General features: G+C 67.5%; 52 protein-coding genes and 1 pseudogene (1 of these 53 running past the window's edge). 22 read left to right on the forward strand and 31 right to left on the reverse strand.

Going from position 1 to position 57671, the window contains the following annotated elements; all coding sequences use genetic code 11:
• The 6 genes and pseudogenes from NI2_RS24665 to NI2_RS24690 all read right to left on the reverse strand — a co-directional run.
• A pseudogene (locus NI2_RS24665) lies at positions 1 to 204 on the reverse strand (mammalian cell entry protein); the annotation flags it as partial.
• Positions 201 to 1196, reverse strand: a complete 996-nt coding sequence (locus NI2_RS24670; RefSeq protein ID WP_067495405.1) for an MCE family protein — start codon at positions 1194 to 1196, stop codon at positions 201 to 203. The gene NI2_RS24670 and the pseudogene NI2_RS24665, both read right to left, overlap by 4 nt.
• Entirely contained in the window at positions 1193 to 2218 is a 1026-nt protein-coding gene (locus NI2_RS24675) for an MCE family protein (protein ID WP_067494995.1), read from the reverse strand. The genes NI2_RS24670 and NI2_RS24675 overlap by 4 nt, the downstream gene beginning before the upstream one ends.
• Positions 2215 to 3708, reverse strand: coding sequence for an MlaD family protein (locus NI2_RS24680; RefSeq protein ID WP_067494998.1), 1494 nt, complete (start codon positions 3706 to 3708; stop codon positions 2215 to 2217). The genes NI2_RS24675 and NI2_RS24680 overlap by 4 nt, the downstream gene beginning before the upstream one ends.
• Positions 3709 to 3714: 6 nt before the next feature.
• Positions 3715 to 4578, reverse strand: a complete 864-nt coding sequence (locus NI2_RS24685; protein WP_067495001.1) for an MlaE family ABC transporter permease — start codon at positions 4576 to 4578, stop codon at positions 3715 to 3717.
• Between the two features lie 2 nt (positions 4579 to 4580).
• Positions 4581 to 5435: an MlaE family ABC transporter permease gene (locus NI2_RS24690; RefSeq protein ID WP_067495005.1), complete on the reverse strand. Its 855-nt coding sequence runs from the start codon at positions 5433 to 5435 to the stop codon at positions 4581 to 4583.
• Positions 5436 to 5925: 490 nt separating this feature from the next.
• Here NI2_RS24690 and NI2_RS24695 point away from each other — a divergent pair, with 490 nt between their 5' ends.
• Positions 5926 to 6600, forward strand: coding sequence for a S1 family peptidase (locus tag NI2_RS24695; protein WP_067495008.1), 675 nt, complete (start codon positions 5926 to 5928; stop codon positions 6598 to 6600).
• 63 nt (positions 6601 to 6663) lie between these two features.
• On the opposite strand, the gene lppU is transcribed toward NI2_RS24695, so the two are convergent.
• Positions 6664 to 7290: an LppU family putative lipoprotein gene (gene lppU, locus NI2_RS24700; protein ID WP_067495011.1), complete on the reverse strand. Its 627-nt coding sequence runs from the start codon at positions 7288 to 7290 to the stop codon at positions 6664 to 6666.
• 83 nt (positions 7291 to 7373) lie between these two features.
• Between lppU and NI2_RS24705 the strand changes: the two genes are divergently transcribed.
• The 7 genes from NI2_RS24705 (at position 7374) to NI2_RS24735 (ending at position 15602) form a co-directional block, all read left to right on the forward strand.
• The gene (locus tag NI2_RS24705; protein WP_067495014.1) at positions 7374 to 8636 is read left to right on the forward strand and encodes a serine hydrolase domain-containing protein; all 1263 of its coding nucleotides are present in this window, start codon (positions 7374 to 7376) and stop codon (positions 8634 to 8636) included.
• A 36-nt stretch (positions 8637 to 8672) separates the two neighbouring features.
• Positions 8673 to 9998: a cytochrome P450 gene (locus NI2_RS24710; protein ID WP_067495016.1), complete on the forward strand. Its 1326-nt coding sequence runs from the start codon at positions 8673 to 8675 to the stop codon at positions 9996 to 9998.
• Between the two features lie 286 nt (positions 9999 to 10284).
• On the forward strand, positions 10285 to 11154 hold the full coding sequence (locus tag NI2_RS24715) for a L,D-transpeptidase (protein WP_067495019.1): 870 nt from the start codon (positions 10285 to 10287) through the stop codon (positions 11152 to 11154).
• A 149-nt stretch (positions 11155 to 11303) separates the two neighbouring features.
• Positions 11304 to 12254, forward strand: coding sequence for a carbohydrate ABC transporter permease (locus NI2_RS24720; RefSeq protein ID WP_067495023.1), 951 nt, complete (start codon positions 11304 to 11306; stop codon positions 12252 to 12254).
• Positions 12251 to 13117: a carbohydrate ABC transporter permease gene (locus NI2_RS24725; protein ID WP_067495026.1), complete on the forward strand. Its 867-nt coding sequence runs from the start codon at positions 12251 to 12253 to the stop codon at positions 13115 to 13117. The genes NI2_RS24720 and NI2_RS24725 overlap by 4 nt, the downstream gene beginning before the upstream one ends.
• A gap of 20 nt (positions 13118 to 13137) precedes the next feature.
• Complete coding sequence (locus NI2_RS24730) at positions 13138 to 14466, forward strand: ABC transporter substrate-binding protein (protein WP_084476755.1); 1329 nt, start codon at positions 13138 to 13140, stop codon at positions 14464 to 14466.
• Positions 14467 to 14525: 59 nt separating this feature from the next.
• Positions 14526 to 15602 (forward strand): ABC transporter ATP-binding protein, encoded by a 1077-nt coding sequence (locus tag NI2_RS24735; RefSeq protein WP_067495029.1) that lies wholly within the window; start codon positions 14526 to 14528, stop codon positions 15600 to 15602.
• A 1-nt stretch (position 15603) separates the two neighbouring features.
• Here NI2_RS24735 and NI2_RS24740 read toward each other — a convergent pair whose 3' ends face one another.
• The 3 genes from NI2_RS24740 to NI2_RS24750 form a co-directional block, all read right to left on the reverse strand.
• Positions 15604 to 16797 (reverse strand): Fic family protein, encoded by a 1194-nt coding sequence (locus tag NI2_RS24740; RefSeq protein WP_067495032.1) that lies wholly within the window; start codon positions 16795 to 16797, stop codon positions 15604 to 15606.
• 120 nt (positions 16798 to 16917) lie between these two features.
• Entirely contained in the window at positions 16918 to 17670 is a 753-nt protein-coding gene (locus NI2_RS24745) for an MBL fold metallo-hydrolase (RefSeq protein ID WP_067495035.1), read from the reverse strand.
• A gap of 61 nt (positions 17671 to 17731) precedes the next feature.
• Entirely contained in the window at positions 17732 to 19747 is a 2016-nt protein-coding gene (locus NI2_RS24750) for a M13 family metallopeptidase (RefSeq protein ID WP_067495038.1), read from the reverse strand.
• 151 nt (positions 19748 to 19898) lie between these two features.
• On the opposite strand from NI2_RS24750, the gene NI2_RS24755 reads away from it, so the two are divergent.
• Positions 19899 to 20483, forward strand: a complete 585-nt coding sequence (locus NI2_RS24755; protein WP_067495410.1) for a dihydrofolate reductase family protein — start codon at positions 19899 to 19901, stop codon at positions 20481 to 20483.
• A gap of 12 nt (positions 20484 to 20495) precedes the next feature.
• Here the strand turns inward: NI2_RS24755 and NI2_RS24760 are convergent, their stop codons facing one another.
• The 3 genes from NI2_RS24760 to NI2_RS24770 form a co-directional block, all read right to left on the reverse strand.
• Positions 20496 to 21530: an RNA polymerase subunit sigma-70 gene (locus tag NI2_RS24760; RefSeq protein ID WP_067495040.1), complete on the reverse strand. Its 1035-nt coding sequence runs from the start codon at positions 21528 to 21530 to the stop codon at positions 20496 to 20498.
• Positions 21531 to 21614: 84 nt separating this feature from the next.
• Positions 21615 to 21980, reverse strand: a complete 366-nt coding sequence (locus NI2_RS24765; RefSeq protein ID WP_067495043.1) for a DUF397 domain-containing protein — start codon at positions 21978 to 21980, stop codon at positions 21615 to 21617.
• 10 nt (positions 21981 to 21990) lie between these two features.
• Positions 21991 to 22842, reverse strand: a complete 852-nt coding sequence (locus NI2_RS24770; RefSeq protein ID WP_067495048.1) for a helix-turn-helix domain-containing protein — start codon at positions 22840 to 22842, stop codon at positions 21991 to 21993.
• Positions 22843 to 22976: 134 nt separating this feature from the next.
• On the opposite strand from NI2_RS24770, the gene NI2_RS24775 reads away from it, so the two are divergent.
• Positions 22977 to 23501, forward strand: coding sequence for a hypothetical protein (locus NI2_RS24775; RefSeq protein ID WP_220139377.1), 525 nt, complete (start codon positions 22977 to 22979; stop codon positions 23499 to 23501).
• Here the strand turns inward: NI2_RS24775 and NI2_RS24780 are convergent.
• Positions 23498 to 24271 (reverse strand): pirin family protein, encoded by a 774-nt coding sequence (locus NI2_RS24780; protein ID WP_067495055.1) that lies wholly within the window; start codon positions 24269 to 24271, stop codon positions 23498 to 23500. The two genes, NI2_RS24775 and NI2_RS24780, sit on opposite strands and share 4 nt — an antisense overlap.
• Positions 24272 to 24439: 168 nt before the next feature.
• On the opposite strand from NI2_RS24780, the gene NI2_RS24785 reads away from it, so the two are divergent.
• Entirely contained in the window at positions 24440 to 25696 is a 1257-nt protein-coding gene (locus NI2_RS24785) for an MFS transporter (protein ID WP_084476757.1), read from the forward strand.
• A gap of 25 nt (positions 25697 to 25721) precedes the next feature.
• On the opposite strand, the gene NI2_RS24790 is transcribed toward NI2_RS24785, so the two are convergent.
• The 7 genes from NI2_RS24790 to NI2_RS24820 form a co-directional block, all read right to left on the reverse strand.
• Positions 25722 to 26579 (reverse strand): 5-oxoprolinase subunit C family protein, encoded by an 858-nt coding sequence (locus tag NI2_RS24790; protein WP_067495058.1) that lies wholly within the window; start codon positions 26577 to 26579, stop codon positions 25722 to 25724.
• A 53-nt stretch (positions 26580 to 26632) separates the two neighbouring features.
• Complete coding sequence (locus NI2_RS24795; protein ID WP_067495418.1) at positions 26633 to 27316, reverse strand: 5-oxoprolinase subunit B family protein; 684 nt, start codon at positions 27314 to 27316, stop codon at positions 26633 to 26635.
• Between the two features lie 14 nt (positions 27317 to 27330).
• On the reverse strand, positions 27331 to 28086 hold the full coding sequence (locus tag NI2_RS24800) for a LamB/YcsF family protein (RefSeq protein WP_067495421.1): 756 nt from the start codon (positions 28084 to 28086) through the stop codon (positions 27331 to 27333).
• 65 nt (positions 28087 to 28151) lie between these two features.
• Complete coding sequence (locus NI2_RS24805) at positions 28152 to 29438, reverse strand: sulfate/molybdate ABC transporter ATP-binding protein (protein WP_084476735.1); 1287 nt, start codon at positions 29436 to 29438, stop codon at positions 28152 to 28154.
• Positions 29435 to 30265 carry an ABC transporter permease gene (locus NI2_RS24810; protein WP_067495067.1) on the reverse strand — a complete coding sequence of 277 codons (831 nt, stop codon included), beginning with the start codon at positions 30263 to 30265 and terminating at the stop codon, positions 29435 to 29437. The genes NI2_RS24805 and NI2_RS24810 overlap by 4 nt, the downstream gene beginning before the upstream one ends.
• Positions 30262 to 31002, reverse strand: coding sequence for a molybdate ABC transporter substrate-binding protein (modA, locus tag NI2_RS24815; protein ID WP_067495070.1), 741 nt, complete (start codon positions 31000 to 31002; stop codon positions 30262 to 30264). The genes NI2_RS24810 and modA overlap by 4 nt, the downstream gene beginning before the upstream one ends.
• Positions 30999 to 31397, reverse strand: coding sequence for a TOBE domain-containing protein (locus NI2_RS24820; RefSeq protein WP_067495073.1), 399 nt, complete (start codon positions 31395 to 31397; stop codon positions 30999 to 31001). Before NI2_RS24820 ends, modA begins: the two co-directional genes overlap by 4 nt.
• Before the next feature lie 98 nt (positions 31398 to 31495).
• On the opposite strand from NI2_RS24820, the gene NI2_RS24825 reads away from it, so the two are divergent.
• Positions 31496 to 32350 (forward strand): hypothetical protein, encoded by an 855-nt coding sequence (locus NI2_RS24825; RefSeq protein WP_225281638.1) that lies wholly within the window; start codon positions 31496 to 31498, stop codon positions 32348 to 32350.
• Here NI2_RS24825 and NI2_RS24830 read toward each other — a convergent pair.
• Entirely contained in the window at positions 32347 to 33801 is a 1455-nt protein-coding gene (locus NI2_RS24830) for a CCA tRNA nucleotidyltransferase (RefSeq protein ID WP_067495075.1), read from the reverse strand. The two genes, NI2_RS24825 and NI2_RS24830, sit on opposite strands and share 4 nt — an antisense overlap.
• 270 nt (positions 33802 to 34071) lie before the next feature.
• On the opposite strand from NI2_RS24830, the gene NI2_RS24835 reads away from it, so the two are divergent.
• The 8 genes from NI2_RS24835 (at position 34072) to NI2_RS24875 (ending at position 47036) form a co-directional block, all read left to right on the forward strand.
• On the forward strand, positions 34072 to 34527 hold the full coding sequence (locus NI2_RS24835; RefSeq protein WP_067495077.1) for an NUDIX hydrolase: 456 nt from the start codon (positions 34072 to 34074) through the stop codon (positions 34525 to 34527).
• Positions 34524 to 36971 carry a DUF6049 family protein gene (locus tag NI2_RS24840; protein ID WP_067495079.1) on the forward strand — a complete coding sequence of 816 codons (2448 nt, stop codon included), beginning with the start codon at positions 34524 to 34526 and terminating at the stop codon, positions 36969 to 36971. The genes NI2_RS24835 and NI2_RS24840 overlap by 4 nt, the downstream gene beginning before the upstream one ends.
• 1685 nt (positions 36972 to 38656) lie before the next feature.
• A complete protein-coding gene (locus NI2_RS24850; protein ID WP_084476739.1) occupies positions 38657 to 42385 on the forward strand; it encodes a murein biosynthesis integral membrane protein MurJ in 3729 nt (1242 codons plus the stop codon).
• A 329-nt stretch (positions 42386 to 42714) separates the two neighbouring features.
• Positions 42715 to 43272 (forward strand): RNA polymerase sigma factor SigM, encoded by a 558-nt coding sequence (gene sigM, locus NI2_RS24855; protein ID WP_067495428.1) that lies wholly within the window; start codon positions 42715 to 42717, stop codon positions 43270 to 43272.
• 96 nt (positions 43273 to 43368) lie between these two features.
• Entirely contained in the window at positions 43369 to 44115 is a 747-nt protein-coding gene (locus NI2_RS24860) for an RsmA family anti-sigma factor (RefSeq protein WP_067495085.1), read from the forward strand.
• A 212-nt stretch (positions 44116 to 44327) separates the two neighbouring features.
• Positions 44328 to 45314, forward strand: a complete 987-nt coding sequence (gene trxB / locus NI2_RS24865) for a thioredoxin-disulfide reductase (RefSeq protein ID WP_067495088.1) — start codon at positions 44328 to 44330, stop codon at positions 45312 to 45314.
• A 31-nt stretch (positions 45315 to 45345) separates the two neighbouring features.
• The gene (gene trxA / locus NI2_RS24870) at positions 45346 to 45678 is read left to right on the forward strand and encodes a thioredoxin (protein WP_067495091.1); all 333 of its coding nucleotides are present in this window, start codon (positions 45346 to 45348) and stop codon (positions 45676 to 45678) included.
• Positions 45679 to 45812: 134 nt separating this feature from the next.
• On the forward strand, positions 45813 to 47036 hold the full coding sequence (locus tag NI2_RS24875; protein ID WP_067495094.1) for an N-acetylmuramoyl-L-alanine amidase: 1224 nt from the start codon (positions 45813 to 45815) through the stop codon (positions 47034 to 47036).
• Positions 47037 to 47157: 121 nt separating this feature from the next.
• Here the strand turns inward: NI2_RS24875 and NI2_RS24880 are convergent, their stop codons facing one another.
• From NI2_RS24880 to rpmH, 9 genes are all read right to left on the reverse strand, one after another.
• Positions 47158 to 47883 carry a hypothetical protein gene (locus tag NI2_RS24880; RefSeq protein ID WP_067495097.1) on the reverse strand — a complete coding sequence of 242 codons (726 nt, stop codon included), beginning with the start codon at positions 47881 to 47883 and terminating at the stop codon, positions 47158 to 47160.
• Between the two features lie 106 nt (positions 47884 to 47989).
• On the reverse strand, positions 47990 to 49018 hold the full coding sequence (locus NI2_RS24885; protein ID WP_067495101.1) for a ParB/RepB/Spo0J family partition protein: 1029 nt from the start codon (positions 49016 to 49018) through the stop codon (positions 47990 to 47992).
• 37 nt (positions 49019 to 49055) lie between these two features.
• Positions 49056 to 50051 carry a ParA family protein gene (locus NI2_RS24890; protein WP_067495104.1) on the reverse strand — a complete coding sequence of 332 codons (996 nt, stop codon included), beginning with the start codon at positions 50049 to 50051 and terminating at the stop codon, positions 49056 to 49058.
• 531 nt (positions 50052 to 50582) lie between these two features.
• Positions 50583 to 51329 carry a 16S rRNA (guanine(527)-N(7))-methyltransferase RsmG gene (gene rsmG, locus NI2_RS24895; RefSeq protein ID WP_067495107.1) on the reverse strand — a complete coding sequence of 249 codons (747 nt, stop codon included), beginning with the start codon at positions 51327 to 51329 and terminating at the stop codon, positions 50583 to 50585.
• A 94-nt stretch (positions 51330 to 51423) separates the two neighbouring features.
• Positions 51424 to 51957 carry a Jag family protein gene (locus tag NI2_RS24900; RefSeq protein WP_067495109.1) on the reverse strand — a complete coding sequence of 178 codons (534 nt, stop codon included), beginning with the start codon at positions 51955 to 51957 and terminating at the stop codon, positions 51424 to 51426.
• Positions 51958 to 51983: 26 nt separating this feature from the next.
• Positions 51984 to 53060, reverse strand: coding sequence for a membrane protein insertase YidC (gene yidC / locus NI2_RS24905; protein ID WP_067495115.1), 1077 nt, complete (start codon positions 53058 to 53060; stop codon positions 51984 to 51986).
• 4 nt (positions 53061 to 53064) lie between these two features.
• Positions 53065 to 53364, reverse strand: coding sequence for a membrane protein insertion efficiency factor YidD (yidD, locus tag NI2_RS24910; RefSeq protein WP_067495118.1), 300 nt, complete (start codon positions 53362 to 53364; stop codon positions 53065 to 53067).
• Complete coding sequence (gene rnpA / locus NI2_RS24915; RefSeq protein ID WP_067495121.1) at positions 53364 to 53780, reverse strand: ribonuclease P protein component; 417 nt, start codon at positions 53778 to 53780, stop codon at positions 53364 to 53366. Before rnpA ends, yidD begins: the two co-directional genes overlap by 1 nt.
• 22 nt (positions 53781 to 53802) lie before the next feature.
• The gene (gene rpmH, locus NI2_RS33240) at positions 53803 to 53946 is read right to left on the reverse strand and encodes a 50S ribosomal protein L34 (RefSeq protein ID WP_071932098.1); all 144 of its coding nucleotides are present in this window, start codon (positions 53944 to 53946) and stop codon (positions 53803 to 53805) included.
• Between the two features lie 686 nt (positions 53947 to 54632).
• Between rpmH and dnaA the strand changes: the two genes are divergently transcribed.
• Together dnaA and dnaN are read left to right on the forward strand one after the other, a co-directional pair.
• On the forward strand, positions 54633 to 56795 hold the full coding sequence (dnaA, locus tag NI2_RS24920; RefSeq protein WP_067495124.1) for a chromosomal replication initiator protein DnaA: 2163 nt from the start codon (positions 54633 to 54635) through the stop codon (positions 56793 to 56795).
• A 773-nt stretch (positions 56796 to 57568) separates the two neighbouring features.
• A protein-coding gene (gene dnaN / locus NI2_RS24925; protein WP_067495127.1) for a DNA polymerase III subunit beta crosses the window boundary here: on the forward strand, positions 57569 to 57671 show its 5' portion. Its footprint extends 1073 nt past the window's final position; only the first 103 of its 1176 coding nucleotides appear in the window; the start codon lies at positions 57569 to 57571; the stop codon falls past the right edge of the window.

The raw sequence follows: 57671 nt of genomic DNA on the forward strand, positions 1-57671 counted from the left end.
GCCCACCGGCAGACCGAGGACCATGATGTCGTTGCCCTCGTACATACCCGCGATGTTCTCGAAATCCGCGGTGATCTTGGTCGAGCGGCCGAGGGCGTCGTCCACCTGGCTCGGCAGGAGCGAGCAGCTGCCGATGGTGAGTGCGGTCGCGCCGATCAGTGCGGCGCGAACCAGCGCCTTACCGCGTCCGAAATTCAGTTTCATCCTGCGCACCCTTGGATCACCTGTGCGAAGCACAGCCAGTTGTCGGGGAGCAACCACGGCAGCGCGACCGAGCCGTAGTTACCGTTGCCGAGCGCGTTGTTGAAGTAGCGCGCGGTCGGCGCACCGATCTGCAACAGCTTGTCGAGGTTGTCCTTGTTCTTTTGCAGACCCTGGGCCATGGTGTTGAGCTGGCCGATGGTGCCCGCGAACTGGTTGCCGTTCTCCCCGCCGATCTGTTCGAGCTGACGGGTGAGGGTGGCGATGTTGTCGAGCAGCTGACGCAGCAGGTTCTGCCGTTCCATCACCCGGCTGGCGATGGCCTCACCCTGGGTGATGACGAGCAGCACGCTGTTGCGGTTGTCGGCGAGCAGCTGGGTGACGCGGTCCAGATCCTTGAGCAGGCTGTCGACCTCGCCCTTGCGCTTGTCGACGACCTTGGCCAGTGCGCCGACGCTGTCGAGCGCCTGCGCGACCAGCGCGGGCGAATCGCCGAGCTCGCCGCTGATGGTGTTGAGCGAGGCGGCCAGCTTCTTGGTGTCCAGGGCCTCGAACTTCGGCGTACCGACCTGCACCACATCGGCGATGTCGTAGGGGACATCGGTGTTGGAGCGCGGGATGGTGTCGTCCTTCAGGCCCGATCCGTCGCCCGGCTTCAGGTCGACGTAGCGGGCACCGAGCAGGGTCGCCATCTTGATCGAGGCGTGCGCGTCGGGTCCGAACTTGATGCTCGAATCCACGTCGAGGGTGATGACCACGTGGTCGCCCTCGATCTTGGCGCCCGACACCGTGCCGACCTGAACACCGGACACGGCGACCTTGTCGCCGGTACTGATGCCCGCGGCCTGCACGAACTCGGCCTCGATGCTCTGCTTACCGATCCCGATGAACTGCAGGATGCTCGAGCCGACCAGCAACAGCACGACCACCAGCGAACCGATGACGCCGAGCCAGAAGTTGCGGTTGCCGAGGAATGTTTTCTTGAGCTTGCTCATCGGCACACCTCCGAGTGCGACGTGCCACCGATCTGGCTGAACAGGCCGCGCGGGAAGAGCACCCCGTACAGCGAGATATCGAGACCACACAGGTAGGCGTTGGCGTGCGTGCCTTCGGAGGTCATGCGGCCCAGGTCGGCAAGCATCGACGGCATGTCGATGGCCACCTGGTCGAGCTTGGCGCCGTTGGCGAGCAACAGGTTCAGCGCCGCGGTGGTGGAGTTCTGCGTAGCGGCCAGCTGCGGCTGGATCTTGCTCATCATCGCCACCAGCGAGGTAGTGGCGTCGGCCAGCGTCGCCGTCGAGTTCTGCAGCGACTGGCCCTGGTCGTAGAGCCCGCCGATCAGCGCGCGGGTCTGAGTCACCAGGGTCTCCAGTTCGTCACCGCGCTTGGCCAGACCGGCCATCACCGCCGACAGGTTGGTGATGACATCGCTCAGGATGGCGTCGCGACGCTGGAAGTCGGTGGCCATCTGCGCCGCCTGGATGATGAAGGAGGACAACGAGACTCCGTCACCCTGCAACGCCTGGATCAGCGTTTCCGACATCGCGTTCACCTGGGCCGGCTCCAGCGCCTGGAACAGCGGCTGGAAACCGTTGAGCAGCGCGGAGATATCGAACGAGGGCTCGGTGCGCTCGAGCGGGATCACCGAACCGCTGGCCAGCACCTGCGGGCTCGGCGACTTGCCCGGGGTGAGCGCCACATAGCGCTGGCCGATCAGGTTCTGGTAGCGGACAAGGGCTTTGGTGTCGTCGAAGACGTCCTGGTCGCTCTGCACGATGAACGACACCTTGGCGTCGTTCTTGCCGTCGAGCTCGATCTTCTCGACCTTGCCCACACGCACACCGGCCATCCGGACGTCGTCGCCGGGACGCAGCCCGAGGACGTCGGTGAAGATGGCGGTGTACTTGCGGGTGTCACCGTCTACCGAACGGGCGAGCGTATTCCACACGACCACGATGACGAGCATCGAGACGATCGCGAAGATGCCGAATCCGATCAGTGGCTTGCGGATACTCATGCGCCACCCTCGTTGTCGTACACGGTCAGAGTTCCGCCCTTCATGATCGGACCGAGCAGCAGCAGCTCGGAGACCGTCGGTTTGCGGCCGAGGAGTTCGACGATGGCGTCGTTGCCCTGGTAGGAGATGGGCGTACCCGACGGCACCACGGGTGCCTGCTCGGGCGCGGGCGCAGGCGCGGGTGCGGCGGCGGGCGCCGCACCGGGCAGGCCCGGGATCTGGAACGACGGGACGAGCCCCTCGAGCGGAGTACCGGCGAACGGCGTGATCTCGGTTCCGGCCGCCGCCTGCAGCGGTGCGGCCGGGATGGTGAGGCCCGGAATCTGCGGCAGCCCGGGGATGTTCACCAGCGGCGGCAGACCCGCGGCGGAGTCGAGCGCCCGGGGACGCAGCTTCTCCGGCAGCGGCGGCAGGCTCACCTCGGCGGGCGCGGTGAAGCAGCTCGGACCGAGCAGATCGCCGTAGCGCGGGCAGTCCGCGACGGTGTTGGGCTGGTACGGGGTGAACGTGAGACCCGCGTTCCAGACCATCTGCTTACCGCTGGGGCCACCGTGGAAGGTGGTGTTCAGCGCGGCGAGTCCGGGTCCGAACACCTGGAAGGTCTTGGTGATCGAGCTCGGTTCGTGGGCGACGGCACCGAGGGTGGCGTTCAGGCCGACGGTGACTTCCTTACCCACGTCGGGGTTGCTCGCGAACAGGTCGTTGACCCGGTCGGTGGTCGCGCTCGACCCCATCAGCAGGGCGACGAGCTGGTCGCGCTTGCTCGCGATGGTGTTGGCGGTCTGCACCGAGCTGCCGAGCACGTCGAGCAGTTCCGGCGCCGACTGGTTCAGCGCGTTGGCCGAGGCGGAGAAGTCGTCGAGCATGCCTGCCAGGTTCGGGCCCGCGTCGGAGACGGTGGTGATCCACTCGTCCAGGCGCTGGATGGTCGAACCTGGCACGCGGCCGCTGCCGTCGAGGGCCTGGGTGAGGGTGCCGAGCACGCGGCCCAGCTGCACCGGGTCGACCTCGTTGAGGATGTCGCGCACCGTGGTGAGCGTGTCCTGCAGGGCGATGGTGCCCTCGCTGCGGTCCTCCTGGATGACCGAACCCTCTTCGAGGTAGTCGTTGGAGGCACCGTTGAAGACCAGTTCCACCGAGGTGACCGCGAACAGGTTGCTCGGCACGATGCGGGCGGTGACATTGCTCGGGACGCCCTTGGCGAACTCGGGCTTGAGCTCGATGTTCACCTTCTGCACGGCGCCCTGGTCGACGATGTCGACGTCCTTCACGGTGCCGACGAGCACACCGCGGAACTTCACGTCGGCGTTGGACGGTAGCCCGTCACCGGTGGTCGAGAGGTTCGCGGCCACGTTCACCTTGGGTACGAAGTAGCCCTGGTACCTGGCCATGAGGAAAGCGAGAATCACAGCGAAGACGACCAGGCCGCACAGGCCCGCGACGTACAGCTGTTTCATGGTGGGACCGCGCCCACTGGGATCGATGATCATCTGGCCCTACCCCGAGATCCTGATGCCGGGGTCGACGCCCCAGATCGCCAATGTCATGAACAGGTCGGCGAACACGACCAGGATGATGCACATCTTGATCGCCCGGCCCGCGGCCACGCCGACGCCCTCGGGACCACCCGAGGCGAAGAAGCCGTAGTAGCACTGGATGAACGTGGTGATCATGACGAAGATGACCGCCTTGAGCAGCGAGTACAGCACGTCCGTCGGTACCAGGAATTGGTAGAAGTAGTGCGAGTACGTACCCGCCGCGGTGCCACCGATGAGCTGCACGGTGACCGAGCAGGACAGATAGGCCATCACCAGGCCGATGCAGTACAGCGGAACGATCGCGATGACCGCGGCCATCATCCGGGTGCTGACCAGGTAGGGCAGCGGGCGGATGGCGATGGAGTCGAGCGCGTCGATCTCCTCGGAGATGCGCATGGCGCCCAATTGCGCGGTGAACCGACAACCCGCCTGGGCCGCGAACGCCAGCGCCGCGAGCAGCGGGCCGAGTTCACGGGTGGTGGCGAAGGCCGAGATGGCACCGGTGATCGGGCTCAGGCCGAGCAGGTCGAGCGAGGTGTGGCCCTGGATGGCGACGGTCATGCCGCCGAAGGCGCTGATGATGAGGATGACGCCGATGGTTCCACCACCGACGACGATGTTGCCGTTTCCCCACGTGACGTCGGAGAGCAGGCGCCAGATCTCCTTCGGATACTGCTTGAACGCCAGCGGAATGGAGCCGACGGACCGCAGGAAGAAGAAGACCTGGTGGCCGAGGCGGGCGAGCGCGTCGACGGGCGCTTTGCCCGCCGCCTTGAGCTGGCGTATCGGCCGCAGCAGCGGAGGTACATAAGTCGATGACATGGTCAGACCACCTGTGGGGGGAAGACAGCGGCGTAGATCTGCGTGATCGCGACGTTGACGCCGAGCAGCATGACCATGGAACTCACGACCGCCGAGTTCACCGCGTTGGCGACACCACCGGGGCCGCCACGGGCGTTGAGGCCCGAGTCGCAGGCGATGATCGCGGCGATGATGCCGAAGATGACCGACTTGAGCAGCGCCACCGCGAGGTCACGGGTGACCGCGAACGAGGCGAAGGTGCTCATGTAGGAACCGGGCGTGCCCGCCTGGGCGAAGATGTTGAACATGTAGCCGGTGATGAAGCCGACGAACACGACGAAACCACAGAGCAGGAAGCTCACCAGCATGGCGGCGCCGAGCCGGGGAGCGACGAGCCTGCGCAGCGGGTCGACGCCCATCACCTTCATGGCGTCGATCTCTTCGCGGATGGTTCGTGAGCCGAGGTCGGCGCACACCGCGGAGCCGACGGCGCCGGCGATCATGATCGAGGTGACCAGTGGCGCGCCCTGCTGGATGATGCCGAGGCCGTTGGCGGCGCCGATGAACGAGGTCGCGCCGACCTGACCGGCGACCGCGCCGACCTGGATGGACACGATGACCGCGATCGGGATGGCGACCAGCAGCGTCGGAGCGGCGGCGACGCTTGCCATGAACGCGCACTGACGCACGAATTCGTCGAAGGGGAAGCGTTTACGGAAGATCGCGACGACCAGCTCCGTGATGGCTTCGATACCCATCGTGATCTGTCGACCGAAGGTTTCGAGGGACTTCTTCGGATGGTCTTCCCAAAGGCCCTTGGTCCAGTCCACAGCTTCACTGACCCGTGAACGTTCGGGCGGACTCTTGGTCGACTGCACTGCTATTACCCCTCTCGACGCCAGGCCATCAACACCCCGACGACTTGTTTGCTTGACGCACCTTACTACGGAGTAGTGCAGAACACACCACCGACATGTGAGCGCTGTCATAGATGGATATCACTCTCGGAGGCCCTTATGACCACTGCCATGACGGACCATACAGCCCTGAATTGTCCCGTTTCGGAGTTTGCGCCGGACGTCGTTTCCCGGCGCGGACTCCCAGCGTCTGCGGCTGCCGGAGAGAATATTGCGGAAAACTGTCATACATAACGAATGACACGTCCGATTTCCCGCACAGATCACGGGTATAACTCGCCAGGCCCGGCTTCATCACGATTTCGATAGAGAATCGCTATCACCGCGCGAGGTGTCGCGGCGCCTGGTAAGCAGCAATCCGAGGGCTTCGCTCTGGCGCGCCCGGGATCGAATACCGCGGCTATAGACAGACCGTATTGATATCGTGCGAACTTCCGACATCTGGAGGGACATGTTCAGCAAACTCGCGCGTGTGGCCACGGCCGCCTTCGCGCTCACCCTCGGTGCGGCTCTACTCGGCACCGGCGCGGGCACCTCGCAGGCACAACCCGGTCTACCGGTGATCGGCGGCGGATCCGGGATCGTCATCGACAACACCTTCGAATGCACCCTCACCACGGTCGGCCACGACGGCGCGGGCAGGCTCGTCGGCCTCACCGCCGGGCACTGCGGTGACGCGGGCGCACCGGTGGCCGCCGAGGTCGATCGCGGATACGGCGAGATCGGCAGGTTCGTCTACAGCAATACCGAACTCGACTACGCCGTCATCGAATTCACCCCCGGCCGGATCACCCCGGTGAACCGGATCGGCAATGTCACCATCACCGGTGTCGGCGGGCCCGCCCAGTTCCCGACCATCGTGTGCAAGGAGGGCCGGACCACCGGCAACACCTGCGGCATCACCTGGGGCGACGTGTTCGCGACCAATGTGGAGACGTGGTCGCAGATGTGCGTCGTGGAAGGCGATTCCGGTGCGCCGGTGGTGGTCGGGTCGACGCTGGTCGGGATGGTGAACGCCTATCTCGCGGTGGCCTGCTTCGGCCCCGAGGTCGGCACGAACATGTCCGCGATCATGAACGACATGAACGCGCGCGGCGGTCACGGATCCGGGTTCCACCCGATCTGATCGGCCGGTGAACAGACAACGGGCCGCGCGGTCACACCGTGCGGCCCGTCTCGTCGTCGGTGGTTACAGCGTCTGCGCGCAGACGACGAAGCGGCGGGTGTCGTAGACATAGCCCACGTCGGCGTCGTCGGGGCAGTCGTTGGCACTGGTCGCGTCGCTCTTGATGGTGACGACCCGGACCGGCTCGTTGCCCGAGGCGTTGCAGTCGATCCGGCGCGCGACGAGTTGTTCGGCGGCCACATCCATGCAGCCACCGACCACCCAGTCGATGTCGAGGCACAGGGCGCCGGTCTCGACGCCGTCGAGGGTTTCGAAGTAGTTCTGGTCGCTGTCGGCGATGCAACCGTCGCGGTTGGGCGCCTTGCCGATCACCTTGTAGTTGGCCGAGCGGCTGCCGCACGAGGCCTTCTCGATGGTGGCGTCCTCGGCGGTGCCGCCGAGATTCACACAGTCACCGACACTGGCCTGGAAGTCGGTGGTTCCACCCTTCTTGGTGGTGGGTGCCGGTTTGCTCGTCGTCGACTTGCCCGGTTTCTTGGTGGTCGGTGCGGCGCTACTGGTGGCGGGGACCACGTCGATCGCCGGCTGCGCGTAGCCGTCGATGGTGCCGCCGCACGCGCTCGAACCGAACGCGACCGCCGTGATGGCGAGCGCGCCGGCCAACCGGCGGATGGACAGATCTGCAAACACCTACTGTGAATACACCACCGAAGCCACCGGCGTCGACCCGATCCGGTCGGCGGATCGCTACGCAGCATCAGGAGGTTGGGCCGATGGTGTCAGCAACGGCGGGCGAGCCGGGCGCGGGTACGCCGACCGCGCCACGGCAGATGCGCATCGATCCGAGGTTCATCCGGCTGGCCGACCACTTCTTCGGGCTGTTCCAGCAACCGAGCCGCGGGGGCGGTGCGCTGGCGGTCTACCTCGACGGGCGTCCCGTCGTCGATGTCTGGGCGGGGTGGGCGGCCAAGGATCAGCGGTGGAACGGCGGGCATGTGGCGCTCACCTTCTCCACCGGCAAGGGTGTGGCCGCCACCGTGCTGCACCGGGTCGCGGAGCGGGGACTGATCGACTACGAGGCGCCGGTCGCCGAGTACTGGCCCGAGTTCGCCGCGCACGGCAAGCACGACATCACCGTGCGCGATGTGCTGTCGCACCGGGCCGGGTTGCACCGGGTGCGCGGGCTGGTTCCGGGCCGCGAGGGGATTCTCGACTACGGCGCGGTGGTGACCGCCCTGGCCGACAGCCCGGCCGACCCGCGCCGCATCCGCACCTCCGGGTACCACGCCATCACCTTCGGCTGGCTCGTCTCGGAGATCCTGCAGCGTGCGACCGGCGAATCCTTCACCGAGCTGTTGCGCCGGGAAGTGGCCCAGCCCTTGGGAACCGACGAGTTCTGGTTCCAGGTGCCCGTCGCGCAGCGTCGCCGGATCGCGAAGATCTTCCCGCATCTGGCGCCGCCGGGTATTCGCTGGAACACCGCGTCGTCGGTGTTGTCCTGGGTGCGGCCCGTGCGCGGGCTCGCGGAGGCGGGGATGCCGGAGAGTTTCGACGAACTGGTCCGCGATCCGCGCGTGCACGACGCGGTGATGCCCGGCTGGAACGGGGTGTTCTCGGCGCGGGCGCTGGCACGGATGTACGGCGCGTTGGCCAACGGGGGCGTCGTCTATGCGGGTGACGCGGAAAATGCTGCAGCCGAGGGCGATTCACCAGTGCAGTTCCTGCGGCCGAAGACGATCGAGCAGATCAACCGCACGCAGCAGACCGAGAGCCGTGACTATGTACTCGGATTGCCGTTGCGGTTCACCCTCGGCTACCACCGGCCCGTGCTGATGACCAAGCAGCAACCGCGACATGCCTTCGGCCACTACGGAGTCGGCGGCTCCGGCGCCTACGCCGATCCCGATCTGGGAATGTCGATCGCGTTCGTCACCAACCGGCTCGGCAATGCGGTGACCGCGCTCGGGGACGCGCGGCTGGCCAAGCTCGCGGCCATCGCCCAGGGCACCGTGCGGCGCACCCGCGCCGAGCGGTAGTCGAACCGGGCGCGGGCGCACGCCGTAGTACCTGACATGAAGTGTCAGCGCTCACCACGCCCCGCCCTGCTGCACGGCCTGGCCGCGGGCCTCGATTTCGAGGGCTACCTGCGTCGACGTGCCGCGAGCGGTGACCCGTTCGCGGTCGGGTTTCCGGGGTTTCCGCCGGTGTTGTTCACCGGGACCGCCGAGGGTGCGCGTGAACTGTTCCGGGCGCCGGTCGAGCTCGTCGACCCGCCGCGGCCGAATCCGATCGAGCCGATGGTCGGCACGGCGTCGCTGATCCTCAGTTCGGGGCCGCGTCATCGCACGGATCGGGCCGTGCTCGCGCCCGCATTCCACCGCGCGAGGGTGCGGACGCTGGGCGAGGTGATCCGGGAATCGACGCTGCGTGAACTCGAATCCGACAGCGGTGCAGGCGTTTCCTGGCCGGTCGGCAGCCGGGTCGACGTGCTGACGAAGGCCCGATCCATCACCCTGCGCACCATCCTCGCGGCGGTGTTCGGCGCGGGTGCCGACAGTGAATACGGCGACGCGGTCGACGATTTCCTCTCGACGTTCACCACGCCCCTGCTCGTAGCGCCCACTTTGCGCCGTGCCACCGGCGGTTTCGGGCCGTGGGACCGCTTCGTCGCGGCCAGGGGCCGGCTCGATCGGCGGCTGCTCGCGGGCATCGCGCGCCGTCGCGCCGAGGGACCGGCCGCGGGCGATCTGCTCGATCTGCTGCTCGCCACCCGTTACGAGGACGGCTCCGCGCTGACCGATGCCGAACTGTGCGAACAGTTGCGCACCCTGCTCGTCGCCGGGCACGAGACCACCGCGACCTCACTCACCTGGGCGTTGTATCACCTGCACCGTGAACCCGGCCTGCTCGCCAGGCTCACCGACGAGCTGGCCCAGACGGGGGACGACCCGGCCGAACAGGCCACCGCGCCGCTGCTCGACGCCGTCTGCCAGGAGACGCTTCGCCTGCACCCGGCCGTGCCCATCGTGCTGCGGCAGCTTCGCGAACCGTGGCGCTGGCGTGGGGTGGACGTGGCCGCCGGACAGACGATCGGGTTGGCGGTCGGTGTACTGCACAGCCAGGCGTCGATCTGGCCCGCACCCCGGCTCTTCCACCCGGACCGGTTCCTCGGCCGCAAATACACACCGTTCCAGTACGCGCCCTTCGGCGGCGGTCATCGCCGGTGTATCGGCGCCACGCTGGCCGAATACGAGTTGCGCGTCGTGCTCGCCACCCTGCTCACGAGCGCCCGGCTGCGCCTGGACCCCGCGCTGGCCCTCGGCCGTCGGCCGCGCACGGTGCCGCACAATCTCGCGACCGCGCCGAACCGGGCGATCCACTTCACACGCACGGCGTGATCTCCCTCACTCCAGGTTTGAGACTCACATGCGTGTGCTTCCGGACCGTGGTGCCGACGCCTTTCCGACTCGCCGCCCTGAGCGTGGCGTTTGACGAAAGCCACTGAGTCACAGGTTGTTATGTGACACAGCGCACACCGTTGCCGTTCCGTGATCGCGATGCAACGGAGCTGGCACGTTGTCACCTCGGACGGGTAGGAATGAGCGGTCAGGGTCGGGGCGTCGTTACCCCGTGGAGACCCCATGCGGACTCCGCGTCATTCGAAGATATAGACGAGGAAACCTAATGCACTACGAGGCAAACCGGCAGCAATCACATCGGCTTCGCCGTGGTCTGCTGCTGACGGCGGCGATCGCCGCCACCGGCGCGCTCATCGCTGTCCCCGCGCAGGCTCAGCCCGCGCTTCCCGGCGCGGGTTCCAGCAACCCCGTGGTCGAGCAGCCCGCGCCGCAGGCGACGTTCGCGCCGCCGAACATCAACATCGCCGACGGCGAGACGGTCGGCGTCGCACAGCCGATCATCATCACCTTCAAGGAGCCGATCGAGGATCGTGCGGCCGCCGAGCGGGCCATCAAGGTCACCTCGAGCGCCAACGTGCCCGGCAACTTCTACTGGACCGGCGACAAGCAGGTGCGCTGGAAGCCCACCGAGTTCTGGCCCGCCAACACCGACGTGACCGTTGTCGCCGGCGGCACCACCAGCTCGTTCCACATCGGTGACGCCTTCGTCGCCACCGTGGACGACGCCACCAAGGTCATCACCGTCACCCGCAACGGTGAAGTGGTGCGCGAGATGCCGACCTCGCTCGGCAAGCCCGGCTACGAGACCCCCAACGGCACCTACATCGTCGGCGAGCGGCTCGAGAAGATGACGATGGACTCGTCCACCTACGGTGTGCCGGTCACCGACCCCGAGGGCTACAAGCTCGAGGTCGAGTACGCCACCCGCCTGTCCAACAGCGGCATCTTCATCCACGCCGCGCCGTGGTCGGTGGGTCAGCAGGGCTACTCCAACGCCAGCCACGGCTGCCTGAACGTGAGCACCGAGGATGCCAAGTGGTTCCTGGAGAACTCGCGTCGCGGTGATGCCGTGATCGTCACCGGCACCCAGGGCCCCACCCTGAGCGCCGGCGACGGCCTGGGCGACTGGAACTAACAGCCCGGCGCCACTGATTCCCCAGCGGCACTGAACAAAAGCCGAACAATACGATCAAACCCGGTCGTGTTGTTCGGCTTTTTGCTGTACTCGGCTTTGTGCGCCCGATGTTCAGGAAATCGGCGGGCAGGGTTAACCAGCGGTTCGCCATGCACCGTAAAGCTGCCGCGGTGCGTAGCAGTCCGGAGCGGGTTCTTCCCGTGCAGCGAGGTCGTGGCCTGAGAAATCGGCCGTGGCAGGACTACGCGTTGTTCGTGTTACTCGTAGTCCCGAACTTGGTTCTGCTCGGGATGTTCGTCTACCGGCCGCTGGCCGACAACATCCGGCTCTCGTTCACCGACTGGAACATCGCCGATCCCGTCGCCACGCCCATCGGTTTCGCCAACTACGTGGAGTGGTGGCAGCGCGACGACTCCTGGAAGGTCGTCGGCAACACGGTGATCTTCACCGTCGCGGCGGTGGTGGTGAGCATGGCGCTCGGGCTGGCGCTGGCGATGTTGCTCGACCGGAAGTTGTTCGGGCGCAATGTCGTTCGTTCCGCCATCTTCGCGCCGTTCGTGATCTCCGGTGCGGCGATCGGCGTGGCATTCCAATTCATCTTCGACCCCAGTTTCGGGCTCGTGCAAGATGTGCTGCACCGCCTCGGCGTGACGAATGTGCCGGATTTCTACCAGGATCCGCAGTGGGCGTTGTTCATGGTGACGATCACCTATATCTGGAAGAATCTCGGATACACCTTCGTCATCTATCTGGCGGCACTGCAGGGCGTGCGGAGCGAACTGCTGGAAGCCGCCGAAATGGACGGCGCGAGCCGGTGGACGACATTCACCAAAGTGCTTCTGCCGCAACTCCGTCCGACTACATTCTTTCTTTCGATCACGGTATTGCTGAACTCGCTTCAGGTATTCGACATCATCAATGTGATGACACGTGGCGGGCCGCTCGGCAACGGCACGACGACCATGGTGTTCCAGGTGTACGAGGAATCGTTCCGCAATTTCCGCGCGGGTTACGGCGCGACTGTCGCCACGATCATGTTCGCGGTGCTGCTCGTGGTGACCCTTATCCAGGTGCGCGTGATGGATCGAGGTGAACGATGAAACACGTTGGTCCCGAAACCGTTTCGTATCGCAGACGGGAACGCGCGATCACGCTGCTCGGGTACGCGGCGATGCTGTGCGTGCTCGTCATGGTCGGGGTTCCGCTGTTCTGGATCCTCATCACCTCGTTCAAGGACCGCGCCGACATCTACACCCAGCCCGCGGTGTACTGGCCGCACAGCTGGCACCCGGAGAACTACGGGCACGCCACGACCACCGTCCCGTTCTGGACGTTCCTGCGCAACTCGCTGATCGTCACCGGGGTGGTGTCGGCGGTGAAGTTCACGCTCGGGGTGTTCAGCGCCTACGGCCTGGTGTTCCTGCGCTTCCCCGGCAAGAACATCGTGTTCCTCGCGATCATCGCCGCGCTGATGGTGCCCAACCAGATCACCGTCATCTCCAACTACGCGCTCATCGCGCAGCTCGGCTGGCGCAACACCTTCCAGGGCATCATCATCCCGCTCTGCGGCGTGGCCTTCGGAACCTTCCTCATGCGAAACCACTTCCTGTCGCTGCCCGGTGAGGTGATCGAGGCCGCCCGGATGGACGGCGCCGACTGGTGGCGGCTGCTCACCCGTGTGGTGCTGCCGATGTCGGGGCCGACCATGGTGGCGTTCGCGGTGGTCACGCTGGTGAACGAGTGGAACGAATACCTCTGGCCGTTCCTGATGGCCGACTCCGCCGACGTCGCCACCCTGCCGGTGGGGCTCACGCTGCTACAGAACACGGAGAACCCGAGCGTCACCAACTGGGGTCCGGTGATGGCGGGCACCGTGCTCACCATGCTGCCGATTCTCGTGGTGTTCCTCGCGCTGCAACGTCACATGATCAAAGGCCTCACCTCCGGTGCGGTCAAGGGTTGATTCTCGAACAGGAGATCCACGTGTCCACTTCACGATTTCCGGCGCTGAGCCGTCGCGGGTTCCTCGGCCTGTCCGGCGGTGTCGCCGCCGGTCTCGCGCTCACCGCTTGTGCGGGCACCGGTGGTGGGTCCGGTGGTGGCGGCGACGCGAACACGATCACCTTCTGGTCCAACCACCCCGGCACCTCCAAGGAACTCGAGCTCGAGCTCATCAACCGGTTCCAGGCGCAGCACCCCGAGCTGAAGGTGAACCTCGTCGACGCGGGCAAGAACTACGAGGAGGTGGCGCAGAAGTTCAATGCCGCGCTCACCGGTGGTGACCTGCCCGATGTTGTGGTGCTGTCGGATGTCTGGTGGTTCAACTACGCGCTGACCGGTGCCATCGAACCGCTCGACGGGCTGTTCGGTGAGGCGGGGGTGAAGCTCGACGACTACGTCGACTCGCTGGCCGCGGACTACCTGTTCGACGGTAAGCACTACGCGCTGCCGTATGCGCGCTCGACGCCGCTGTTCTATTACAACAAGGACGTGTGGGCCAAGGCGGGGCTGCCGGATCGTGGGCCGAACTCGTGGCAGGAGTTCGACGAGTGGGGGCCGAAGATCCAGTCGGTGGTCGGCGGTGACAAGTTCGCGCATGCCTGGGGTGATGCCAAGAACTACCTCGGCTGGACCTTCCAGGGCCCGAACTGGACTTTCGGCGGCGCCTACTCCGACAAGTGGGCGCTGAAGTTCACCGATCCCGGTTCGATCGCGGCCGCCGCCTACCTGCGCGAATCGATCAATGTGAAGAAGTACGCGGCGATCCGCCCACAGATCGCCGTCGACTTCGGGACCGGGGTCGCCGCCTCGACCATCGCTTCCACCGGTGACCTGAAGGGCATCCAGAAGAACGCGACCGGCAAGTTCGAGCTCGGCACGGCGTTCCTGCCGCATCCCAGCGGGCCCGGCGTCACCACCGGTGGTGCGGGTCTTGCGGTGCCGTCGCGCATCTCCGCGGAGCGGAAGGTGAACGCGCTCAAGTTCATCGAGTTCGCGACCAATGCGGCCAATACGGCGTACTTCTCGCAGAACACGGGATACATGCCGGTACGCAAGTCGGCGGTGAGCGATCCCACCGAGGTCGACTTCCTCGCCAAGAACCCGCACTCCAAGACCGCCATCGACCAACTCGCGGTGACCAAGTCGCAGGACTACGCGCGGGTGTTCGTGCCCGGCGCCGACCAGATCATCGGCACCGGATACGAGCAGATCGGTCTGCAGAACGCCGATCCCGCAACTGTTCTCGCGAAGGTCGCCGCTGACATCCAGGCGATCATCGACCGGCAGATCACCCCCAAGCTGCCCAAGTAGTCCCCGTGGGCCCGCGGTCACCGCCGCGGGTCCGCTCGTCCGTTTTCGAGGAGAAGTCCATGGCGACAGTGCAGTTCGACGGTGTCACCCACCGCTACCCCGGCAGCGAGACCGCCGCGGTCGACGCACTCGATCTCGACATCGCCGACGGCGAATTCCTCGTGCTGGTCGGGCCGTCCGGGTGTGGCAAGTCGACCAGCCTGCGCATGCTCGCCGGACTGGAATCGGTGGAGGACGGCACGATTCGCATCGGCGATCGTGATGTGACCGGACTGCCGCCCCGGGCGCGCGATGTGGCGATGGTGTTCCAGAGTTACGCGCTGTACCCGAACATGACCGTCGCGCAGAACATGGGCTTCGCCCTGCGCAACGCGGGAATGTCGAAGTCCGACACCTTGGTTCGGGTCCGCGAGGCAGCCGCCATGCTGGAACTCGAGCCGCTGCTCGATCGCAAACCGGCGAAACTGTCGGGCGGGCAACGGCAACGGGTGGCGATGGGCCGGGCGATCGTGCGCCGCCCGCAGGTGTTCTGCATGGACGAACCCCTGTCCAACCTGGACGCGAAACTGCGGGTGAGTACCCGCTCGCAGATCGCCGCCCTGCAGCAGCGCCTCGGGACCACAACGGTGTACGTCACCCACGACCAGGTGGAGGCCATGACCATGGGCCACCGTGTCGCCGTGCTGCGTGAAGGCACCCTGCAGCAGATCGCCGCACCGCGCGAACTCTACGACGACCCCGTGAACACCTTCGTCGCCGGTTTCATCGGTTCACCCGGTATGAACCTGCTCGAAGCGCCTGTCGCCGACGGCCACGCCGTCCTCGACGGCCTGCGAATCCCGGTGCCTCGCAGCGTTTCCGGTCGACGCGTGATCCTCGGCATCCGCCCCGAATCCTGGGAAGTCACCACCGACCCCAACGGCATCACCGTCGTCGCCGAACTCCTCGAGGAACTCGGCGCCGAATCCTTCGTCTACACCCACGGCGCAGGCACCGACTGGTCGACCCGCGCAGGCAAAATCGTCGTCCGGGTAGACCGCCGCTTCCACACCACCCTCGGCGAAACCCTCCACCTCCGCCCCAAACCCGGAGAAATCTTCTACTTCGACGCCGAAACCGAACTCCGCCTCCGCTGACCTATTTGAGCCCGGCGGCGGTCCGCTTTCCGATCGTTGCCGAGAGAGCGTCGAGTTCGGCCAGAATGTCGGTTGCCGCCCATACTCGACCCCGCTTCGCTGCCGAAAGCACCTCGAGCACGCCCGCCTCGACCAGGCGATCCAGCGCTCGATAGGTGGCGGAGTCGGTCGTTCCGGCGATTCGCTGTGCCGTGTCGATATTGAGGATCGGGTGGTCGAGCAGTCCGGCGATCAGCGCCTCGTCCGAAGATCCGGCCCTCGGCCGGGCCGAGGCGCGCCACTGCGCGGGCAAGTCCGCCAACGTCCGGGCGGATTCGATCGCAGCGTCGCTGGCGTGGACGGCCGCGAGCGCCACGTACTCGACGAATTCGTCGACGCGACCCGCGCGGTAGGCCATGAGTTGATCGAAGTAGCGTGCGGTGTTCGCCAGCATGACCGACGCCAACGGAACGGTGACGCGGCTGGTCAGGCCACGCCTGCGGAATATCGCGCTGATCAGCGCGCGCCCGATCCGTCCGTTGCCGTCGACGAACGGATGGATGGACTCGAACTGCGCGTGCGCGATCGCCGCCTGCGCCATGATCGGCAGGTCGGTTCGGGCGGTGAAAGTCAGCAGGTCGTCCATCAGCTCACCGACGAGCTCGGGCGGCGGCGGGACGAACAACGCGTGCAGTGGGGTGTAGTCGCTACCACCGATCCAGTTCTGCGCATCGCGGAACCGGCCGGCCTCACGAGCGGCGTAATAGTCCGGAGCCATGAGCAGCCGATGTGCCGCAAGCAGATCCGAGGTCGTGACCGGGCCGCTGCTTGCCGCATCCACCATCGTGGCGAGTGCCTGGACGGCGGCGAGCTGCGATTTCGCTTCATCGCTCGCCTTCGCTCCGCCGACGGCCTTTCCGAAGGCCCGCCAGCCGGCGTCGATGTGTTCGATCTTCGATGACGCTACCGACTCACTGCGCAGCAGGAAGTCGGCGAGCGGAGCCATGTACTGGCCGAATCCCGCTTCGAGCCGCGCCACCGCGATCACGGCCGCCTCGCCCGCGGTCACCACTTGCGATGGCGGCACATAGTCCAGGTCGGCGATGCGCGGGGGAACAGAGACCGTAATACGGTCCAGGAGGCGGTCGTCACGCGAACCCTGGCGTTGCCGCGGCGACCACGCGCGTTCTTCGAGGCGATGCGGTGGCCAGGTCATCGGCAGCTGCGAGCAGAAAGTACAGCAGGCATTTGCTTACTATACTTTAGTTGCCATAAACGCGACTATCTCCGACCTTACTCGCGTTGGATGCACTGAAAACGAGCATCTGCGGCAAGTTCATCGGAGGAGGGTGGTGGCGTGTTCGCGGGCTCGGATTACAGCTTCGGTGATGCCCTTGCGGAAGGGGAGGCCGTGGCCGGGGAGGACGAGGGGGGCGTCGAGGGGTTCGAGGGTGGTGAGGGCGTTCAGGGTTTGGTCGGTGTTGTGGTGGAAGAACCTGGGGAGTAGTTGGGGGCCCTGGTGGGGGGAGGTGGGGTGGGCGGTGATGAGGGCGTCGCCGGTGGCTATGGCGCCCTGGGTGGGGAGGTGGAAGGCGGTGTGGCCGGAGGTGTGGCCGGGGGAGGAGATGGGGACGGGGTGGCCCGGGAGGTCGAGGGGGCCTGCGGTGGGGAAGGGCTGGATGTGGGGAACCGGGTTCTTGCGGAGGCCGCCCGCCGCGGTGATGCGCAGTGCCCAGGCCGCGGTGCTGGGGTCGGTGAGGCGTTTGATCACGTCGAGGGGAGTGGCGGACTCGTGGACCTCGCCTCGGGCGTGCGCTACCTCGGTCGGGCTCGTGTAGGCGGGGGTGCCGTAGTGGCGGTGCAGGTGGTTCAGGGCGCCGACGTGGTCGAGGTGGGCGTGGGTGAGCAGGACGGCGACGACGTCTTCGGGGCGGTGGCCGAGGGCACGAAGCGCCGATTCGATGTTCTTCGCGTCGCCGTACCAGCCGGCGTCGATCAGAGTGAGGTCGCGGCCCTCGCGCAGCAGGACCATGTTCACGTCCGTGCCTCGGATGGTGAACACGTCGTCGGCTACTTGACGATGTCGCATGAAAACCTCTCCCTGACAGTGGGTTTCGACCCTACCGGCTCAGCGGTAGGGTCGCGCCCGATCACCAGATGGTGACCCGCTCCTCCGGTGCCAGGTACAACTTGTCCTCGGGTGTCACCTCGAAGGCCTCGTAGAAGCTGTCGATATTGCGCACCACCGCGTTGCAGCGGAACTCCGGCGGCGAATGCGGGTCGACGGCGAGGCGGCGGATCGCCTCCTCCTGCCGCGCCTTGGTGCGCCACACCTGCGCCCAGCCGTAGAACACCCGCTGCAGACCGGTGAGGCCGTCGATGACCGGCGGTTCTTTCCCGTCGAGCGAGATCTTGTACGCGGCAAGGGCAATGGACAGGCCACCGAGATCGCCGATGTTCTCGCCGATGGTGAACTCGCCGTTCACGGTGTGCTCGTCGGACAGGTCAGCGGGCGAGAGCACGTTGTACTGGTCGATCAGCGCCCTGGTCCGCTTGCCGAATTCGGCGCGGTCGTCGTCGGTCCACCAGTCCTGCATATTGCCGTCGCCGTCGTATTTCGCGCCCTGGTCGTCGAAGCCGTGACCGATCTCGTGGCCGATCACCGCGCCGATCCCGCCGTAGTTGGCGGCGTCGTCGGCGTTCATGTCGAAGAACGGCGGCTGCAGGATGGCGGCCGGGAAGACGATCTCGTTCATGCCGGGGTTGTAGTAGGCGTTCACCGTCTGCGGTGTCATGAACCATTCGCCGCGATCCACGGGGCCACCGAGTTTGCCCAGGTCACGGTCGTGGTCGGCGGCGTAGCCACGGCGGTAGTTGCCGACGAGGTCGGCGGCGTCGATCTCGACCGCCGAGTAGTCGCGCCAGGTATCGGGGTAGCCGATCTTGGGGGTGAACTTCTCCAGCTTGGTCAGTGCGGCGGCGCGGGTGTCGGGGCCCATCCACTCGAGCTCGGCGATATTGCGTCGGTAGGCCTCCTGCAGATTGGCGACCAACTCCACCATCCGCGCCTTGGCCTCCGGCGGAAAGTGCCTGGCCACATACAGTTTGCCGACGGCCTCGCCGAGCAGTTCCTGGACCAGGCCGACGCCACGCTTCCAGCGTTCCCGGATCTCCTGCGCGCCGGTGAGAGTGCGGCCGTAGAAGTCGAAGTTCGCGGCGACGATCTCGTCGGTGAGGTACGGGGCACGCGCGTGCAGCACCTGCCACGCGGCCCACGCCTGCCAATCCGCTTGCGGCACATCCGACCACGCGCGCGCGAAGGCGCCGACGTAACCGGGCTGGCGGATCACGAGTTCGGCGAACAGCTCGGCGCCCGCACGGTCGACACCCTCGGCGAGGGCGTCGGCCCAAGCAGCCCAGTCGAATTCGGGGTGGGCGGTGGCGAGCTCGTCGAAAGTGGTGAGGTTGTAGCTCTTTTCGGCATCGCGGCGGCGCACCACGTCCCAGTGGCCTGCCGCCAGGGTGCGTTCCAGCTCGAACACCCGGTTCGCGGCGTCGGCCGGATCGGTCGGCACGAGGCCGGCCAGGGCCGGGTCGGACGCGGCGAGGGTGAACATCTTGGTGATGTGGGCGCGGTAGGCGTCGCGGATCTCGGCGAACTCGTCGGACCGGTAGTACGACTCGTCGGGCAGGCCGATGCCCGACTGGGTGGCGTGCAGGAGGTAGCGGGTGGAGTCCTTGTCGTCGGTGTCGACGTAGTAGGCGAGCGCGCCGCGCACGCCGGTACGCTGCAAGCGGCCGAGCAGCGCGGCGAACGCGCTCGCATCGGTGACGGTCGCGACGGCGCGCAGTTCGTCGGCCACCGGGGTGAGCCCGGCGGCGGCGACCAACTCGGTGTTCATGAAGCTCGAGTACAGGTCACCGATCTTGCGGGCGTCCGCGCTGTCGGCCGCGCCATCGGCGCATTCGGTGATGATGGTCTGCACATCGATCTCGGCCTGGTCGTACAACGTCCGGAACGCACCGTCCACCGCCCGGTCGGCCGGAATCTCGTAGTCGGCCAACCACCGCCCGTTGACGTGCGCGAACAGATCGTCCTGCACCCGCACATCCTGATCACGGAAGGACAGGTCGATACCGGAGGGGCTGCTCAGATCCGAAGTCACGCGCTCCAGTATGCCGAAACATCCCTGCGAACCGGGGGCGTGCCGGACGGCGCCGCACTGATCGGCCGACCGCTCACAGGTCGCGCTCCGATCAGCTTTTCGCTCCGTGGCCGTCTGTACCTGGGAGATCGACTCACAGGAGGCGGACGACATGCGGAAATTGACCTTCGGGATGAATGTGACTCTGGACGGCTACATCGCCGCACCCGGGGACGACCTCGGCTGGAGCGGGGGTGAGGGGCCGGATTCCTCATCGAGCGACGAACTGTTCCAGTGGTGGTCCGACCGGGTGGCGGCGACGGAGCTGTCGCTGTACGGGCGCAAGTTGTGGGAGGCGATGAGTTCACATTGGCCCACCGCCGACGAGCAGCCGGGCGCCACGCCGGCGGAGGTCGCGTTCGCCCGCCGCTGGCGGGACATGCCGAAGGTGGTGTTCTCCTCGACCATCGGCGCGGTCGACTGGAACACGCGCCTGGTCAGCGGCGATGCGGTCGGTGAGATCGGCCGGCTCGAGGCAGAGGAGGGCGGTCCGATGGATATCGGCGGTGCGACGCTCGCCGCGGCCGCCATGCGAGCCGGGCTGATCGATGAATACCTGCTGGTCACCCATCCGGTGCTGGTGGGCGGCGGTACACCGTTCTTCACCGCGCTGGACAGCTGGGTGAACCTGAAGTTCCTCGAAGCGCGGACGTTTCCCGGCGGCGTGGTGCTGACCCGATACGAGACGAGGCGGTGAGCATCGATCGGTTCAAGCCTCTTCCTCGGTGTCTTGGACCCAGGCCTCGTGGACCGGCAGTGTCGTCGGCAGGCCCAGCCAGGGCTTGCCGGTGGCGTCGAATCCGGTGAGCTCGGCGATCTTGCCGTCGACGATGTGCAGGGCCGCGACGGCGAACAATCGGTACTCGGGGGCGTCGGGGGTGCGTAGGTACAGCGCGGCGGCAGGCATGCGGTTGACCGTCGTGGCGATCCCGCGCCAATCGTCGTGGCCGGGCTGGAAGAGCCCACCGGCGACCCACCCGTCCACCGCGTCTTTCGCTGTCCTGGTGACGATGCCCGAGTCGGGCAGCATCACGAAACTGAGGTCCTCGCGCAGCAGGGCGATCAGTCCGTCGAGGTCGTTGCGCTGGTGGGCGTCGATGTAGGACCGCACCACACCGCGCTCGTCGTTCGACAGTTCGTGGCGTGCGGGAAGTTGCCAGTCGAGGCGGCGGTCGGGTAGCTGCTCGCGTATCGTCGCGCGCGCTCGCCGCAGGCCACTGGTCACCGCGGCGACGGTGATCTCGAGGGCCTCGGCCACCTTCGACGCGGGCCAGCCGAGAACATCGCGCAGGATGAACACCGCCCGCTGCCGCGGCGGCAGGTGCTGGACGGCGACGATGAACGCCAGCTCGATCGTCTCCCGCGCGATCGCCGATTCCTGCGGGTCCTCGGGCAGCATCCGGTCGGGGTAGGGCTGCAGGCGCGCTGTCTCGGAACCGGGCAGCTCCGAGGGTATGGGCGTGCGCTTGTCCAGGAAGTCGAGGCAGGCGTTGGTCGCGATCCGGTACAGCCAGGTGCGCAGAGCGGCGTTGCCCTTGAACGACTCCCGCTTGTGCCAGGCACGCAGGAATGTCTCCTGCGTCATGTCCTGCGCGTCGTCGTAGTTCGCGAGCATCCGATAGCAGTGCACCTGCAGCTCACGCCGGTGGCGCTCGGTGAGGACCGCGAACCGCGCCGGATCGCCCGAGCGGACAACGTCGAGGAACGTGGCCTCGTCGGCGCTCAGCGGTCCGGCGTCGGTCATATCGGCATTCCTTCCACCGGTGCGAGGGACATCAGAACTGACGACGCGGCGGAGGATTTCTGATCGGTGGCGGCCGGAACCGCCCTAGACGCACGCGAATTCGTCGTCACGGACGCCGGCGACGAAGGCCTCCCATTCGGCGGGGGTGAAGTGCAGGGCGGTTGATCCGTGGCGCAGAGTCGTGGCGCCGTCGGCTGCGTGCTGGGTGGTGAGGGAGGGGTGCGGGCGCTGGGCGAGCAGGCAGTCGAGGAAGGCGTTCCACACGGAGGCGGGGACGGTGATGATCGGCTCGTCGAGGCCACGGTTCATCGGGTTGCGCCGGAATTTGCTGTCTCGTATCTGGACGGCGTCACCTTCGAAGCGAACCTCGACACATTGGTTACCGTTGTTGGAGCGCGACGAGGTGAACCAGCCGTGATCGGCCGGGCGGCGGCGAGCTGTGATCGACATAACACGAATCTTACACTCTCGCATAGTCGCTGATCAGGGCAAGGGATTCGGATCTCGGCATGGCCTGCTCCCTGGCCCGCAGGAAGGCGTAGCCGAGATCGCGGACCTGATCGGCGTCGTCGACGTGACCACCGAAAACAGCGCTCTCGGCCCACGCGAAGGTCGGTAGCTGATCGCTTGCGAAGTCGAGCAGATGGAAGCTGGAACCGCCGAGCACCGCACCCTCGGGCGCGCTGAACGGGATCACCCGGACGTCGACGGTGTCGAGTTCGCGCATCAGCTCCACCAGGTGACGCAACTGCCCGCGCAACACTTCGGGGCCCCCGGTCTGCTGACGCAGCGTCGCCTCACCGAGTACGGCCGTGAGTTCCAGCGGCTCCGGTTCCCGCAGCCGCCGCTGGCGACGCAACCGAATTGCGACTAATTGGTCTACTTGCACCGGGCGGATCATCACGTCGGCACTGATGAGCGCCCGCGCGTACGCCTCCGTCTGCAGCAGGCCTGGCACGATCAGGCTGTCGTAGCTACGGATGCTCTGCGCCCCCGCCTCCATGCCGTACAAACGCTGCAATTCGGGTCCGATCAGCGCGGCGGAAGTGGACCACCAGCCGCGCTGTTTGCTGGCCTCGAGCAGCGCGAGCAATTCCCGGCGTTCGTCGGCGGGCACATCGAGAACATCGAGCACCGGTTCGATAGTCGTGCGCGTTAGGACCCGTCGGCCCTTTTCCACATGGGACCAGTTGGCGGGGGTGAAACCGACTCGCTTGGCAAAACCCGCGGAGTCGAAACCCCGCTGTTCGCGCAGGTCACGCAGGCGCAGGACCAGCTCCCAGCGCGCGGCGGTAGGCGAAACGGGTGCCATGGGCGCTGATCGTACTCCGGGTGAACACACCTGCTACTGACTATTGTCAGCGCCGTTGTGTCGCATTAGGCTGTAGATAGCGGCAAATATCTAGCGAATACAAGCTCCACACCGTCGACGGAGACGAGGTAGTGATGAGCCAGCGCACTGACAGCAAGGGCGGCTATGCCGCCGCCGAGGAGTACTCGGAAACCCAGGACGCGCTCGCGCGCTGTCGTCACTATCGCAAGCACAACGGTCTCTATGCCGTGGTCGAAGCCACCTTCGGGCGCATCGTGCTCGAAATCGGGGCCGTCGGAGCCGTGGTGATGCCCTCCACGCTGGGCGAACGAGTGCGCGGACAGTTGCTCAGCCGTGGTCAACGCTGCGGGCCGATCATCGGGCACCCCCGATCCGGCCGCTGGACCTTCCTCACCGGGCCCACCGACAATTCCTACCTCGACACCGAACTGTTCGCCGAGATGTTCCGGGTGTGCGCATCGGTCGCCCTGCCCGGCAGCGACGTGGTGCTGCCCTCACCGGCCGACGAACGCAGCGGCTACCGCATCTGGCTGCAACCACCCGACGGCGACTACCGTCCCGACTTCGCGCAGATCGTCGCCGCCACCCGCGCCAACGCCAGAACCACCGCCCTGGTGCGCGAACCCGGCTCGGCCTAACCGCCCAGCCGGGCGTGCATCTCCCAGACCAGCACTTCGGCGTCGCCGTGCGGACGAATCAGCTGACCACCCGAGCGGGTGAGCCGCACGGCGTCGCCCTGTGCCAGAGTGCCGACACCTTCCATGTCCACCTCGCCGCGTGCGACGAAAACATGCAGGTAGGGGGCATCGGGCAGGGTCACGGGGGTGCTGTCGGCGGTCAGCCGGGCCACGTGCATCGCCGCGTGCGAGGAATTGATCGAGATGGCGGTGCGGTCGCGGTAGCGCGGTAGGCCCGACGCCACCGTCACCAGATCGCCGCGGGCGAGTTCGTCATCGATCTCGAGCTGCTGATAGCCCGGATCGACACCGGGCTCGTCGGGCACCACCCACATCTGCACGAAATGCACCGGCTCGTCGTGCTCGGGCAGCTTGCCGTCCAGGCGCCAGGAGTCGTTCTTCTCCGAGTGCAGGATGCCCGTGCCCGCGCTCATCCGCTGGGCCAGACCGGGATAGATCACGCCGTTGTGGCCGAGCGAATCCTGGTGCACCAGGCTGCCGCCGAGCACCCAGGTGACGATCTCCATGTCGCGGTGCGGGTGGGTGTCGAAACCCTCGCCGGGCAGCACCACGTCCTCGTTGTTCACCAGCAGCAGGCCGTGATGGGTGTTGTCGGGGTCGTAGTGCTCGCCGAACGAGAACGAATGCTTGGAGTCGAGCCAGGAGATCCTGGTCTTCATCCGGTCACCGGCCCGATGCACCTCGATGCGCGGTGTCGTCGATGTGGACATGGACCCTCCTCCTGCGCTGCACCCGTACCGCCACCTCAATTCTGGCACCACTATCCTCACGACGTGTCGACCCATCGCGCTGACGGCTCGAATCCGGCGGATGAGCGGCCGATCTCGCTGCGACATCTGCTGCGCGAAAGCCGCGGTGTGGTGCGGCGCAATCCACGGATGCCACGGTTGGCGCTGCTGCGCCTGGCCGCCCAATTCGGTGACGGCATGTTCCAGGCGGCGCTGTCGGGCGCCATTCTGTTCAACCCCGAACGCGAAACCGACCCCCTGGCCATCGCCGCCGGTTTCGCGGTGCTGCTGCTGCCGTATTCGATGCTCGGCCCCTACGCGGGCGCCCTGCTCGACCGCTGGGATCGACGCAATGTGCTGCTGGTGGCGAGCATCGCGCGGGCGACGCTGATCGCGGCGGCCGCGCTGGCGCTGTTCGGCGGGGCGGACGAGAGCGTGCTTCTCGTGCTCGCGCTGGCGACCGTCGGAATCAGCCGGTTTGTGCTTGCCGGGGTGTCGGCCGCGCTGCCGAGGGTGCTCGAACAGCGCTGGCTGGTTCCGATGAACTCCGTGCTGGCTACGGTGGCCTCAGCGTGCGCGGGGGTCGGCGCGGCGGCCTCGGTGGCGGTGATCGCGGTGCTGGGGGCTGGGGATTCGGCCTCGGTGGTGGCGGTCGCGCTCAGCGGGGTCGGGTCGGTGGTCGGCGCGCTGCTCGCCGCCGGTTTCGCACCGCACATCCTCGGGCCCGAGAAGGGTTCGGCGGGAGCGGAAAGCGCTGTGCGTGCGATCGCGACCGGGTTGGTCACCGGTGCGCGCGCGGTCTGGCGATCGACGCAGGTGACGACCGCGATGATCGGCATCGGAGCGCATCGCATCGTGTTCGGGATGAACACGCTCATCATGGTGCTCGTACTGCGTCAGCCCGAGGGGCAGAGCGAAATGAGCGGCGGGCTGGTCGGATTCGGGGTCGCGATCGGTGCGGCCGCGGCGGGCATGCTGCTCGCCGCGATCCTCGCGCCCGTGCTGATTCCCCGGCTCGGCAGGCCGCGGACCGTACTCGTCGGGCTGGCGACGGCCGTCATCGTGCAGCTCACCCTGGTGACACCGACCGCGCTCGCATCCTCGGAATCGGCCACCGACCATGCCCATCGGCTGCTGCTGATCGGCGCGTTCGGGCTCGGGCTCGCCGGCCAGACGATCAAACTCACCGGCGACGCCAGCATGCAGATCGACATCGACGACGACCGGCGCGGCCAAGTGTTCGCACTCCAGGACACGGTCTTCAACATGACCTTCGTGCTGGCCATCGCCGCGACCGCCCTGGTGATCCCGGCCGACGGGCGTTCACTGCCGGTGGTGCTGGTCGGAGCCGGGGTGTACTCGCTCGGCATCGTCGCGATCGCCCTGAATTCACGGCGGGCACGCTGATCCGTCGAAGAGCGTCCGTGCGCGGTCAGTCGTCGGGTTCGAAGCGCAGGCGTTCGCCCGGTCGGAGTTGGGCGACGCGGTCGACGTCGGCGTCGAGCACGACCGCGACGACCGGGTAGCCGCCGGTGATCGGATGGTCGGCGAGGAAGACCACCGGCTGACCGCTCGGTGGCACTTGCACCGAGCCGAGGGCGACACCTTCGGCGGGCAGTTCGCGGGTGATCGAGCGGGTGAGCGGCGGCCCGGCGACCCGGTCGAGGCGGGCGCCCACGCGGTCGGTCTCACTGCTCACCTGCCACGAGCCCCGGAACAGGGCGGTGGGGTCGGTGAACCAGTCTTCGCGCGGGCCGGGACGAGCGCGGACGACGAGCACCTCCGGCGGCACGGGAACCGGCGCGAACTCGACGGTCGGGAAGGTGCGCGGCGGGGGACCGACGGGTAGCTGCATGCCCGGTCGCAGCGGGTCGGGGCCGATACCGGAGAGGGTGTCGCGGCTACGGGAACCGAGGACCTTCGGCACGTCGATGCCGCCGCGTACACCGATGTAGGTGCGTAATCCGGTGCCTGCCATGCCGAGGCGAAGGGTCTGGCCCGCCTCGAGTTCGAGAACGCTCGCATGACCGACGGGTGTGCTGTCCACCGTGGCCGTCGCCGGTGCGCCGGTGACCGCGACGGTGACGTGCGCATCGGTACGCAATACGAGCCCGCCGAGCAATACCTCGATGCCCGCGTGGTCCTCCGGATTGCCGACCAGCCGGTTCGCCAGCCGCAGCGAGGCGCGGTCGGCGGCGCCGGCCGGACCCACGCCGGAATCGAACCAGCCGGGTCTGCCCAGGTCCTGGATCGTCGCAAGCGGCCCCACCCGCTCTATGAAGATCACCATGCGATCTCTCCCCGATTATCTGTCGAGGCGGCGCACCATTGAGCAGCCCTTGCCTATTGCGCGATGTCGACGAACCGCACCGCCGTTCCCGCCCGGATCAGTGCGGGTGGGTCGCGATCGACCGCCCACATGCGTAGATCGGTACTTCCGATCAGTTGCCATCCGCCCGGTGTGCCACGCGGATATACCGCGGAGTACCCACCGGCCAGTGCCACCGCACCCGGTGGGATGGCGGTGCGGGCCTGGGCCCGGCGCGGCACGGTGAGCCTGCCGTCGGGCGAGACGAGATATCCGAAACCGGGGGCGAAACCCACGAAGGCGCACTGCCAGACGGTACCGGTATGGGCCGCGATCACCTCCGCGACAGACAGGTCGAGCAGCCGGGCGACCTCGGGCAGGTCGACCCCGTCGTAGCGCACCGGCACCTCGACCACCTCGTCGGGACAGTCCGGGACGGACAGTGTTCCACGGGAAACATCGAGCGAATCCGGCTGTGCTGATTCGGAATCCAGGCGGTCGAGCAGCGCGAGCAATTCCCGGCGCACCTGCGTGCCGTAGTTCACCGAATGCAGGGTGACCAGCACGGTCTCCGCCGCGGGCAGCACGTCTTGGACACCGGCGATGGCATGCACCCGCAGCGCCGACGCCAGGCGCTGCACCGGCCGTGGATCGTCGAGGGTGATGAGCATGGCACGGTCACCCGCGGGCCTGATCCGTGTGCTCCAGTCGGTCACCATCGCGCCTCCCACCCTCAACCGAATGGTTCGACAGGTACGCCTGCCTCGTCCAACGCCCCCCTGATGCGGCGCGCCATCTCCACGGCCGCGGGCGAGTCACCATGGACACACACACTGGCCACGGACACAGCGACCGCACCCGGACCGTCAACGGTACGCGCGGTCCCCGACAACGCAAGGGATACCGCTTGGGCGACGGCGTCGTCGGGCGTCAGCACCGCACCGGCAACCCCGCGCGGCGCCAACGTGCCGGTGGCGGTGTAGGCGCGGTCGGCGAAACCCTCGCCGACGAAACGCACTTTCGCCCGGTTCGCGGCGTGTTCGAGTTCGGTTCCGGCCGGGCCGAGCAGGGCGAGACCGGTTTCGGCCTCGGCGACGGCGGTCGCGACCGCGTCGGCGAGCAGACGATCGCGAGCGGCCGCGTGATAGAGAGCGCCGTGCGCCTTCACGTACCGCACCCGGTCGCCCGCCGCGCGCGCGAACGCCCCGAGAGCGCCGATCTGGTACAGCACCTCGTCGCGCAGTTCAGCGGGCGCGATGGCGATATCGCGGCGGCCGAAGCCGACCAGATCGCGGTAGCCGACGTGCGCGCCGATCCGCACACCCTTGGCCACGGCCAATTCGCAGGTGCGGCGCATGATCGTGGGGTCGCCCGCATGGAAACCGCAGGCGATGTTGGCGCTGGTGACGATGTCGAGCATGGCGGCGTCCTCACCCATCCGCCACGGGCCGAAGCCCTCGCCCAGATCACTGTTCAGGTCCAGCGGCATGCTGCCCTCCGGTTTGCGCGCGTGAATGAACGCCCTCATTGTGCGCCGTGCACCGGGACCACGCTTCAGCAGGCGTACACCCGCACCTCCGTGGCCTTGACCGCGAAATACGCCCGCGCGCCGACGGTGAGGCCGAGCTGGGCCACGGCGGCCGGGGTGAGATCGGCGCACAGGCCGGGCGCGTTCGGTGCGTCACCACGCACCCTGACGATGCCGCCCCGATCGGTGATCTCGGTGATGTCGACGGTGAAGACATTGCGTGGGCTGCCACCGGGAGGTCGGGTGAAAACCGAGACCGCGGCGGGGGAGAAGACAGCGGCCGCGCGCGTGCCCGCGGTGAAATCGCCGACGACACAACCGTCGACCGCCGATTCGTCATCGGGCGGCTCTGTGGAGCCAGGCGACGGTTCGCCATGTCGGTCGGAACCGATCGACACCGCCGCCAGAGCCGGGTCGGACCCGCGCGGCGCGGTGGCGGTGCCATGCAGAAGGTTGAGGCCGGCGATGCGGGCGGCGAAGGGGCTGCGTGGGTGCGACATCACGTCGGTGACCTGGCCGGATTCGACGATGCGGCCGGATTCGACGATGACGAGGCGGTCGGCGAGGGTGATGGCGTCGATGATGTCGTGGGTGACCAGGACCGCGCAGCGCGGGTGGGCGGGGTCGCGCAGAACGCGGCGCAGTAGGGAGCGCATGGCGGGGGCGACATCGACGTCGAGGGCCGACATGGGTTCGTCGAGCAGGAGCAGGTGCGGGTCGACGGCGAGGGCACGGGCCAGGGCGACGCGTTGGGCCTGGCCGCCGGAGAGGGCGGCGGGGTAGCGGTCGGCCAGGTGCGTGGCGTCGACGGCTCGGAGCCATTCGGCGGCAACAGCTTTCGCTCGCCGATTCCCACGGCTGCGTGGGCCGAAAGCGACGTTCTCGGCAACCGTGAGGTGCGGAAACAGCAACGGTTCCTGGGCGAGCAGCGAGATGCCGCGTCGATGTGGTGCCAACGCGATATCTTTCGCCGTATCGGTGAGGGTGTCGGCGCCCAAGCGCACGTGGCCTTCGTCGGGGACGAGCAAGCCGGCGATCACCTGGAGCAGGCTGGACTTTCCCGCGCCGTTGGGGCCGAGGACGGCGAGGACTTCGCCCGGTGCGAGCTCGAGCGCCAGGTCCAGATCGCGATCCGCGATGCGTGCGGCCACCGAAAGGCCCGCCGGATGCGACGACCTCCCTGACGATTCGTGGGGTGCGCTCGCGGAGAACCCCGCCGGACCGGACGACGGCTCGCTCCGCACAGATTCGTGATGTGCGCTCGCCGGATCGAAGCCCGACGGCACGCTTCGCGGCTCGTCGTGTGGGCTCATTCAGCTCTCCCTCCGGTGCGGGCGCTGCCGAGCTGGGTGCCTGGGATCGGGCTGGTACGCCGGTAGGCCAGCAGCACGATCAGGATCGCGACGATGATGAGCACCACCGAAAGAGCAACGGCCGCATCGGGATCGGCTTCCCGCTGGAGGTAGATCTCCAGGGGCAGGGTGCGGGTGCGGCCCTGGAGGCTGCCCGCGAAGGTGAGGGTGGCGCCGAATTCGCCGAGCGCGCGGGCGAAGGCGAGGACCGCACCGGAGATGAGCGCGGGGCGCATCAGCGGCAGGGTGATCCGCCACCACACCGTGCTCGGCCCGGCACCGAGGGTTGCCGCTATCTGCTCGTAGCGGTGACCCGCCGTCCGCAACGCACCCTCGAGCGTGAGGACCAGAAACGGCAGCGCCACAAAGGTTTGCGCCAGCACCACCGCTGTCGTGCTGAACGCGATCTGCACGCCGAGGGCTTCGAGGTGGCTTCCCAACAGCCCACGCCGCCCGAAGGTGTACAGCAGGGCGATACCGCCGACAACGGGTGGTAGTACCAACGGCAGCAACACAAGTGCGCGCAACACCGGCAGCCCACGCCATCGGGCCCTGGCCAGGACGACAGCCATCGGCACACCGAGCAGCACACACAGCAGCGTGCTGCCCGCCGCCGTCCGCAGGCTCAACCACAGTGCGTCGCGCGCGGCCTCGGTGGTCACCAGCGCACCGAACCGGCCCCATTCCACGCCCCAGGCCAAGGCGCCGAGCGGCACGACGACCAGGGCGAATCCGATCAGCGCGGGCAGCAACAACCAGCGGGGGAACCCTGCGGCGCCGGTTCTCACGGCACACCGAACCCGGCTTCGGTCAGCACCTGCCGACCCGTCGGGCCGGTCACCAGGTCGATGAACTTCCCGGCATCGGCGGAATCCCCGACCGCCCCGATGGGATAGGTGTTCACCGCCGCCGACGCCTCGGGGATCGCGACCGTACTCACCTTCGCGCCGGCACCCGCCGCATCTGTGACGTACACCAGGCCCGCATCCGCCTGTCCGGAGGTCACTTTGGTGAGCACGTCGGCCACCGACGATTCCTCACTCACCGGCCGCAATGTCACCTGAGCCGCTCCTGCGACCTTCTGTGTCGCCCGGCCACACGGCACCTGCGGCGCACACACCACCACGGACAACCCGTCTCGGGTCAGATCGCGGAAACTGTTGATTCCCTTCGGGTTGCCGGGCGCGGTGACGATGGTGAGGACATTCGTGGCGAAGGCGCGCGAAGTGGCGATGCGTCCGTCGGCGATCACCTTGTCCATCGTCGGCTGGTCGGCCGAGGCGAAGACGTCGGCGGGCGCTCCGGCCTGCAACTGGGCGGCCAGCTCCGACGATCCGGCGAACGAGAACTGCACGTCCACACCGGGATTCGCGGCTTCGAAATCGTCCTCGAGGTCGGCGAAGACCTTCTTCAACGAGGCGGCGGCGAACACGGTGAGCGTTGAATCGTTTGTCGCCGAATCTGTTTCGGAACCACAGGCGGTGAGCACGGTGAGCGTGGCCGCCAGGGCGAGTGCGCGCTTCATCCGGCGGCCCGTTCGACGACGACCGTCGTGGCCTTCACACTCGCCAGCGCCACACTCCCGGGTTCGAGCCCGAGCTCGCGCACCGCTTCGCTGCTCATCAACGAAACCACCGTGAACGGGCCACATTGCATCTCCACCTGTGCCATCACCTTGTCGGTCACGACGCGAGTGACCAAGCCGGGAAACCGATTCCGGGCCGAACTGGCACTGCCGACCTCGGTGTGCGGCGTGCGCGCCTGCTCGACGGCGAGAGCCGCCAGCTCACGACCCTCGACGACCAACCGGCCCGCGCTGTCCTTGCTCGCCGACAGCGCGCCGGAGTCGATCCACCGGCGCACGGTGTCGTCGCTGACCCCGAGCAGATCGGCGGCTTCCTTGATTCGCAGTAGTGCCACCCGACCAGGATAGTTCCGCAGATACGGCGATACATAGATAAATCTTCCGCACATGCGGAAATGTCCGGCTGTGATGTCGGCTCAACACGCCGTCGAGCATGGCCGCCGACGCCGCGGGCAAGTACTCTCGGACCATCATGGCCACGTATTTCGATCCGAAGTCCTGGTCACTGGCGGGCGCTGTCGACCTGGGCAAACGTCTGCTCGACCCCTCGTGGATCGACCAGTGGCTCGGCTTCACCACGTCCTGGGCCGACCCGGTGGCCGACCTGGGCTCGGGCACGGTCACCGCGCTGATGCCCGACGTCCTGATGACCGTGCTCAGCGAGGGCATCTTCAGCCGCTTCGGCGGGCGGGAAGTGTCGGCCACCCTGCTCGGCCACGACCTCACCGCCACCCTCGACACGTTCAAGGTGCGCAGGCGCGGTGCCCACTTCCAGAGCAAGACGGTGCTGTCGGACCTGGTCTGGGACTCCCACCCCTTCGACATCGTCACCGTGATCGCGCACGGCGTTCGCCTCATTCCCGGTGTGCCGACCAAGATTCGCGTGCAGCAACTCGACATCGAGGGCAGCATCGGCATCGGTGCCCTCATCGACTGGGTGGACGAGCAGAACCTGGACTGGAAGCTCCGGCTCGACGAGCAGGGCCGGATCGTCGCCACTCATCGCACCCGCAAGATGAGCGCCGTCGTCGACGCGCAGGTCTACGACAACCTGCTCACCATCGATATCCGCCGCGCCAGCTGGTACCGCATCCGGCTACCGCGCCGGGTGGTGCAGGCGCCCGCGCTGCTGCTCGACGACCTGCCCAACCGGGCGAGCATCTCCTACGCGCACCGCCGCGGCGACGTGGTGAAATTCCGCATCGAACTGCCCGAGACCACCGGTTCGTTCGACCTCACCCAGATCCGCGACGCCATCATCGCCGGGACCACGCTGATCGTCTTCTAGGACTGCTGGGTCGCCCACCACTCGCGCAGGGCGGCCTCGGCTTCGTCGCGGGTCATGGGGCCTCGGTCCAGGCGCAGGTCCTTGAGGTACTTCCACGCCTTGCCCACCTGCGGGCCCGGCTCGAGACCGAGTAGCTCCATGATCGCGTTGCCGTCCAGGTCCGGGCGCACCCGCGCGAGATCTTCCTGCTCACGCAGGGCCGCGATGCGCTGCTCGAGTTCGTCGTAGGTGGCGCGCAACGCCGCCGCCCGCCGCTTGTTGCGGGTGGTGCAGTCGGCCTTGACGAGCTTGTGCAGGCGATCGAGCAGGTCGTCGGCGTCGGTGACGTAGCGGCGCACGGCCGAATCGGTCCACTGACCCTTGCCGTAGCCATGGAAGCGCAGGTGCAGGAACACCAGGCGCGCAACGTCTTCGGTGAACGCCTTCGGATACTTCAGCGCCCGCATGCGTTTACGCACCATCTTCGCGCCGACCACCTCGTGATGGTGGAAGCTCACGCCGCCGCCCGGCTCGTTGCGCTTGGTGTCGGGCTTGCCGATGTCGTGCAGCAGCGCCGCCCAGCGCAACACCAGGTCGGGGTCGCCCTCCTCCTGGTCGATCGCCTGCGACAGCACCGTCAGCGAATGCTGGTAGACATCCTTGTGCTGGTGGTGCTCGTCGATCTCGAGCTTCATCGCGGGCACCTCCGGCAGCACCCGCTGGGCGAGACCGGTATCGCACATGAGGTTGATGCCGTCGATCGGATGCTCCGCACCGATCAGCTTGTCGAGTTCGGTGCGCACCCGTTCGGCGGTGATGCGGTCGATCTGCTCGGCCATCTCCACGATCGCCGTGCGCACCCGAGGCGCCACCTCGAAACCGAGCTGCGCGACGAAGCGGGCCGCGCGCAACATGCGCAACGGGTCGTCGTCGAACGAATCCTGCGGTGCCGCAGGCGTATCGAGCACGCCTTCGAGTAGGGCATCCAGTCCGTTGAGCGGGTCGACGAATTCCAGCGAACCGTCCTCGGCGATCTTCACCGCCATCGCGTTCACCGTGAAATCACGCCGGACCAGGTCGCCCTCGAGCGTGTCACCGAAGGTCACCTCCGGATTGCGCGACACCCGGTCATAGGTATCGGCCCGGAACGTGGTGATCTCGAGCTGGTGATCCCCCTTGGCCGCACTCACCGTCCCGAACGCGAGCCCACCGGTGTCCCACAACTGATCGGCCCACCCCCGCATCAGCTCCTGCACGATCTCCGGCCGCGCATCGGTGGTGAAATCCAGATCATTGCCCAACCGCCCGAGCACCGCGTCGCGCACGCTGCCCCCCACCAGATACAGCGAATGCCCCCGCGCGGCGAACATGCCCCCCAACGGCACCAGCACCTCGGACAGCTGCCCCAACGTCACCGCCGCACCAGCAAGCAGCCGAGCACGACGATCCGCGACAACATCAGAGGAAACCACGAGTACAGAGCTTACTGTTCCGCCTCCCCGCGACACTGGCCAGACTCAGGTGCGTGCGGACTTGCGGACGCGGCAAGCTTCTTGTGATGGCCTGGTCAGCCCGTCCCCGGTGAGTTACCCATGTTCGCGCGTGATCGGTGGGTTGCGGCGACAACAGCGCTCCAGCAACACAGCTAAGCTGGCTGGGTGTCTCCTCCGGCCGATCGCGCGAACAGTCGACGCCGCCAGCCGCGGCGGCGCGGCGGGGCGGGTAACGGCGGTAAGCCGCGTATGCGCACGGTGCGCGAAACGTCCGCGGGCGGCCTCGTTGTCGACGGGTTGGACGGGCCGAGGGAGCTGCGGTGTGCCGCGTTGATCGGGCGGACCGATCGGCGCGGGCGGTTGCTGTGGTCGCTGCCCAAAGGCCATATCGAGGAGGGCGAGACCTCCGAGCAGACCGCCATGCGTGAGGTCGCCGAGGAGACCGGCATCATCGGCGAGGTGGTGGCAGAGCTGGGCAATATCGATTACTGGTTCGTCACCGAGGGCAGACGGGTACACAAGACCGTGCACCACTACCTGCTGCGGTGTCTCGGTGGTGAGTTGTCCGATGCCGACGTGGAAGTCACCCAGGTTGCGTGGGTTCCGTTGAGCGAGTTGGATTCCCGGTTGGCCTACGCCGACGAGCGGCGCCTGGCCGAGGTGGCTAATCGGATGATCGACCGGATGGAGACCGGCAAGCGATGACGGGTGGACTGTTCCGGCTGATCACGGCGGTCCTGACCATCTTGGGTTCGGTGGCGCTGCTGCCCGCGGTGGCGCAGGCGCAACCGGACGACACGTCGGCGCCGAAGTTCCTCAAACTCACCCTGGACGCGGTGGCGCCGGGCACGGTGACCACGAGCAGCGATCCGGTGCTCACCGTGTCGGGGACGGTCACCAATATCGGTGACCGGGTGGTCGACGATGTGAGCGTGCGCATCCAGCGTGCCGCCCCGGTGCTGTCGCCGAGCGGGTTGCGCAGTTCGCTGCGGCTCGATCAGGTGAACTACGACGTGACCGGACCGTTCGAGGATGTGGCGCCGCAGCTGAGTCCTGGCCAGCGCAAACAGTTCTCGGTGCGGATCGCGCTGCGCGGCGGCGACGGTGCGTCGCTCGGCATCACCGACCCCGGTGTGTATCCGCTGCTGCTGAATGTGAACGGTGAGCCGGCCTACGGCTCGCAGGCCCGGCTCGACGACGCCCGCTTCCTGCTTCCGGTGCTCGGACTGCCACCGGCCGACGGTGACCCGGCCCCGGTCGCCGCGCCGCCGGAGGCGACCCCGGTGGCGACGACGGTGATCTGGCCGCTGGCCGACCGGCCGCGCATGGTCGCGGGCAAACCGGGGTCGGTGAACGGGCAGGTGGAACTGCTCGACGACGAGCTCGCCGCCTCGCTCGGCAAGGGCGGGCGGCTCGAGCAGCTGGTCGCCGCGCTGGAAGCGGTGGCACCCGCACCGGGCAAGGACAACGCGGTCGCCGGGTCGGTGTGCATCGCGATCGATCCCGACCTGGTGTCGACCGCGCAGACGATGACGCGCGGTTATCGGGTGCTGGCGAGTCCGTCGGATCCGGAGGGCGCGACGCGGGAGGGGACCGGCGCCGCGAACGCGCAGGCCTGGCTCGACCGGTTGCGCGCGCTCGCCGGGTCGATGTGCACGGTGGCGTTGCCGTACGCGCAGGTCGATGTGACGGCGTTGGCGGCGGTGAACGAGCCGGGCCTGTCGGCGCGGGCCTTGCACGCACCGGCCGATGTGGTGGACGCGATCCTCGGCACCAGGTCGCTGCGTGGGGTGAGCCTGCCCGATTCCGGCAGCATCGACCACGCGGCGGGGCAGTTGCTGCGTGAGTACGGGTACGGCACGGCGGTGCTCGCCGGGTCGGCGGTATCGGGTGAGGGTTCGGTGCCGGATCCGGAGACCGCGCTCACCTCGACGCCGTCTACGTTCGTGCCCGGCACGGTCGTCGGCGGGGAGCAGGCCGCGCCGGACGTGGTGCGGGTGCCGGATGTGAGCGTCGAGGCGGGGCCGAACACCGATCCGGCGCTGCGGGTGACGACCTTCGACATCTGGTCGGCGACCGCGCTGGCCGCCGTGGGTTCCAACCCGCCGACGCCCTCGTTCACGCCGTCGAAGGTGCGCTTCGACGTCACCAACGACTCACGGGCCGCCCGGTTGCAGGACGCACTCGGTGCGATGGCGTGGACCGCGCTGAATCCGGCGCCGGACCGGCCGCGTTCGCAGCTGTTGATGCCGCCGCAACAGTGGGGTGCCAGCCGTGAGGAGGGTGTGGCCCTGCTCAAACAGGTGGAACTGCTCGCCCGCAACCAACTGGCCCAGCCGCGGCCGTTCGCGGAGCTCGTCGCGCAGGAGCCGGATCCGCGCCCGTTCACCCTCGAATACCTGCCGTCGGCCGCTCAGGACGCGGCGCCCGAACATCTCGTCGTGCCCGTGCGCGACCAGGGTGCGCGGATCACCGAGATGATGCGGGCGCTCGTCGAGCTGCCCGAGGCCGAGCTGACGCCGCTGGCTTTCCTCACGCCCGCGCGCGAGGATCTGCTGCGGGCGTTGAGCCTGTCGGACCGGCGTGGCGAGGACGACACTCTCGCCGACCTGCATGCCGACCGGCGCGTCGATCAGGTGACCCGGGAAATCGACACCGTCTTCGCGTCGGTATCGGTGTTGCCCCCGGGCGGTGTGTACACGCTCGCGTCCGAGCAGAGCCCGTTGCTGCTGGTGGCCCGCAATGATCTGCCGGTGGCGATCCGGGTGAACTTCCGGATCTCCGCGCCTTCCGAGACGAACATCACCGATATCGGCGAACAGCTCCTTCCGCCGAATGGAACCCGGTCATTTCAGATACCGACCGAGGTGAGCGACAGCCGTAAGCTGGTCATTCCCATCGCCCTTACCACCCCGGACGGAATCACGCTAGGGGAGCCGACGTCGGTCTCGGTGCGCTCGAACGCCTACGGTCAGGCCTTGGCCATAATTACGGCATGTGCCGCGATACTGCTGTTGCTGTTGGCGGGGCGCCGGCTGTGGCGGCGCTTCCGCGGCCGACCCGACCCCGCCGACGAGGGGTTCGCCCCCGAAACGGTGGAACGGGCCGGACGGCTGCGACGCGCCCGGCAACGACTGCGTCGGCAGTGAACACCCACGCCTGACCGGCGCGCGGGGGACCATGACAGGCAAGAACGAGGCGGGATTCGCGGGTTGCGCCGGGTACAGGAGGCATGATGGGCGACGATGATTCCGCTCATCGGCACAACCACGACGAACGCGACGAGCCGACCCACCGCTGGGGTCCCGCCGCGCCATGGGAGCGTGGAGTGAGCGGCCGCGACACCGACGAGCCGCAGGTGCCGGCCCGTCCCGGCGATCGTCCGGTCCCCCCGCGCCTCGGTCCCGTCGACCCGGCATGGCCGCACCCCGCTGATCCCGGGCCGCAGCAGGGTGCCCGACCCGCCCAACCGACAGGACGACCCGTTCCCGGCAGCTCGGGCGAAATCCCGCGTGTCCAGCCCCCTCGCCAGCCGCCCCACGGGCCCGGCCGTACCGGCGAGCCGCCGTACCCGCAAGCCTTCCGGCCCGGCGAACCGAACTTCAGTCCATCGCCCGGTGAACCGCCGCACGCGCAGTATCCGCGCGATGACGACCCGCGTCTTCGCTCCGGCGAACCTCCGCGCGCGCCTCATCCCGGCGAGTCGAATTACACCTCGGCACCCGGTGCTCCGTATCGGCCGCTGCCTCCCGTCGAGCCGAATCACCGTCCGGGGCCCGCAGATCCGCTGCGCGGGCAGCCACCGCGACCGGGGGACCCGAACGGTGCCGTGCCGGACGACGCGCTGCGCGCACCGGGACGTACCGGCGAAAGCAACCGTCGGCCCGCACCTTCCGGCGAATTCCCGGTCCAGCAGCGACCGGGCGGCCCTGGTCCGCAGCGACCCCAGCCGTACCCGGCCGACGGACGTTCCGGGGAGTTCCCTCGGCAGCAGCGACCGGGTGGTCCACAGCCTCCTCAGGCCTATCCGGCGGACGGGCGTTCGGGGGAGTTCCCCCGCCAGCAGCGACCGGGTGGCCCCGGGCCGCAGCGACCCGCACCGCCCGATCCTCGATCGGCCGCTCCTTACGGCGAGTCGTCGCAACCACCGCCGATTGATCCGCGAGTCCCCGGCGCCGGTGCGCCGCGACGCCCCGAACCGGGTCGCCCCGGCGAGTTCCGACCACCGGGCCCGGGCCCCGAGGGACGCCCGGGTGGTTTCGGCTCGGCGCCCGGCGGTCAGCGGGGCGAGTTCCCGCCCGCGCCAGGTCAGCGACCAGGTCCCACCGGCGTCGAGCCGGGCGACCGGCCGGGTCAGCAGCGCGGTTCGGCGGGCCCGGCCGGACCCTCGGTCATGGGCGGTCGCGGTGGCGTCGAGCACCCCGGTGCGGGCGAGCAAGGGAGTCGCGGCGGTCAGCCCGGCGTCGGCGGTCAGCCCGGCGCCGGCGGTCAGCCCGGCATCGGCGGACAGCTCGGCGCCGGCGGACGACCTGGAGTCGGTCAGCCTGGCGGTGGGCAACCGCGCGGTCGTCGGGCCGGCGATGATGCACCCCAAGGTCCTGCCCAGCGGCCGAGTGGTCCACAGCGGCCGGGCCCCAGGTCGGGGGAGTTTCCGCAGCAGCAGGCCGCAGGGGCATCCGGGGCGATTCCTCGGCAGGCTCGCCCCGAGGTGGATCCTGGGCGTCGTCCGCAGGCCGGTCCGCAGCCGCGTGGGTACCAGGCAGCTCGACCGGGGCCTGGGCGTGACAGCTTCCCCGGGATGCCCGCGGCATCGAGTCGGCCCGCTGGTGACGCGATGCGGGCGGCCGAGCAAACGCAGGTGATCGCGCGTCCGGAGCGGATTCGCACCGAGAAGCCCGCGCCGCGTGACACGAATCCACAGTCGGCCAACGACAAGCTGCTCAAGGATTCCGGGTCGATCGCCGTGGCGACGCTCGTCAGCCGGATCACCGGGTTCGCGAAGCAGCTGTTGCTGCTCACCGTGCTCGGTCCGGCGATCGCCAGTGCGTTCATCTCGGCGAACCTGATCCCGAACATGGTGGCCGAGTTGGTCCTCGGCGCGGTGCTCACGGCGATCGTCGTGCCTACGCTGGTGCGCGCCGAACAGGAAGACGCCGACAACGGCGCCGAGTTCATCCGAAGATTGGTGACCGCCGCCTTCGCCGTGCTCTTCGTGGCGACCGTCCTGACGCTCGCCGCGACGCCGATCCTGGCCAGCCACGTGCTCGTCGACTCCGACGGCAAGGTCGACACCTCGCTGACCACCGCGCTCACCTACCTGCTCGCACCGGCGATCCTGTTCTACGGAATGTCGGCGCTGTTCACGGCCATCCTCAACACCAGGCAGGCGTTCAAACCGGGCGCGTGGGCACCGGTGATGAACAACATCGTCGCTCTCGTGGTGCTGGCGGTGTACGCGCTCACGCCCGGCGAGATCACCCTCGACCCCGTGCGGATGAGCGACCCGAAACTGCTGGTCCTCGGCCTCGGCATCACCGCCGGTGTGGCCACCCAGGCGCTCAGCCTGCTGCCAGCCATCCGCAGACACGGGATCAATCTGCGCCCGCTGTGGGGCATCGACGCTCGCCTCAAGCAGTTCGGCAGGATGGCCGCCGCGATCATCCTGTACGTGCTGATCAGTCAGGTCGGGCTGGTGGTGGCGAACAACATCGCCTCCGCGGCCGACGAGGCGGGCCCGGCGATCTTCGCCAACGCCTGGGCGCTGCTGCAGCTGCCGTACGGCGTCATCGGCGTCACGCTGCTCACCGCGATCATGCCGAGGCTGAGCCGCAACGCCGCCGCCGACGACACGCCCGCCGTGGTCGACGATCTGTCCGCGGCCACCCGGCTCACCATGATCGCGCTGATCCCGATCGTGGCCTTCATGACCCTGGCCGGCCCGGCGATCGGCGAGGCCCTCTACGGCTACGCCCGGTTCTCCGGTGACGCCGCCCGCCTCGGCAGCGCGGTGAGCTGGTCGGCCTTCACGCTGATCCCGTATTCGCTGGTGCTGATCCATCTGCGCGTCTTCTACGCCCGTGAACAGGCGTGGACGCCGACCTGGATCATCCTCGGCATCACCACCGTGAAGATCGCCTGCTCGGCGCTCGCCCCGGTGCTCGCTCGCGACAGCGACGACGTGGTCATCATCCTCGGCGTCGCCACCGGTCTCAGCTTCACCGCGGGCGCGGTGATCGGCGGGATCCTGCTGCACCGCAGCCTCGGTGATCTGCGCATGGCCAATGTCGGCCGCACCATCACCAGGGTGGTGCTCGCCTCGATCGCGGGCGGCGCGGTGATGCTCATCGTCGACACCGTGACCGGCCTCGCGAACGTCACCGGCGGCCCGGCCTCGCTGCTGCGGGTCACCGTCGACGCGCTCGTCCTGTTCTCGGTGGCGTTCGGGCTGATGCGTCTGGTCGGCATCCCCGAGGTGGTGGCGATCACCGTCGCCGTCTCACGCAAGCTCGGCATCACCCCGCCCGCGCCGGAACTCGCGCTGGACGAGGACGCCTCGGCCGAGGACATCTACGCGACCACCGTGTTGCGCAGGCCCGACACCTACGCCTTCCCGGCGTACGGGCAGTCGATGGATACCCAGACCATGGTGTTGCCGGTGATCCGGCCCGGTGCTGTTGACATCACCGGTCAAGCACAGTTCCCGTACGCTGTTCGGCAGACCGATACGGGAGATCAGGCCGAAGGAGGACCGAGGGTGAGCGATGACGCGGTGGGCGGCGTCCCAGCCGCTGATTCTGCGGCGCGCGCCGCAGGAGGAAGGTCCACCGATGTCCGGCCCGACGGGGCAGACACCGCGGGATCCGAACACGCCGACGCGCCCGACGACAGCAAGAACCCGCAGGCAGACGGGTCGCCGGAGAAGAACGAACCGACCGAGGAGCGCCGCGGGGCCGCGCCGCCGCACGATCCGACCCACGACACCGGCATGCTGCCGATCCCCGTACCGCCGCAGGACGTGCAGCGTTCGCAGCGCGGACCGAAGCTGATCCCCGGCGCGTCGGTCGCGGGCGGCCGGTATCGCCTGCTCGCCAGCCACGGCGGCGCGCGCGGGCTCAAGTTCTGGCAGGCCCTCGACATCAAACTCGACCGCGAAGTCGCGCTGACCTTCGTCGATGCCGATCAGAAGTCGGGTGAGAACGCCGGCCACGACGGTCCGCAGGCGATCCTGTCGCGCACGCTGCGTCTTGGCCGCATCAACTCGCCCGGCCTGGCAAGGGTCCTGGACGTGGTGCGCGGTAGTTCCGGCGGCATCGTGGTCGCGGAGTGGACGCCCGGCCGATCGCTGCGGGAGATGGCCGAGACGGTGCCGTCGCCGATCGGTGCGGCCCGGGCCATCCGGGTGCTCGCCTCGGCGGCCGAACTGGCCCATCGCGGCGGTGGCTCGCTCTCGATCGACCATCCCGACCGCATTCGGATCAGCGCCTCGGGCGACGCCGTGCTCGCCTTCCCCGGCACGCTCGGCGATTCCGACGCGCAGTCCGATGTTCGTGGCCTCGGCGCCATGCTCTACGCGCTCATCACCGCGCGTTGGCCGATTCGCGTGGGCGGTGTCACCGGCACGGCCGCGACGATCGGCGGACTGCGTCTGGCCGACTTCGGGCCCGACGGGACCCCGGTGGAACCGCGCCAGATCCGGCCCGAGGTGCCGTTCGAGATCTCGGCCGTCGCCGTGCGGTCGCTGGAGTCGAACAAGGGCGTGCGCACCGCTGCCACCGTGCAGCACGTGCTCGAGCAGGCCTCGGTCGTCGACCAGAAGACCGATTTCATCCCCGTGCTGCGGCTGGGTCAGCGGGCGGTCGCGGCCGGTCCCGATTCGCTCGCCGACCCGGACCTGCTTGCGGCCGAACGCGAACGCTCCAAGCGGATGATGTGGATCATGGTCGGGCTCGGCGTGCTCGCCGCGCTGGTGGTCGGCATTTTGATCTGGTGGATGGTGAGTATCTTCGCGCCCGGCGCGTCGGACAAACCGCTGGATCAGCAGGTAAACATCGGGCTCACGTCGAGTGTGGCGCCGCCGAGCGCGGCCGCCGCGCCGACGGCCGACCAGCCCGCGCAGCCGTCGAGTGTGCCGGTGGCCGTCACCGGTGCCAGGGTGTTCTCCCCGGAGGGCACCCCCGACGGCGCCGCGACGTCGAGTGCGGTGCTCGACCAAAACCCGGATACGGTGTGGCGCACCGACCAGTACTTCCAGCAGTTCCCCGCCCTCAAGAAGGGCGTGGGACTGCTGGCCACGCTGCCCGCGCCCGCCAAGCTCACCAATGTCTCGATCACCTCGCCCAGCGCGGGCAGCACCGTCGAGATCCGGACCTCGCCCACCGAGACGCCCACGCTCGACCAGACCCAGCTGATCGGCTCCGCCCGCCTCGGCGACGGCGTCACTGAGGTCCCTGTGCAGACTGATCAGGCTGCTCGCTTTGTGCTCGTATGGATCACCGGACTGGCGAATTCGGGCGGACAGTTCCAGACCGCCGTCGCCGACGTCCGCTTCGACGCCGCGCCGTAAACCCGCGCCGCAGTCCTTCCCACCTGCTATCTGCGCAGGTGGATGCCTATTTCGCGCTAGAACATCAGTGTTCATCGAACCGCGGTCCGGTTGGTGCGCAATTGTTATCAGCGATATGATCACCCCGCGCTCTCGGCAGGGAGCTACCCAGGATCTGTCGACGTCGGTCCTGGACGCCGCGTTGTAGTCAGGTGATGGATCGGCCTCGTTCGCCGACGTGAAGTCGCCGTAATGAGCGCTGTCCAAGGGGTCAGGTGTTGTCGCCGGAAGTCAACGAGCAAGTACGCGGGGGGACAACGCGCCAGGCGGCGTTCCGCGATCGCTCGTTCCTGGAGAACAGCAGCGACAAGGAACTCCTCGCCGCGCACGTACGCGGCGAACCGCACGCCTTTTCCGAACTGCTGCGCAGGCACAAGGATCACCTCTGGCAGACCGCGCTGCGCACGTCCTACAGCCGTGAGGACGCCGCCGACTGCCTGCAGGACGCCTTGTTCTCCGCCCATCGCACCGCCGAGACGTTCCGCGCCGAGTCCGAGGTGCGCAGCTGGTTGCACGCCATCGTCGTGAACGCCTGCCTCGACCGGATCCGGCGCAACAAGACCCGCCGCGCCATCTCCGTCACGCCCGACACCATGCCCGAGGCGGTCGAGCCACGCGATGCCTACGCCGACTACGAGCTGAACCTCGTGGTGAGCGAGGCGCTGTTCACCCTCCCTGACGAACAGCGGCTCGCCCTGGTGATGACCGAGATGGAGGGGCGGAGTGTGGCCGAAACCGCCTTGGCACTCGGCGTGGCGGAAGGCACGATCAAGAGCAGATGCGCCCGAGCGCGCGTACGTTTGCAAGAACGTTTGGAATTTTTCCGGGATCCAGGGAACCGGAGCTAGCCCGGATGCGTCATTAACAGTGACGAACAAGTCAGCGATGTACATGCTGCGATTCGAAAATCGACAGAACAGGGGAGGTGCGAGGTGGCTCGATCCGTGCCGCAGCCTCCGTTCCCGTCGGAACTGCTGGCCGATCTGCACGCCGACAATCTCGCACCGGAACTCCGCGAGCAACTGTGGCCCAAGGTCCGCACCGACCCGGACGCGCTGCGCTACCTGAACGATCTCGACGAGGTGAACACCCGCCTCCGCACGCTGGCCGACGAAGACCTGGTCGTGCACCGCATGCCCGACGACGTGGCCGACCGCATGTTCCGATTCGTCGCCGAACTCGACGCGGGCGACGGCCCGACCGAACGAATCACGTCTGTCCCGACCATCGCCGCCCCCGCCGCGACACAGTCCACGCCGATCTCGTTGGCGCAGTACAAGTCCCGGCGCCGGATGGGCTTCTTGGCGGCGGCAGCGGCCACCATCGCCGTCCTCGCGGGTGCGGGCGCCGTCGTCGGCACCCTCGACAACACGGACGGCACCCCCACGGCGGCCCCGCCCACCGAACCGGCCACCCCCGGCGACGACCTCACCGCGGCTGCCGCCCTCACCGCCCTCGGCAAACGCGACGTCCACGGCCCCCTCGCCGACGAGGCCGCCCTCACCCGCTGCGTACAGGCCAACGGCATCGACCGTGCCGTCCTAGGTGCGTCGAGCATCACCTTCCGCGGCGACGACGCCGTACTCGTCCTCGTCAAAGGCCCCCAAACCCCGACCATCACCGCGTTGGTCGTCGGCACCGGATGCACCACGGGCGCCCCGAGTCGATTAGCCGTCCGCGACATCGGCTGACCTGCCCTTCTAGGCGACACTGCACTGTTCTCGGCGCGTCCCCCGCCTCTGGACTGACCGGAGGGTGCGACGAAGGAGTGCCCGCAGGGAGGGAAGAGGCGGGGGTTCAGCGCCGAGAACCGCGGCGCCAGCCGCCGAATGAACACAGGGAACAACACCGTTTAGGCTGTTGTTGACTCACACGTCCCAGCATTGCTTTTCGGAAGGGCCCCATGAGCACGCCAGTTCGCGACCTGATCATCGTCGGCTCAGGACCCGCCGGCTACACGGCGGCGGTCTATGCCGCCCGCGCCGAGTTGGCGCCCTTGGTCTTCGAGGGCACCCAGTTCGGTGGCGCCCTGATGACCACCACCGAGGTGGAGAACTTCCCCGGCTTCCGCGAGGGCATCATGGGCCCCGACCTGATGGAGCAGATGCGCGAGCAGGCCAAGCGTTTCGGCGCCGACCTGCGCACCGAGGACGTCGACGCGATCGACCTGTCCGGCCCGGTGAAGAAGGTCACTGTCGGTGAGGAGACCTTCGAGGCCTACGCCGTCATCCTCGCCATGGGTTCGGCCGCCCGCTACCTACACGTCCCCGGTGAGCAGGAACTGCTCGGCCGCGGCGTGAGCGCGTGCGCCACCTGCGACGGCTTCTTCTTCAAGGGCCAGGACATCGTGGTCGTCGGCGGCGGCGACTCGGCGATGGAGGAAGCGACCTTCCTCACCAAGTTCGCCGCGAGCGTCACCATCGTGCACCGCCGCGAGGAGTTCCGTGCCTCCCGCATCATGCTCGAGCGCGCCAAGGCCAACGAGAAGATCAACTTCCGGCTCAACGCGGAGGTCGTGAAGGTCAACGGCGACAAGAGCGTCACCAGCCTCACCCTGCGCGACACCAGGACCGGTGAGGAATCCGAGCTGGCCGCCACCGGCCTGTTCGTCGCCATCGGCCACGATCCGCGCAGCGAACTGGTGAAGGGCCAGGTCGCGCTCGACGGCGAAGGCTATGTGCAGGTGACCGATCCGGGCACCGCCACCGATGTGGCAGGCGTGTTCGCCGCGGGCGACCTCGTCGACCACACCTACCGCCAGGCGATCACCGCCGCCGGTACCGGTTGCCGCGCCGCCATCGATGCCGAGCGCTGGCTCGCCGAGCAGGGCGACATCACCGCCAACACACTCGAAAACGCCGACGGCCCGGCCGCGGTGTCCGCCAACTGATTTCGCGTTCCACCCAGGCAGGAGAACACCCATGGCCGACAGTGCCAACACCATCACCGTGACCGACCAGTCCTTCGCCGACGACGTGCTGCTCAGCGAGAAGCCCGTGCTCGTCGACTTCTGGGCCGACTGGTGCGGCCCGTGCAAGATGGTCGCCCCCGTGCTGGAGGAGATCGCGGGCACCCATGCCGACAAGCTCACCATCGCCAAGCTCGACACCGAGGCCAACCCCGGCGCAGCCCGCGACTACCAGATCCTGTCGCTGCCGACCATGATCCTGTTCCAGGGCGGCAAGCCGGTGAAGCAGATCGTCGGCGCCAAGGGCAAGGCGGCGCTGCTGCGCGAGCTCGAAGGGCTCATCTGAGCCGCGATCGATCCGACAAAGACACCTCCCACCGGCCGACGCGCCGTAGGATGCCTGGACCCGGGATTCCCGTAATACCGCCCGGGTCTGAGACAATCGACGGACGCTCCGGCCGAAGGAAAGGGCTCTTACGCATGCACCGACTTCGTCACGGCGATTCAGGACCGGCCGTCGCAGAGGTTCGGAGCACCCTCGCAAGCCTCGGTTTCCTGCATCGCCAGCACGATTGGCAGGACACCGATGTGGTCTTCGACCGCTCGCTCGACTCGGCGGTTCGCGCGTTCCAGCAGCAGCGTGGTCTGCTCGTCGACGGGATCGTCGGCCCGGCCACGTATCGCGCGCTGAAGGAAGCCTCCTACCGCCTGGGTGCCCGCACACTGATCTACCAGCTGTCCGCCCCGCTGTACGGCGACGATGTGGCCACCTTGCAGCGCAAGCTACAGGACCTCGGCTTCTACGTGCACCGGGTCGACGGCTACTTCGGTCCACACACCCACGAGGGACTCAGCGCCTTCCAGCGCGAGATCGGTCTCTCGGCCGACGGCATCTGTGGTCCCGACACACTGCGCTCGCTCGATCTGCTCGGCGCGCGCGTCACCGGCGGCAACCCGCATCGCATCGCCGAGGAAGAGGTGGTGCACCGGGCGGGTCCGCAGCTCACCGGCAAGCGCATCGTCATCGACCCCGGGTTCGGCGGTCCCGACAAGGGATTCGCCGTGCCGACGGAGTTCGGTGACGTGTACGAGTCGGAGATCCTGTGGGATCTGGCCTCGCGGCTCGAGGGCCGGATGGCCGCCACCGGCATGGAGACGTTCCTGTCGCGGCCGTGGGGCGCCAACCCGACCGATGCCGAACGCGCCGAGACCTCCAACGCTTTCGACGCCGATCTGATGATCTCGTTGCGCTGTGCGATGAGTGACAATCCGTCGGCGCAGGGCGTCGCCGGCTTCTACTTCGGTAATTCGCACGGTTCGGTGTCGATGATCGGGCAGGTGCTCGCCGGATTCATCCAGCGCGAAGTGGTTGCCCGCACGTCCCTGCAGGACTGCCGCACCCATCAGCGCACCTGGGATCTGCTGCGCCTCACCAAGATGCCGACGGTCCAGGTGGACCTGGGCTACCTCACCAACGAATACGATGCCTCCATTCTCACGAACCCGCGCATGCGGGACGTGATCGCCGAGGCGATCCTCATCTCGGTGAAGCGGCTGTACCTGCTCGGCCAGGACGACCAACCCACCGGCACCTACACCTTCGCCGAACTGCTCGCCGAGGAACTGGCGGCGCAAGACCGGCTGCCGGAGAACTCCGGCCTCGTCCGCCTCCCCGGAGGTTCAGGCCAGACCCAGGTGCGGTGACGCTTACGTCGGCGGCCAGACCGAGTAGCGGGTCACGGCAGCCCGTCCCCGGCGAGTTACCCATGTTCTCCCGAAACCACATGAGCGGCCCCGCGCAGGCGGGGCCGCTTTCTTGTGTCGGCTAGCGCACGCCGATTCTGGCAGGTGGGGCCATCTCGGCGGCGGCCAGAAGCTGATCGAGAGCGCGCTCGACGTCTTCCTTCCAGCCGTGATCGGAGTCGAGCTCGAGACGCAGGCGTGGGAAGCGGTGATGCTGCGCCACCACTTCGAAGCCGACGTCCTCGAGGAAATCCGCGTCGATCATGCAGGTTTCCGGGGTGCACTGGGTGGCCGAGGCCGGGTCGCGCAGGGGAGCGGCGATCCGTTCCATCAGCCGCATCGACGAGCCGAGTCCGCGGTCGGCCACCGAACTGGACGGCGGCCCGTTGCGGATACCGAATGCCTCGAGCGCCCGCACACCGCGACGCACCAGATCGGCCACCACGGCCTGCACCAGCCGGTGGGCTACATCGGATTCGTCATAGGGGAATTCGGCCTGCAGCGTGGTCAGCAGGATGGCATCCGGGCTCACGGGGGAGGTGGGGAACAGGGTCGAGCGCGGCACCGAACTCGGCGGCGAATACAGCGCGCACCCGGCGATGTTGTTGTCGACCTGGGCCACCTGCCCGCACGATCCCCATTCGAGCATGACCGTCGAGAGCCATGCCTCCTTCTCGAAAACCGGATCGCTGAAGGACTGGGAGTCGGCGGCCACGGCCGGATCGAGCTCCCAGAAAACACACCGCCGGGTATGCGCCGGAAGTCGATCGAGTCCGTCGAGGGTCAATGCTGTGACGCTGGTCGACACTGCTCTGTTCAGCCTCCAGCTGTCCGATTCATCCACGCTCACGCCACATCACTATCCACAGTAATGCCGCCTCTTTCCGAGATGTAGAAAGGCTGGGAAGTCCCTGTCACAGTGACGTTTCAGGGCTGGCTTGCTCCATCAGCGCCACAATGCGCTCGAGATCTTCGACGGAACCGAACTCGACAACTATCTTGCCCTTGCGCTTGCCGAGGCTCACCGTCACCCGGGTGTCGTAGGAACCCGATAGGCGTTCGGCGACTTCCTGTAGGCCCGGCATGTGAATCGGCTTGCGCTTCGGCGCCGGGGGAGCGACCTCCGACGGATTGCGGTTGGCCAGCGTCACCGCTTCCTCGGTGGAGCGCACCGACAAGCCTTCGGCGACAATCCGTTCTGCCAGCGCCTCTTGCGCCTCGGCGCCCGCGTCCAAACCGAGCAGCGCGCGGGCATGGCCGGCCGACAGCACACCGGCGGCCACCCGACGCTGCACCGGAATCGGCAGCTTCAGCAGCCGGATCATGTTCGTCACCACCGGACGCGAACGGCCGATACGCGAGGCCAGTTCCTCGTGGGTGACATCGAACTCTTCGAGCAGTTGCTGATACGCCGCCGCCTCTTCGAGGGGGTTCAGCTGCACGCGATGGATGTTTTCCAGCAGCGCGTCGCGCAGCATCGAGCTGTCGGCGGTATCGCGAATGATGGCCGGGATGGTGGCCAGGCCCGCTTCTTGGCACGCGCGCCAGCGGCGCTCGCCCATGACCAACTGGAACTTGTCGACACCCGGCTCGAGCCGCCGCACCACGATCGGCTGCATCAACCCGAATTCACGGATCGAGTGCACCAACTCGGCCAGTGCCTCTTCCTCGAACACCGAGCGCGGCTGCTTCGGGTTCGGTTCGATCTGATCCGCGGGAATCTCGCGGTACACCGCATCGCCGGGGGAAACCAGATCTTCCGCAGGTTCCGCGGGTTCGGCATCGGGAACGCGATGCAGGAACGCCTCGGCCGGTTGCGGGCCGATCGGGTTGATACCGATCACGCTCGCCGCGGAACTGCTGAGCCCCGGCGCCACGGCGGGCCCCGTCGGGATCAACGCCGCCAACCCGCGACCGAGACCGCCCTTTTTCGCCTGACTCATCGGCTACCGATCCCTTCCTCGTTCCAACACACCAGCACTACGACGCGCCCTGGATAACCTGGGCGCGCCCGGCGAGCTCACGCCCGGCGTCCATGTAGCTCATCGCGCCACGGGAGCCTGGATCATAATCGAGCACGGTCATCCCGTAGCCCGGCGCCTCCGAGACCTTCACGCTGCGCGGGATCATCGACTTGAGCACCACGTCGCCGAAGTGATTGCGCACTTCCTCCGCGACCTGGTCGGCCAGCTTCGTGCGGCCGTCGTACATGGTGAGCAGAACCGTCGACACGTGCAGCTCCGGGTTGAGATGCGACTGCACCAGGCCGATATTGCGCAGCAACTGGCCGACGCCCTCCAGCGCGTAGTACTCGCACTGGATCGGGATCAACACCTCTTTGGCCGCGACGAGCGCGTTGACGGTGAGCAGACCGAGCGAGGGCGGGCAGTCGATCAGCACGTAGTCGATGTCGTATCCGGCGACGGCGGCATCGCGAATGGCGGTCTTCAGCCGCCCCTCGCGCGCGACCATCGAGACCAACTCGATCTCCGCGCCGGCGAGGTCGATCGTGGCGGGAACGCACAACAGACGTTCGCTGTGCGGGCTCTGCTGGATAGCGTCGGTCACCGACACCTCACCGATCAGCAGCTCGTAACTGGACGGCACACCGGAGTGATGGGCGACGCCCAGCGCCGTACTCGCGTTGCCCTGCGGGTCTAGATCGACGACGAGGACGGTCATCCCCTGATGCGCCAGTGCGGCGGCAAGATTCACCGTCGTTGTCGTTTTGCCTACGCCACCCTTCTGGTTGGCGATGGTGATGATCCGTTGCTCGCGGGGTTTCGGCACAGTGACCTTTCCTGGATGCAGAATCTGGCTGGCGCGTTGCGCTTCCGCCGCGATCGGGGTCTCGGCGGGGGAGATGTGCCCGAAAGGAGTATTCCCGAACGTCTCCGCGTCGAAGCTGCTGGAGTCCAGCATCCCCGGGACCCGCGACGTTGTTTCCCGTGAAACATTCGCCGGACCGCTCGACATAGATTGCTCCTAACCCGAGAACTTCAGATCACGTATCCCCGACGAACGTCGGCGCCGTGTCATCACAAACAAACTGCGTCGGTGGAGAACTCGAAATTCGAGGAGATGGACTCACTCGCGCCGACCCTCAATAGCTTGCCAGCACCGGGACCGTTAGGAAAGCTGAATCGCGGCACGCCGCACGGGACACGCACAACGCGGCACAGAATTCACTTCACCGACGCTTGTTTCACGGGAAACAACGGGCGATCACGTTCCACGTGAAACACCGCAGGAGCCAGTCGCCGTCGCCCTCACCACATTCCGCATCCAGAAGTCCTCGACAGAGCGTCGTTCACGAACCGGTTCCGTTGACGATCATCCACTGCGACCGTCAAGGCATGGACGTGGGCCGCACTCCTGCTCCCACCTCTTGCCATCCCAGTCGTTACGGCGAAATTCAAGTCGAATCAGGTGCACCCAACCACCCTCGACCCATTTCGTCACGGTACGAAACTCTCTGAGCCGCATCCGAAAGCGAGCGAGGGCAATTCAGGAGTTGTTACGCCTTCTCGTCTTCTTTTCCGCGCCAGCGGCTTTACGTCCACCGCGACGGTTCGGGCGTTCGGCACGGGGGAGGAGTTCGGCGCTGATGACAAGGGTCGGGATCTCGACGATGCCCGCGCCGCAGCCGACGACGCGAAGATCGGTCGCGCCGTCCCGGATCAGCTCGGCACCGTCCCGCTCGAGTTCCTCGGCTGCGCTGGTTCCTTTGAGCGCGAGCATGCGTCCGTGGTCGCGGAGGAGGGGGAGCGACCAGTGCGCGAGTTTGGCGAGCGGGGCGACCGCGCGAGAGGTGACGACATCCGCGCCACCCGCTTCCTTGATGACACCCGACTGTTCGGCGCGCCCGCGCACGACGGTGACATCGAGTCCGGCGTCCTCGATGAACTCGCTCAGGAATACCGTCCGCCGCAGCAGCGGTTCCACGAGCGTGATGCGAAGGTCCGGCCGCGCGATGGCCAACGGGATGCCCGGCAGCCCAGCACCGCTGCCGACATCGACCACGGACGCGCCTTCATCGATCAGTTCACCGACCACCGCGCAGTTGAGGATGTGCCGCTCCCAGAGCCGGGGGACTTCGCGCGGACCGATGAGCCCGCGCTCCACGCCTGCGGTGGCGAGCGCCGCGCAGTAGCGGCGGGCGAGGTCCAGGCGGTCACCGAACAGCCGGGCTGCGGCAGCGGGCGGTTCCAGTTCGGCGGACAGCGCACCCAGTTCTCGTTCCACGTGAAACATCCTTCTCCAGTGGTGGTGATCGGGGCATGAATAAGGCCCCCGGTCCGGGACCGGAGGCCTTAATTACTTCCTGCGTGGTCGCGGCGGTGTGAGCCTACTCCGGCACAACCACGACGTGACGATTCGGCTCGACACCTTCGCTCTCGCTCGCCACGCCGTCGATCTCGGCGACGGCGTCGTGCACGATCTTGCGTTCGAACGGCGTCATCGCCGACAGCGCCTCGGGCTTGCCCGACTCGAGCACCCGCTTGGCGGCGGCCACACCCAGCTCGCTCAGATCGGCACGGCGCTGGGCGCGCCAGCCGGCCACGTCGAGCATCAGGCGGCTACGGACGCCGGTCGCCTGCTGCACGGCCAGGCGGGTGAGTTCCTGGAGCGCGTCGAGCACTTCACCATTGCGGCCGACCAGCTTGGTCAGGTCGCGGCCGCCGTCGATGCTCACGACCGCGCGGTCGCCCTCCACGTCGAGGTCGATGTCTCCGTCGAAGTCGAGCACGTCCAGCAGCTGCTCGAGGTAGTCGCCCGCGATCTCACCCTCTTCGATCAACGCCTCCTCGGCGTCGTTCACGACGTCCACAGTCGTCGACACGGTGGCGTCCCCTCCGTCGGTCTGGGTCTCAACAGTCATTGGATTTCCCTCTATCCGGTCGCGTCTCAGCGCTTACGCTTCTGGTTCGCGCGGCCACGATTACCCGGCCGCTGCTGCCCGCCGGGCTTGCGCTTTCCGCCGCCCTGCTTGGCCGACTGCTTCGGGGTGCCGTTGCTCGCCGAGGTTCCGTTCGCCGAGGGCGACTCGTCGGCAGGTGCGTCCTGCTTCTTGCGGACGTCGACCGGCTTGGCACCGGGCTTGGGCGCGTTCTGCGCCCGCAGCTCGAGCTTCTTCTGCTTCTTGGCCTCTTCTTCCTTCTCCATCCGGCCGAACACCAGGTGCTGCTGTCCGTAGGTCCAGATGTTGTTGGCCACCCAGTAGAGCAGGATGCCGATCATCAGGAAGGGGCCACCGACCATCACGCCGAGGGGGAAGACCCACAGCGACAGCTTGTTCATGATGGCGGCCTGCGGGTTGGCCGCGGCCTCGGGGGTCTGGCGGGCGACGGAAGCGCGAGCGTTGAAGTGGGTCGCCACACCGGCGATCACCATCAGCGGGACGGCGACGAGGCCGATGCTCATGCGGGTGGGGGTGCCGCCCCAGTCCGCGAACGCCTGCAGCTCACTCACCGGCGCGGTGATGAACGCCGCGATCGGGGCGCCGAAGATGCGGGCGCTCAGGAACGACTGGACGTCGGTGGCGCTGAAGATGTAGTTGCCGATGTTGGCGTTTTCCTCGGCGGTCAAACCGAGCTGACCCCAGCCGTGACCGGTCCGGTTGAACGAGCGGAGCACATGAAAGAGACCGAGGAACACCGGCACCTGCACCAGCACCGGCAGACAGCCCATGAGCGGGTTGAAGCCGTGTTCCTTCTGCAGCTTCTGCATCTCCCGCGCCATGGTCTCGCGGTCGTTCTTGTACTTCTTCTGCAGCTCCTTGATCTGGGGCTGCAGCTCCTGCATCTGCCGCGTGGTGCGGACCTGCTTCACGAACGGCTTGTACAGCACCAGCCGCAGGGTGAAGACCAGGAACACCACGGCGAGGCTCCAGGTGAGCCCGCTGTCGGGGCCGAACACGAAGCCGAAGGCTTTGTGCCAGAACCATAGGATGGCGGATACCGGCCAGTAGATGATGTCGAGCACGGCTCTAGGTACTCCCGTCGTTCGTATCGCCGATCAGCGCGGGCGATGACTTGGTGAAAGCATTCGACCCGCGCTCCGGCACGGGATCCCACCCCCCAGGGTGCCAGGGCGCGCATTTGGCCAGGCGAACGACCGTCAGTACCGATCCGACGACCAGCCCGCGGGTCCGCAGGGCGGTCACCGCGTACTCGCTGCACGTGGGGGTGAAGCGGCAGATCGGCATCCGGGTGGGGGAGACATAAGTGCGGTAGAGCTCGATCAGGAAGATCAGCGCGTTCGCGGGTAACCGAGCGAGCGTGCGCATTACCGTTCACCGGCCGTGGTGCGACCGAGCGCGGCCGCCGGAACCCGTTGCAAGCCGAGCTTGCGGAGGCCGGCGCGCAGCTGGCGCAGCAACTCGACGGAGTCGGCGGTGGCCGCACCGGGCAGGGCCCGGATCACGACATCGGTATCGGCGGGCAGTTCATCGATCACCTGGGCGCACATATGACGCAGGCGGCGGGCCACCCGGTGGCGAACCACCGCGTTACCCACCGCCTTGCTGACAATCAGCCCGAACCGAGGACCGCCTACGCGGACCAGGGAATCGCCGTCGGCGACATCGTCGTACGTGTGCGTGAACGCGTGTACGACGAGATCTCGCCTCCCGATTCGCTGACCGCGGCGCACCGTGCGGGAGAAATCAGCACGGTGGTGCAACCGATACGGCTCAGGCAACACCCGAGCGTCCGACTACGCGCGATCAGGCAGTCAGTTCGGAGCGGCCCTTACGGCGACGCGCCGAAACGATGGCGCGGCCCGCACGGGTCCGCATCCGGAGGCGGAAGCCGTGCACGCGCGCCCGACGACGGTTGTTCGGCTGGAACGTCCGCTTGCCCTTGGCCACGGTCAACACTCCTCGAGTTGGTGGGCACCGGTGAGGTACCCGAAGTTTTCGGTGATTCGGATTCTGCGCTGCGGACCGCGGTCTACGCACAGAGTGCCTTGGCGATCAGCGTGCAGCGCACAGCCGCCACCGCGCCAAGGGGTGACTGTATGAGGGTACTGATCGCCCCATACAGGGTCAAATTCGGCCCACATAGGGCGAAACGGTCGGTGAACGTCCGGCCCCGGATAGGGTCGGGACGAGTACCTAGGTGCAGATTACCTGTTGGCCGTGTCCGACCGTCGGCGAGCCGACCTGCGGCGACACGCCCGGGCGTCACCGACGCGGACAGCAACTTTTCGTGAGTTCCTCCACACCTCTGGCGTCGCTGGCGCCTTGCGGCTAGCCTCTGTAGCCGGGGGATTGCTGAAGAACCGCAGGTCCAGCTTCTTTCACTGCCACACGCTGGCAGAATTCCTCTATCCCCAGGTTTGTCCACATCTGTGGATAATTGTGTGGAAAGACGGCCGGAGTGGCATATTCGTAGGGCCGACGGTGCCCTCGCCAAGTCCGATCCCGGGACCGCACGGCGTTCGAACCGGCTTCGGTTGTTCGCTTCGATCACGCCGATCGCACCTGGTCACAGGTGCTGCGCTGGCGTGCTCGGCGGCCGTTGGCCCAACAAACCGGTCCGGGGAGGACGCTGCATGGACGACGAGCAGAACGTGCTGGCCACAGTGTGGCCGGAGGTGGTCGCCGAACTCACGACCGGCTCGGCCGACGGCGCCATTCCCGCGGTGAGCCGAGCTCAGCAGGCCTGGTTGAAGCTGGTGAAACCGCTCACCGTCGCCCAGGGTTTCGCGTTGCTGTCCGTTCCGTCGTCGCTGGCCCAGGAGGCGATCGAGCGCGACCTGCGCGAGCCGATCCTGCGTTCGCTCGGCCGCAGACTCGGGCCGCAGGTGGAAGGACTCGGTGTGCGTATCGCCGCGCCGAGCCCGGCCGCGGGGGAGCGCACGGGCAGTTCGCCCCGGCACGCCAGGATGACGAGCCGTCCGGAGCGTCCGCGTGAGCAGGTCCGCCCGCCCGCCGGCTACCCCGGCCCCGATTTCAGCGTGCCCGACTATCCCCAGCGCGGTGACTACGGCAGGCCGCGCTACGGCGCCGACGACTACAACGGCAACTCCGGCGAGTACGGCAACGACTACCAGCAGGCGCCCGACTACCAGCGCGACGGCGAGTACGGCAGCAGCTTCGGTGGCCGCGAGTTCCCGGCGCAGACCGGTGAGTACGGCGAGCGCGCCGAATACGCCGGACCGCGTGAGTACCCGGCCGAGCCGGAGTACCAGCAGCAGGGCGATTACCAGCAGCAACCGGAGTACCAGCAGGCTCCCGAGTACGCCAAGCCCCAGGAGTACAAGGCCGGCGAGTACAGCGGTGAGGATTTCCCCGGTGCCGATTTCGAGCCGACGGCTGTCTACCCCGTTCCCGATTTCAACGGCGAGTTCGCCGGCCGTCCTGACTTCCGCGGTACCCGTCCCGAACAGCGCGCCCCCGAACCAACCCCGGGCAGGCGCGAGCAGGGATCCTCGCGGCGCGATCATTCCGGGCAGGAAACCCTGTTCGGCACCGATCCGCCCGCACGCGCGCCGCGACGGCCGCAACCGCAGGAGGAGCCGGCCGCCGCGCGTGTCGATGAGACACCGGCCGATATCGCGCCCGAGCCACCGCGCCCCGGGACGCCGGGCGCTCAACCGGTCGACGACGAGCCGGTGGTCGACGCGCGCAACAACTGGCCGACGTATTTCAGCAAGTCGCCCGAGGCTCCGCCGCAGTCGTCGTCCTCGGCCAGCCTGAACGCGAAGTACACCTTCGAGACGTTCGTGATCGGCGCGTCGAACCGGTTCGCCCACGCCGCCGCGGTGGCCATCGCGGAGGCGCCCGCCCGGGCCTACAACCCGCTGTTCGTCTGGGGCGCTTCGGGTTTGGGCAAGACACACCTGTTGCACGCGGCCGGTCACTACGCGCAGCGGCTGTTCCCCGGCATGCGGGTGAAGTACGTGTCGACCGAGGAATTCACCAACGACTTCATCAACAGCCTGCGCGACGACCGCAAGGTGGCCTTCAAGCGCCGCTACCGCGAGACCGACATCCTGCTGGTCGACGACATCCAGTTCATCGAAGGTAAGGAAGGCATCCAGGAGGAGTTCTTCCACACCTTCAACACCTTGCACAACGCGAACAAGCAGATCGTGGTGTCCTCGGATCGTCCGCCCAAGCAGCTGGCCACCCTCGAGGAGCGGCTGCGGACCAGGTTCGAGTGGGGCCTGATCACCGATGTGCAGCCGCCCGAACTCGAGACCCGCATCGCGATCCTGCGCAAAAAGGCCAGGATGGACCGGCTCGACGTGCCCCACGACGTGCTGGAACTCATCGCGAGCCGGGTGGAGCGCAATATCCGCGAACTGGAGGGCGCGCTGATCCGGGTGACGGCCTTCGCCTCGCTCAACGGGCAGCCGCTCGACCTGTCGCTGGCCGAGGTGGTGCTGCGGGACCTGATGCCCGACACCGCCGCGCTCGAGATCAACGCGGCCACGATCATGGCGGTCACCGCCGAGTACTTCAATACGACGCTGGAGGAGCTCACCGGGCCGGGGAAGGCGCGTCCGCTGGCCCAGGCGCGCCAGATCGCCATGTACCTGTGCCGTGAGCTGACCGATCTGTCGCTGCCCAAGATCGGGCAGGCGTTCGGCCGCGACCACACCACCGTGATGTACGCGGAGAAGAAGGTGCGCAAGGAGATGACCGAGCGCCGCCGCGTCTACGACCAGGTCCAAGAACTTACAGCCCGAATTAAACAGCGCTCGCGCTGATTCCATCCACACCCTCGAACACCGCCCTGAGCTGGGGCGGTGTTCTTTTTTGCCCTGTGGAATCCCTGTGGAGTCCTCGAGGAATCCACCGGTTGTGCACCGGTTCACACACAGGCCTGGGGAGGGAGCTGGGGAGCATCTACCCACAGGCAGTTGTGCACATCGTCCACAGGTTCCTCCACCAACAGCCTGTGAGTGCCACTGACCTGCGGCGGCGCCGGATCCGGCCTGTGGATTCCTCGAGGACTTCTTGTGGACTCCTCGAGGAATCCACCGGTTCGTCACCACCCTTGGTCAGGGTGTGAACAAGTGGGTGAAATCGGTGGAACAACTCGAGGACTACTCGAGGATGGATGTGGGACAACTTCGGGTGTCCACAGACACTCCCGATTCATCCTCGAGTCACTCCACGGTCATCCCCATGCCACCAAGCCCTCTGAGCTGGGAAAACGACGGAAGTCCACAGATTCCACAGTGCCTACTACTACTTCAGTTCTCATTCATAGAGAGATCTCTTTAAAACAGGGTGTGTGGAAACTCGGTCGGGGCAGCTCGGCTCGGTCGGTGGTTCACTCACAGGCATGCAAGGACAGGAGGGGATGGTTCAGGACGCGCGGAACTCGTAGAGGGTCGATGCGGAGATCGCGCGTTGTCCGGGTACCGTTTGGTTGTCGGCAGGTTGTGCGAGACTCAGTGCGCGGCCGACGCAGCACCTCAACTCCGCTGAACACACCCGCATACGGATTCGAAACTCGGAGAGGACAAATCGGGCGATGGAGCTTGCGAGCATGAAGTTTCGGGTCGCCCGAGAGGATTTCGCCGAGTCGGTGGCCTGGGTGGCCCGTAGCCTCCCGTCCCGGCCTCCTGTGCCGGTTC

The organism is Nocardia ignorata NBRC 108230 (genome assembly GCF_001612905.1).
GTDB classification, from domain to species: Bacteria; Actinomycetota; Actinomycetes; order Mycobacteriales; family Mycobacteriaceae; genus Nocardia; species Nocardia ignorata.

Excerpts from the sequence above, each read along its gene's own strand:
- NI2_RS24900 (WP_067495109.1), bottom strand. The coding sequence starts at position 51,957 with ATGACTGTTGAGACCCAGACCGACGGAGGGGACGCCACCGTGTCGACG.
- NI2_RS24805 (WP_084476735.1), bottom strand. The coding sequence starts at position 29,438 with ATGAGCCCACACGACGAGCCGCGAAGCGTGCCGTCGGGCTTCGATCCG.
- NI2_RS24875 (WP_067495094.1), top strand. The coding sequence starts at position 45,813 with ATGCACCGACTTCGTCACGGCGATTCAGGACCGGCCGTCGCAGAGGTT.
- NI2_RS24800 (WP_067495421.1), bottom strand. The coding sequence starts at position 28,086 with ATGCCGCTGGACCTGAACAGTGATCTGGGCGAGGGCTTCGGCCCGTGG.
- NI2_RS24695 (WP_067495008.1), top strand. The coding sequence starts at position 5,926 with ATGTTCAGCAAACTCGCGCGTGTGGCCACGGCCGCCTTCGCGCTCACC.
- NI2_RS24780 (WP_067495055.1), bottom strand. The coding sequence starts at position 24,271 with ATGTCCACATCGACGACACCGCGCATCGAGGTGCATCGGGCCGGTGAC.
- NI2_RS24835 (WP_067495077.1), top strand. The coding sequence starts at position 34,072 with ATGCGCACGGTGCGCGAAACGTCCGCGGGCGGCCTCGTTGTCGACGGG.
- NI2_RS24885 (WP_067495101.1), bottom strand. The coding sequence starts at position 49,018 with ATGAGTCAGGCGAAAAAGGGCGGTCTCGGTCGCGGGTTGGCGGCGTTG.
- NI2_RS24825 (WP_225281638.1), top strand. The coding sequence starts at position 31,496 with ATGGCCGCCGACGCCGCGGGCAAGTACTCTCGGACCATCATGGCCACG.
- NI2_RS24890 (WP_067495104.1), bottom strand. The coding sequence starts at position 50,051 with ATGTCGAGCGGTCCGGCGAATGTTTCACGGGAAACAACGTCGCGGGTC.
- trxA (WP_067495091.1), top strand. The coding sequence starts at position 45,346 with ATGGCCGACAGTGCCAACACCATCACCGTGACCGACCAGTCCTTCGCC.
- NI2_RS24710 (WP_067495016.1), top strand. The coding sequence starts at position 8,673 with ATGAAGTGTCAGCGCTCACCACGCCCCGCCCTGCTGCACGGCCTGGCC.
- yidD (WP_067495118.1), bottom strand. The coding sequence starts at position 53,364 with ATGCGCACGCTCGCTCGGTTACCCGCGAACGCGCTGATCTTCCTGATC.
- NI2_RS24670 (WP_067495405.1), bottom strand. The coding sequence starts at position 1,196 with ATGAGCAAGCTCAAGAAAACATTCCTCGGCAACCGCAACTTCTGGCTC.
- NI2_RS24740 (WP_067495032.1), bottom strand. The coding sequence starts at position 16,797 with ATGACCTGGCCACCGCATCGCCTCGAAGAACGCGCGTGGTCGCCGCGG.
- NI2_RS24795 (WP_067495418.1), bottom strand. The coding sequence starts at position 27,316 with ATGGTGACCGACTGGAGCACACGGATCAGGCCCGCGGGTGACCGTGCC.
- modA (WP_067495070.1), bottom strand. The coding sequence starts at position 31,002 with ATGAAGCGCGCACTCGCCCTGGCGGCCACGCTCACCGTGCTCACCGCC.
- NI2_RS24745 (WP_067495035.1), bottom strand. The coding sequence starts at position 17,670 with ATGCGACATCGTCAAGTAGCCGACGACGTGTTCACCATCCGAGGCACG.
- NI2_RS24685 (WP_067495001.1), bottom strand. The coding sequence starts at position 4,578 with ATGTCATCGACTTATGTACCTCCGCTGCTGCGGCCGATACGCCAGCTC.
- rsmG (WP_067495107.1), bottom strand. The coding sequence starts at position 51,329 with ATGTTTCACGTGGAACGAGAACTGGGTGCGCTGTCCGCCGAACTGGAA.
- NI2_RS24705 (WP_067495014.1), top strand. The coding sequence starts at position 7,374 with ATGGTGTCAGCAACGGCGGGCGAGCCGGGCGCGGGTACGCCGACCGCG.
- NI2_RS24715 (WP_067495019.1), top strand. The coding sequence starts at position 10,285 with ATGCACTACGAGGCAAACCGGCAGCAATCACATCGGCTTCGCCGTGGT.
- NI2_RS24680 (WP_067494998.1), bottom strand. The coding sequence starts at position 3,708 with ATGATCATCGATCCCAGTGGGCGCGGTCCCACCATGAAACAGCTGTAC.
- NI2_RS24760 (WP_067495040.1), bottom strand. The coding sequence starts at position 21,530 with ATGACCGACGCCGGACCGCTGAGCGCCGACGAGGCCACGTTCCTCGAC.
- NI2_RS24785 (WP_084476757.1), top strand. The coding sequence starts at position 24,440 with ATGCCACGGTTGGCGCTGCTGCGCCTGGCCGCCCAATTCGGTGACGGC.
- NI2_RS24725 (WP_067495026.1), top strand. The coding sequence starts at position 12,251 with ATGAAACACGTTGGTCCCGAAACCGTTTCGTATCGCAGACGGGAACGC.
- trxB (WP_067495088.1), top strand. The coding sequence starts at position 44,328 with ATGAGCACGCCAGTTCGCGACCTGATCATCGTCGGCTCAGGACCCGCC.
- dnaA (WP_067495124.1), top strand. The coding sequence starts at position 54,633 with ATGGACGACGAGCAGAACGTGCTGGCCACAGTGTGGCCGGAGGTGGTC.
- NI2_RS24755 (WP_067495410.1), top strand. The coding sequence starts at position 19,899 with ATGCGGAAATTGACCTTCGGGATGAATGTGACTCTGGACGGCTACATC.
- NI2_RS24720 (WP_067495023.1), top strand. The coding sequence starts at position 11,304 with ATGCACCGTAAAGCTGCCGCGGTGCGTAGCAGTCCGGAGCGGGTTCTT.
- NI2_RS24735 (WP_067495029.1), top strand. The coding sequence starts at position 14,526 with ATGGCGACAGTGCAGTTCGACGGTGTCACCCACCGCTACCCCGGCAGC.
- NI2_RS24790 (WP_067495058.1), bottom strand. The coding sequence starts at position 26,579 with ATGGTGATCTTCATAGAGCGGGTGGGGCCGCTTGCGACGATCCAGGAC.
- NI2_RS24765 (WP_067495043.1), bottom strand. The coding sequence starts at position 21,980 with ATGTCGATCACAGCTCGCCGCCGCCCGGCCGATCACGGCTGGTTCACC.
- NI2_RS24770 (WP_067495048.1), bottom strand. The coding sequence starts at position 22,842 with ATGGCACCCGTTTCGCCTACCGCCGCGCGCTGGGAGCTGGTCCTGCGC.
- NI2_RS24840 (WP_067495079.1), top strand. The coding sequence starts at position 34,524 with ATGACGGGTGGACTGTTCCGGCTGATCACGGCGGTCCTGACCATCTTG.
- NI2_RS24850 (WP_084476739.1), top strand. The coding sequence starts at position 38,657 with ATGCGGGCGGCCGAGCAAACGCAGGTGATCGCGCGTCCGGAGCGGATT.
- NI2_RS24775 (WP_220139377.1), top strand. The coding sequence starts at position 22,977 with ATGAGCCAGCGCACTGACAGCAAGGGCGGCTATGCCGCCGCCGAGGAG.
- NI2_RS24675 (WP_067494995.1), bottom strand. The coding sequence starts at position 2,218 with ATGAGTATCCGCAAGCCACTGATCGGATTCGGCATCTTCGCGATCGTC.